53 protein-coding genes, 1 other RNA gene, 1 pseudogene and 1 riboswitch are annotated in these 57087 nt (G+C 57.1%); of the genes and pseudogenes, 16 read left to right on the forward strand and 39 right to left on the reverse strand.

The annotated features are described in order from the left end of the window. Positions 1 to 137: 137 nt before the first annotated feature. Genes fusA through rpsL form a run of 3 tightly spaced genes read right to left on the reverse strand, consistent with a single transcriptional unit; the run spans position 138 to position 3131 of the window. Complete coding sequence (gene fusA / locus AC2FFB_RS12340; RefSeq protein ID WP_142636902.1) at positions 138 to 2255, reverse strand: elongation factor G; 2118 nt, start codon at positions 2253 to 2255, stop codon at positions 138 to 140. 18 nt (positions 2256 to 2273) lie between these two features. After that, a complete protein-coding gene (gene rpsG, locus AC2FFB_RS12345) occupies positions 2274 to 2744 on the reverse strand; it encodes a 30S ribosomal protein S7 (protein WP_008756926.1) in 471 nt (156 codons plus the stop codon). 15 nt (positions 2745 to 2759) lie between these two features. Further along, entirely contained in the window at positions 2760 to 3131 is a 372-nt protein-coding gene (rpsL, locus tag AC2FFB_RS12350; protein WP_005621086.1) for a 30S ribosomal protein S12, read from the reverse strand. A gap of 386 nt (positions 3132 to 3517) precedes the next feature. Here rpsL and AC2FFB_RS12355 point away from each other — a divergent pair, with 386 nt between their 5' ends. Beyond that, positions 3518 to 4324 carry a putative rhamnosyl transferase gene (locus AC2FFB_RS12355; RefSeq protein WP_496874966.1) on the forward strand — a complete coding sequence of 269 codons (807 nt, stop codon included), beginning with the start codon at positions 3518 to 3520 and terminating at the stop codon, positions 4322 to 4324. On the opposite strand, the gene AC2FFB_RS12360 is transcribed toward AC2FFB_RS12355, so the two are convergent. From AC2FFB_RS12360 to rplJ, 5 genes are all read right to left on the reverse strand, one after another. After that, positions 4309 to 5196, reverse strand: coding sequence for a DMT family transporter (locus tag AC2FFB_RS12360; RefSeq protein WP_496874967.1), 888 nt, complete (start codon positions 5194 to 5196; stop codon positions 4309 to 4311). The genes AC2FFB_RS12355 and AC2FFB_RS12360 overlap by 16 nt on opposite strands. Positions 5197 to 5370: 174 nt before the next feature. Next, positions 5371 to 9612 carry a DNA-directed RNA polymerase subunit beta' gene (gene rpoC, locus AC2FFB_RS12365; protein ID WP_271949832.1) on the reverse strand — a complete coding sequence of 1414 codons (4242 nt, stop codon included), beginning with the start codon at positions 9610 to 9612 and terminating at the stop codon, positions 5371 to 5373. A gap of 49 nt (positions 9613 to 9661) precedes the next feature. Then, positions 9662 to 13795: a DNA-directed RNA polymerase subunit beta gene (gene rpoB / locus AC2FFB_RS12370; RefSeq protein WP_142636910.1), complete on the reverse strand. Its 4134-nt coding sequence runs from the start codon at positions 13793 to 13795 to the stop codon at positions 9662 to 9664. Between the two features lie 250 nt (positions 13796 to 14045). Then, positions 14046 to 14420, reverse strand: a complete 375-nt coding sequence (gene rplL, locus AC2FFB_RS12375; RefSeq protein WP_142636911.1) for a 50S ribosomal protein L7/L12 — start codon at positions 14418 to 14420, stop codon at positions 14046 to 14048. A gap of 79 nt (positions 14421 to 14499) precedes the next feature. Beyond that, a complete protein-coding gene (gene rplJ, locus AC2FFB_RS12380; protein WP_142636913.1) occupies positions 14500 to 15018 on the reverse strand; it encodes a 50S ribosomal protein L10 in 519 nt (172 codons plus the stop codon). 401 nt (positions 15019 to 15419) lie between these two features. On the opposite strand from rplJ, the gene AC2FFB_RS12385 reads away from it, so the two are divergent. Beyond that, positions 15420 to 16379: a phosphotransferase gene (locus AC2FFB_RS12385; RefSeq protein WP_496874968.1), complete on the forward strand. Its 960-nt coding sequence runs from the start codon at positions 15420 to 15422 to the stop codon at positions 16377 to 16379. Positions 16380 to 16449: 70 nt separating this feature from the next. Here the strand turns inward: AC2FFB_RS12385 and rplA are convergent, their stop codons facing one another. The 13 genes and pseudogenes from rplA to AC2FFB_RS12450 all read right to left on the reverse strand — a co-directional run bounded on the left by rplA (position 16450) and on the right by AC2FFB_RS12450 (position 26859). Continuing rightward, positions 16450 to 17148, reverse strand: a complete 699-nt coding sequence (rplA, locus tag AC2FFB_RS12390) for a 50S ribosomal protein L1 (protein ID WP_142636917.1) — start codon at positions 17146 to 17148, stop codon at positions 16450 to 16452. A 1-nt stretch (position 17149) separates the two neighbouring features. After that, the gene (gene rplK / locus AC2FFB_RS12395; protein WP_085823307.1) at positions 17150 to 17599 is read right to left on the reverse strand and encodes a 50S ribosomal protein L11; all 450 of its coding nucleotides are present in this window, start codon (positions 17597 to 17599) and stop codon (positions 17150 to 17152) included. Between the two features lie 294 nt (positions 17600 to 17893). Next, positions 17894 to 18139, reverse strand: a pseudogene (locus tag AC2FFB_RS12400) (hypothetical protein); the annotation flags it as partial. Between the two features lie 12 nt (positions 18140 to 18151). Continuing rightward, entirely contained in the window at positions 18152 to 18478 is a 327-nt protein-coding gene (locus tag AC2FFB_RS12405) for a hypothetical protein (protein WP_496823640.1), read from the reverse strand. Between the two features lie 308 nt (positions 18479 to 18786). Continuing rightward, positions 18787 to 19650: an EamA family transporter gene (locus AC2FFB_RS12410; protein WP_496677807.1), complete on the reverse strand. Its 864-nt coding sequence runs from the start codon at positions 19648 to 19650 to the stop codon at positions 18787 to 18789. A gap of 3 nt (positions 19651 to 19653) precedes the next feature. Beyond that, entirely contained in the window at positions 19654 to 20439 is a 786-nt protein-coding gene (locus tag AC2FFB_RS12415) for a phosphodiesterase (protein ID WP_496874969.1), read from the reverse strand. A 207-nt stretch (positions 20440 to 20646) separates the two neighbouring features. Beyond that, positions 20647 to 21180, reverse strand: a complete 534-nt coding sequence (gene nusG, locus AC2FFB_RS12420) for a transcription termination/antitermination protein NusG (RefSeq protein ID WP_142637254.1) — start codon at positions 21178 to 21180, stop codon at positions 20647 to 20649. Positions 21181 to 21381: 201 nt separating this feature from the next. Continuing rightward, on the reverse strand, positions 21382 to 21579 hold the full coding sequence (gene secE / locus AC2FFB_RS12425; RefSeq protein WP_142636925.1) for a preprotein translocase subunit SecE: 198 nt from the start codon (positions 21577 to 21579) through the stop codon (positions 21382 to 21384). A gap of 70 nt (positions 21580 to 21649) precedes the next feature. Further along, complete coding sequence (gene ccoS / locus AC2FFB_RS12430; protein ID WP_142636927.1) at positions 21650 to 21808, reverse strand: cbb3-type cytochrome oxidase assembly protein CcoS; 159 nt, start codon at positions 21806 to 21808, stop codon at positions 21650 to 21652. Positions 21809 to 21813: 5 nt separating this feature from the next. Next, entirely contained in the window at positions 21814 to 23991 is a 2178-nt protein-coding gene (locus AC2FFB_RS12435) for a heavy metal translocating P-type ATPase (protein WP_496750788.1), read from the reverse strand. A gap of 3 nt (positions 23992 to 23994) precedes the next feature. Next, positions 23995 to 24453, reverse strand: coding sequence for a FixH family protein (locus tag AC2FFB_RS12440; protein ID WP_281973106.1), 459 nt, complete (start codon positions 24451 to 24453; stop codon positions 23995 to 23997). A 2-nt stretch (positions 24454 to 24455) separates the two neighbouring features. Beyond that, a complete protein-coding gene (ccoG, locus tag AC2FFB_RS12445) occupies positions 24456 to 25883 on the reverse strand; it encodes a cytochrome c oxidase accessory protein CcoG (protein ID WP_271949814.1) in 1428 nt (475 codons plus the stop codon). A 100-nt stretch (positions 25884 to 25983) separates the two neighbouring features. After that, positions 25984 to 26859, reverse strand: coding sequence for a LysR family transcriptional regulator (locus AC2FFB_RS12450; RefSeq protein WP_271949812.1), 876 nt, complete (start codon positions 26857 to 26859; stop codon positions 25984 to 25986). 100 nt (positions 26860 to 26959) lie between these two features. Between AC2FFB_RS12450 and AC2FFB_RS12455 the strand changes: the two genes are divergently transcribed. Further along, entirely contained in the window at positions 26960 to 27142 is a 183-nt protein-coding gene (locus AC2FFB_RS12455; protein WP_496874970.1) for a hypothetical protein, read from the forward strand. 103 nt (positions 27143 to 27245) lie between these two features. Here the strand turns inward: AC2FFB_RS12455 and ccoP are convergent, their stop codons facing one another. Genes ccoP through ccoN form a run of 4 tightly spaced genes read right to left on the reverse strand, consistent with a single transcriptional unit; the run spans position 27246 to position 30680 of the window. Further along, on the reverse strand, positions 27246 to 28109 hold the full coding sequence (gene ccoP, locus AC2FFB_RS12460; protein ID WP_142636939.1) for a cytochrome-c oxidase, cbb3-type subunit III: 864 nt from the start codon (positions 28107 to 28109) through the stop codon (positions 27246 to 27248). Beyond that, positions 28106 to 28318 carry a cbb3-type cytochrome oxidase subunit 3 gene (locus tag AC2FFB_RS12465; RefSeq protein ID WP_142636941.1) on the reverse strand — a complete coding sequence of 71 codons (213 nt, stop codon included), beginning with the start codon at positions 28316 to 28318 and terminating at the stop codon, positions 28106 to 28108. Before AC2FFB_RS12465 ends, ccoP begins: the two co-directional genes overlap by 4 nt. Before the next feature lie 11 nt (positions 28319 to 28329). Next, on the reverse strand, positions 28330 to 29058 hold the full coding sequence (gene ccoO, locus AC2FFB_RS12470; RefSeq protein ID WP_142636943.1) for a cytochrome-c oxidase, cbb3-type subunit II: 729 nt from the start codon (positions 29056 to 29058) through the stop codon (positions 28330 to 28332). Positions 29059 to 29072: 14 nt separating this feature from the next. Then, on the reverse strand, positions 29073 to 30680 hold the full coding sequence (gene ccoN / locus AC2FFB_RS12475; RefSeq protein WP_142636945.1) for a cytochrome-c oxidase, cbb3-type subunit I: 1608 nt from the start codon (positions 30678 to 30680) through the stop codon (positions 29073 to 29075). Positions 30681 to 30875: 195 nt separating this feature from the next. Here ccoN and AC2FFB_RS12480 point away from each other — a divergent pair, with 195 nt between their 5' ends. Beyond that, entirely contained in the window at positions 30876 to 31715 is an 840-nt protein-coding gene (locus AC2FFB_RS12480; RefSeq protein ID WP_271949806.1) for a universal stress protein, read from the forward strand. A gap of 28 nt (positions 31716 to 31743) precedes the next feature. Here the strand turns inward: AC2FFB_RS12480 and AC2FFB_RS12485 are convergent, their stop codons facing one another. Next, on the reverse strand, positions 31744 to 31998 hold the full coding sequence (locus AC2FFB_RS12485) for a GlsB/YeaQ/YmgE family stress response membrane protein (RefSeq protein ID WP_271949803.1): 255 nt from the start codon (positions 31996 to 31998) through the stop codon (positions 31744 to 31746). Between the two features lie 72 nt (positions 31999 to 32070). Continuing rightward, positions 32071 to 32814, reverse strand: a complete 744-nt coding sequence (gene fnrL, locus AC2FFB_RS12490; RefSeq protein ID WP_281973102.1) for a transcriptional regulator FnrL — start codon at positions 32812 to 32814, stop codon at positions 32071 to 32073. A gap of 61 nt (positions 32815 to 32875) precedes the next feature. Between fnrL and hemN the strand changes: the two genes are divergently transcribed. Together hemN and AC2FFB_RS12500 are read left to right on the forward strand one after the other, a co-directional pair. After that, positions 32876 to 34231 carry an oxygen-independent coproporphyrinogen III oxidase gene (gene hemN, locus AC2FFB_RS12495; RefSeq protein WP_281995392.1) on the forward strand — a complete coding sequence of 452 codons (1356 nt, stop codon included), beginning with the start codon at positions 32876 to 32878 and terminating at the stop codon, positions 34229 to 34231. 207 nt (positions 34232 to 34438) lie between these two features. Beyond that, complete coding sequence (locus tag AC2FFB_RS12500; protein ID WP_496842991.1) at positions 34439 to 36367, forward strand: elongation factor G; 1929 nt, start codon at positions 34439 to 34441, stop codon at positions 36365 to 36367. Between the two features lie 19 nt (positions 36368 to 36386). Here the strand turns inward: AC2FFB_RS12500 and AC2FFB_RS12505 are convergent, their stop codons facing one another. From AC2FFB_RS12505 to AC2FFB_RS12525, 5 genes are all read right to left on the reverse strand, one after another. Then, positions 36387 to 37964 (reverse strand): ABC transporter ATP-binding protein, encoded by a 1578-nt coding sequence (locus AC2FFB_RS12505; protein ID WP_496874971.1) that lies wholly within the window; start codon positions 37962 to 37964, stop codon positions 36387 to 36389. Continuing rightward, positions 37961 to 39067, reverse strand: a complete 1107-nt coding sequence (locus AC2FFB_RS12510) for an ABC transporter permease (protein ID WP_142636960.1) — start codon at positions 39065 to 39067, stop codon at positions 37961 to 37963. The genes AC2FFB_RS12505 and AC2FFB_RS12510 overlap by 4 nt, the downstream gene beginning before the upstream one ends. Then, positions 39068 to 40153: a microcin C ABC transporter permease YejB gene (locus tag AC2FFB_RS12515; protein ID WP_142636962.1), complete on the reverse strand. Its 1086-nt coding sequence runs from the start codon at positions 40151 to 40153 to the stop codon at positions 39068 to 39070. A 9-nt stretch (positions 40154 to 40162) separates the two neighbouring features. Next, entirely contained in the window at positions 40163 to 42067 is a 1905-nt protein-coding gene (locus AC2FFB_RS12520; RefSeq protein WP_496713396.1) for an extracellular solute-binding protein, read from the reverse strand. A gap of 174 nt (positions 42068 to 42241) precedes the next feature. Then, positions 42242 to 42751 (reverse strand): c-type cytochrome, encoded by a 510-nt coding sequence (locus AC2FFB_RS12525; RefSeq protein WP_496875022.1) that lies wholly within the window; start codon positions 42749 to 42751, stop codon positions 42242 to 42244. A gap of 119 nt (positions 42752 to 42870) precedes the next feature. On the opposite strand from AC2FFB_RS12525, the gene AC2FFB_RS12530 reads away from it, so the two are divergent. Continuing rightward, positions 42871 to 43704: a prephenate dehydratase gene (locus AC2FFB_RS12530; protein ID WP_142636966.1), complete on the forward strand. Its 834-nt coding sequence runs from the start codon at positions 42871 to 42873 to the stop codon at positions 43702 to 43704. A gap of 1 nt (position 43705) precedes the next feature. Here the strand turns inward: AC2FFB_RS12530 and AC2FFB_RS12535 are convergent, their stop codons facing one another. Genes AC2FFB_RS12535 through nudC form a run of 3 tightly spaced genes read right to left on the reverse strand, consistent with a single transcriptional unit; the run spans position 43706 to position 45686 of the window. Further along, positions 43706 to 44173 (reverse strand): GNAT family N-acetyltransferase, encoded by a 468-nt coding sequence (locus AC2FFB_RS12535; protein WP_496677811.1) that lies wholly within the window; start codon positions 44171 to 44173, stop codon positions 43706 to 43708. Positions 44174 to 44197: 24 nt separating this feature from the next. Beyond that, complete coding sequence (locus tag AC2FFB_RS12540; protein ID WP_142636970.1) at positions 44198 to 44665, reverse strand: SRPBCC family protein; 468 nt, start codon at positions 44663 to 44665, stop codon at positions 44198 to 44200. Between the two features lie 40 nt (positions 44666 to 44705). Further along, entirely contained in the window at positions 44706 to 45686 is a 981-nt protein-coding gene (gene nudC, locus AC2FFB_RS12545) for an NAD(+) diphosphatase (RefSeq protein WP_496713393.1), read from the reverse strand. Between the two features lie 195 nt (positions 45687 to 45881). On the opposite strand from nudC, the gene AC2FFB_RS12550 reads away from it, so the two are divergent. The 3 genes from AC2FFB_RS12550 to rsgA all read left to right on the forward strand — a co-directional run bounded on the left by AC2FFB_RS12550 (position 45882) and on the right by rsgA (position 49048). Next, the gene (locus AC2FFB_RS12550; RefSeq protein ID WP_496874972.1) at positions 45882 to 47723 is read left to right on the forward strand and encodes a 5'-nucleotidase C-terminal domain-containing protein; all 1842 of its coding nucleotides are present in this window, start codon (positions 45882 to 45884) and stop codon (positions 47721 to 47723) included. A gap of 39 nt (positions 47724 to 47762) precedes the next feature. Further along, an RNA gene (ffs, locus tag AC2FFB_RS12555) (signal recognition particle sRNA small type) lies at positions 47763 to 47861 on the forward strand. Between the two features lie 158 nt (positions 47862 to 48019). Then, positions 48020 to 49048, forward strand: coding sequence for a ribosome small subunit-dependent GTPase A (rsgA, locus tag AC2FFB_RS12560; protein WP_281995395.1), 1029 nt, complete (start codon positions 48020 to 48022; stop codon positions 49046 to 49048). Positions 49049 to 49072: 24 nt separating this feature from the next. On the opposite strand, the gene AC2FFB_RS12565 is transcribed toward rsgA, so the two are convergent. Continuing rightward, on the reverse strand, positions 49073 to 49930 hold the full coding sequence (locus AC2FFB_RS12565; RefSeq protein WP_496713389.1) for an alpha/beta hydrolase family protein: 858 nt from the start codon (positions 49928 to 49930) through the stop codon (positions 49073 to 49075). Between the two features lie 139 nt (positions 49931 to 50069). Further along, a riboswitch (cobalamin riboswitch) is annotated at positions 50070 to 50289 on the forward strand. Between the two features lie 83 nt (positions 50290 to 50372). Between AC2FFB_RS12565 and AC2FFB_RS12570 the strand changes: the two genes are divergently transcribed. Beyond that, complete coding sequence (locus AC2FFB_RS12570; RefSeq protein WP_496874973.1) at positions 50373 to 50777, forward strand: hypothetical protein; 405 nt, start codon at positions 50373 to 50375, stop codon at positions 50775 to 50777. A 1-nt stretch (position 50778) separates the two neighbouring features. Here the strand turns inward: AC2FFB_RS12570 and AC2FFB_RS12575 are convergent, their stop codons facing one another. Then, the gene (locus AC2FFB_RS12575) at positions 50779 to 51279 is read right to left on the reverse strand and encodes a protein-tyrosine phosphatase family protein (protein ID WP_496874974.1); all 501 of its coding nucleotides are present in this window, start codon (positions 51277 to 51279) and stop codon (positions 50779 to 50781) included. A 156-nt stretch (positions 51280 to 51435) separates the two neighbouring features. Here AC2FFB_RS12575 and AC2FFB_RS12580 point away from each other — a divergent pair, with 156 nt between their 5' ends. The 3 genes from AC2FFB_RS12580 to recR all read left to right on the forward strand — a co-directional run bounded on the left by AC2FFB_RS12580 (position 51436) and on the right by recR (position 54345). Further along, complete coding sequence (locus AC2FFB_RS12580) at positions 51436 to 53187, forward strand: DNA polymerase III subunit gamma/tau (protein ID WP_496874975.1); 1752 nt, start codon at positions 51436 to 51438, stop codon at positions 53185 to 53187. A 155-nt stretch (positions 53188 to 53342) separates the two neighbouring features. Continuing rightward, the gene (locus AC2FFB_RS12585) at positions 53343 to 53687 is read left to right on the forward strand and encodes a YbaB/EbfC family nucleoid-associated protein (RefSeq protein ID WP_496692484.1); all 345 of its coding nucleotides are present in this window, start codon (positions 53343 to 53345) and stop codon (positions 53685 to 53687) included. Between the two features lie 64 nt (positions 53688 to 53751). Beyond that, a complete protein-coding gene (gene recR, locus AC2FFB_RS12590) occupies positions 53752 to 54345 on the forward strand; it encodes a recombination mediator RecR (protein ID WP_496874976.1) in 594 nt (197 codons plus the stop codon). A 280-nt stretch (positions 54346 to 54625) separates the two neighbouring features. On the opposite strand, the gene AC2FFB_RS12595 is transcribed toward recR, so the two are convergent. After that, a complete protein-coding gene (locus AC2FFB_RS12595) occupies positions 54626 to 54919 on the reverse strand; it encodes a hypothetical protein (protein ID WP_496874977.1) in 294 nt (97 codons plus the stop codon). A 200-nt stretch (positions 54920 to 55119) separates the two neighbouring features. After that, complete coding sequence (locus AC2FFB_RS12600; protein ID WP_496875023.1) at positions 55120 to 55749, reverse strand: ribonuclease T2 family protein; 630 nt, start codon at positions 55747 to 55749, stop codon at positions 55120 to 55122. A gap of 130 nt (positions 55750 to 55879) precedes the next feature. Between AC2FFB_RS12600 and AC2FFB_RS12605 the strand changes: the two genes are divergently transcribed. After that, the gene (locus AC2FFB_RS12605; protein WP_142636995.1) at positions 55880 to 56638 is read left to right on the forward strand and encodes a DUF1013 domain-containing protein; all 759 of its coding nucleotides are present in this window, start codon (positions 55880 to 55882) and stop codon (positions 56636 to 56638) included. A gap of 51 nt (positions 56639 to 56689) precedes the next feature. Next, on the forward strand, positions 56690 to 57079 hold the full coding sequence (locus tag AC2FFB_RS12610; protein ID WP_142636997.1) for a hypothetical protein: 390 nt from the start codon (positions 56690 to 56692) through the stop codon (positions 57077 to 57079). The last annotated feature ends 8 nt before the right edge of the window (positions 57080 to 57087 follow it).

Genomic DNA, 57087 nt, shown 5'->3' on the forward strand with positions numbered 1-57087 from the left:
GTCTTGCCGTGGTCAACGTGGCCAATCGTGCCGATGTTGACGTGCGGCTTATTACGCTCAAACTTTTCCTTTGCCATGATGGCCTCCTTTATCGGTAATGAAGGGAGCCCGCTAATCGAGCTCCCTCAAATTTTCGCTTATGCGTATTTCGCCTGGATCTCGTCCGAGATGTTCTGCGGAACCGGATCGTAGTGGTCGAACTGCATGGTGAACTGGGCACGGCCAGACGACATCGAACGCAAGGTGTTGATGTAGCCGAACATGTTAGCCAGCGGCACAAACGCGTCAATCGCGATGGCGTTGCCACGGTTTTCCTGCCCGGAAACCTGTCCCCGACGCGATGTCAGGTCACCAATGATGCCACCGGTATATTCTTCCGGTGTGATCACTTCGACCTTCATGATCGGTTCAAGCAGTTTCGCACCCGCTTTGCGCATGCCTTCGCGCATACCCATACGAGCGGCGATTTCAAAGGCCAGAACCGAAGAGTCCACATCGTGGAATTTACCTTCGATCAGGGCAACCTTGAAGTCGATCACAGGGAAGCCAGCCAGCGGGCCGCTATCCATGACGGATCTGATGCCTTTTTCAACGCCCGGGATGTATTCCTTGGGCACCGAACCACCAACAACACGAGATTCGAACGAATAACCTTCGCCCGGCTCTGTTGGGGTGATGATCATCTTCACCTCGGCGAACTGACCCGAACCACCCGACTGTTTCTTGTGGGTGTAAACGATCTCGGCTTCGTGACCGATGGTTTCGCGATAGGCCACCTGCGGCGCACCAATATTCGCTTCAACCTTGAATTCACGCTTGAGACGGTCAATCAGGATGTCCAGGTGAAGTTCGCCCATGCCCTTCATGATGGTCTGACCCGATTCCAGATCAGTTTCCACACGGAAGGACGGGTCTTCGGCGGCCAAACGGCCCAGACCCTGGCTCATTTTTTCCTGGTCAGCCTTGGTTTTCGGCTCAACCGCGATCTCGATCACCGGATCGGGGAAGGTCATGGTTTCCAGAACCACCGGATCGCCGGTCGAACACAGAGTGTCGCCCGTGGTGGTGTCTTTCAGACCTGCCAGCGCAATGATGTCGCCCGCGAACGCTTCGGTGATTTCCTCACGTTCGTTCGAGTGCATCATCATCATCCGGCCGATACGCTCTTTCTTACCCTTGGTCGAGTTCAGAAGCGTGTCGCCCTTGGACAGAGTGCCCGAGTAGATGCGGGTAAAGGTCAGCGAGCCAACAAAGGGGTCGTTCATGATTTTGAACGCCAGACCCGAGAACGCCATATCATCATCCGCACGGCGGGCGATGTTACGGGTTTCTTCTTCGTCACCGGGTTTGAAGCCCATGTAATCGACAACGTCCAGCGGGCTGGGCAGATAGTCGATCACAGCGTTCAGCAGCGGCTGAACACCTTTGTTTTTGAACGCCGAACCACCCAGAACCGGAACAAACGCGATTTCCAGAGTACCTTTGCGCAGCAGGGCGCGCAGGGTTGGAACGTCGGGCTCATTGCCTTCCAGGTATTCCATCATCGCGTCGTCGTCCATTTCGACGGCCGCTTCGACCATTTTACCGCGCCATTCGTCAGCCATGTCCTTCAGGCTGTCGCGGATCGGTGCTTTGACCCAGCTTGCGCCTAGGTCTTCGCCCTGCCACAGCCATTCTTCCATGGTGACCAGGTCGATCAGGCCTTCCAATTCGGTCTCTGCGCCGATCGGAATACCAACCGGAACAGCGCGTGCGCCGGTACGGTCTTCGATCATTGCAACGCAGTTGAAGAAGTCCGCGCCGATCTTGTCCATCTTGTTGACGAACACCATCCGCGGAACCTTATAGCGGTCAGCCTGACGCCACACCGTTTCGGTCTGAGGTTCAACACCGGCGTTTGCGTCCAGAACGCAGACGGCACCGTCGAGAACCGCCAGCGAGCGTTCAACTTCGATGGTGAAGTCAACGTGGCCGGGGGTGTCGATGATGTTCAGGCGGTGCTTGGGCGAGTCGGCAGTTACACCGTCTTCAGTGCGTTCCCAGAAAGTGGTGGTCGCAGCCGAAGTGATAGTGATTCCGCGTTCCTGCTCCTGCTCCATCCAGTCCATGGTGGCTGCACCGTCGTGCACCTCACCGATGTTGTGGGATTTGCCGGTGTAGTACAGGATGCGTTCCGAGCAGGTCGTTTTACCTGCATCGATATGCGCCATGATACCGAAGTTACGGTAATGGTTGAGTGTATATTCGCGTGCCATTTCAATAAGCCTCTGGAATTACCAACGGTAGTGGCTGAAGGCTTTGTTCGCCTCGGCCATCTTGTGGGTGTCTTCACGCTTCTTCACAGCGGTACCGCGGGACTGTACAGCGTCCAGCAGCTCACCGGCGAGGCGTTCTTCCATGGTGTTTTCGTTGCGGCCACGCGCAGCAGTGATCAGCCAACGGATGGCCAGTGCTTCGCGGCGCTCGGGGCGCACTTCGACCGGAACCTGATAAGTTGCACCACCAACCCGGCGCGAGCGAACCTCGACCGACGGCTTGATGTTGTCGAGTGCTTCGTGGAACACTTCGACAGGGGCGCGCTTGATCTTGCCTTCAACGCGGTCAAAGGCGTTGTAAACGATGCGCTCTGCAACCGACTTTTTACCGTCGATCATCAGGTTGTTCATGAATTTAGTCAGTACCTTGTCGCCAAATTTGGCGTCAGGCAGGACTTCGCGTTTTTCGGCGGCGTGACGACGTGACATATCAGCCTCTCCTTCTTATTTGGGACGCTTCGCGCCGTATTTCGAACGACGTTGCTTACGGTCTTTGACGCCTTGGGTATCCAGAACACCGCGCAGGATGTGGTAACGGACACCGGGAAGGTCTTTTACACGGCCGCCACGGATCAGAACAACCGAGTGTTCCTGCAGGTTGTGGCTTTCACCGGGGATGTACGAGATGACCTCGAACCCGTTTGTCAGGCGCACTTTGGCAACCTTACGCATCGCCGAGTTCGGCTTTTTCGGTGTGGTTGTGTAAACACGTGTGCAGACGCCGCGTTTCTGCGGGCACTGCTCCAGGTGCATGGACTTCGAGCGTTTTACTTTCGGCTGCCGCGGCTTGCGGATCAGCTGTTGGATCGTTGGCATTCCGGTTATATCCCCGTTTTGCAACACACATGACATGCACGCGTGATGCGTGCGGTTAAATTCGCTGCACTCGTGCGTCCACAAGCGCAAAACCCGCGAGCGTTCCCATTCCGAGGTGAACGTCGCGGTTTGTTATCAGAGGGCGCGAACGATAAAAGAGTTCGGGCCTTGACCAGTTCATTACTGAAATCGGTTTTGGGGCGGCCCCCGGTACCGAGATGTGGCGCGTAATAGGGGGAGTCGGACCCAGTGTCAACAGTACAGCTGATCCGTTCCACATCAGGCCGTTTCGCGCTGGAACCAAAGCTCATCCAGTCTTACCGCCCGTTGCAGGAACAGGTCCGTGCAGGCATAGTCAGCCCATTGGTCTGGACCACGGATGAATCATGCAAATACTTGGCCTGTGTCGTTTTTCCTATCCCGCCCATGGCGGCTTTCAGATCGAACACGAAACGATCGAGGACCGGCGCTCCTATCTGTATCAATCTGACCGGCTGGAAGAGCGGTTTCGCCTGTTTGAAACTACTAGCCTGCCCTGCATAAAAGAGCAAACCGACGAGGATTTTCAGTTTCTCATCGTGATCGGTACATGCCTGCCAAGCCCGGCACGCGAACGTCTTTACGACTTAACAGCGGGCATGCCTCAGGTACAGATAATCGCACGCGAACCAAAGCGTCATCGCAGGGTCATGAAAGAAATCCTGAATTCAGCACGCACCAAACCGGACGCCCCCTGCATCCAGTTCCGCCACGATGATGACGATGCGGTTTCGGTCGATTTCGTTGAGCGCTTGCGCATCGCCGCAGATGAGGGTCAGGGCTTAATGCGGAACCACAGAACCGTTGCGATAGACTACAATCAGGGGTTCCTGGCCCGTTTCGGTGCTGATGGCATCAGGGCGGCACAGGTGTATCAACCTTTGCTGGGGGTCGGCTTTGCGATGTACTCCGACGGGGGGAGCGACTTGACGATCATGAATTTCGCACATCACCGGATCGGAAATTTCATGCCCGTTATCAGCTATCCGGACGCACCTATGTGGGTCCGCACGCTTAACCAGTTCAACGATTCTCCGCATGCGCGAAACAGCAAGACCGAGCTGTCCCCCCTAACCTCTGAACAGGAAGGCGAATTCATCGCACGGTTCGCCATCGACCAGGACGCCGTTCGCCGCATTCATTCGGCAGATTGACGCGTCCTTTCACGGAACAGCATGAACATTCCTGCCCCAACCACTAAGGCCGCGCCCGCCATCGTAATCCTGTCGGGCCAGTCCCCAAATACGGCCCAGCCCAAACCCAACGCCCAGATCAGACTGGAATAACGAAACGGCGCGATAAAGCCGATCTCACCAGCGCGCATGACAATGACGCTGAACAAATATCCCGTCAGAACAAAGACTGCAGCACACGCTACCATCGAACCGGCGGCTGCCGGAACCGGAACCCAGCCCGAGACAGAGGTGACAAGAACCGCCGTCAATGTAATCGTCGCGGTTGTTGCCAGCGTTACTGCAAGTGATGGCACATGCACTGACATGCGTCGCGTAATCAAATCCCGGGCAGTTACCGAAGCAACTGCGATCAAAGCATATATCGCGTAGATGCTAAAACCGTCCGCGCCCGGGCGAACGATCAGCAACATACCGGCGAACCCGAAAACGATGGCAAGAATCCGACGCCAACCGATATGCTCTTGAAAAAACAACGCGGCTCCAAGTGTTACGGTCAATGGCAAGGCCAGCAGAATGGCAGTCACGTTTGCCAACGGCATATGAAGCAGCGCGACCAAAAAGAAAATTGTCGCCAACAATTCGGCGAGACAACGTGCCGCGACCAACCACTTGTCATGACGCGGAAAGTTCAGATGCAACGCCCCATAGTACCGTGCCAGAAGATACACCAGAATGGTCGCCAAAACCCCGCGGATGGCAACCATCTGAAACAGCGGTAACTGGGCTCCGGCGGCCTTGATCAAAGTGTCATTGATGGTGAAGGCAGCCATGCTGCCCATCATCAGCAAAGCACCCCTGAAATTCGGCGTCACTCTTTTTGAACTCCGCATTTGGCCACGAAGTGCATTTGGCGGCGTTCAAGAAAGAGATGTCAATATGGCTCCGCCCGCCAATGCTCTGCTAGCATGACATTTCCAATGGCGCTTCATGCAGAGCCACACCCGAGCCTGAAATGAAAAGGCCCCGCGAAATCGCGGGGCCTGATCTTTGGAATTTAAGATCGCTTATTCGCGACTTTCCGGTGTTTCCACCAGAACATCCAGCTCATCCCCGACCATATCGTCATCCATCATCGGCGCAGCCAGAGCAGCGGCGGCTTCGGCCTCTTCCCGGCGGGCTTCGATGACAACGTTGTCACGCGACTGCGCGACGCGCTGTACGCTTTGCGTTGCGCCACCGGTACCGGCAGGGATTAGACGACCGACGATCACGTTCTCTTTCAGGCCAACCAGCTTGTCTTTCTTGCCCTGAACCGAAGCCTCGGTCAGAACCCGTGTGGTTTCCTGGAACGACGCCGCCGAGATGAACGAACGCGTCTGCAGCGAGGCTTTGGTGATCCCCAAGAGGATCGGCTCGCCCTGAGCCGGACGTCCACCGCGGGCGAGGGTCTTCTCGTTGGCCGCGTCGAACTCCTGCTTGTCGACATGTTCGCCTTTCAGCAAGGTGGTGTCGCCTGAATCCAGGATCTCCCACTTCTGCAGCATCTGGCGCACGATCACTTCGATGTGCTTGTCGTTGATCTTCACGCCCTGCAGACGATAAACATCCTGCACTTCGTCGATCATGTAATCCGCCAGCGCTTCGACACCCATGATGGACAGGATGTCATGCGGGGCCGGGTTACCGTCCATCAGGTATTCACCCTTCTGGATGAAGTCACCTTCTGCAACCGGGATGTGCTTACCCTTGGGCACCATATACTCGATGGTCTCCATGGACTCGTCAGCCGGTTCGATGCTGATGCGACGCTTGTTCTTGTAGTCGCGGCCAAAGCGCACGTAACCATCAGCTTCTGCAATGATCGCATGATCCTTGGGGCGACGGGCTTCGAACAGTTCGGCAACGCGCGGCAGACCACCGGTGATGTCCTTGGTCTTGGCACCTTCACGCGGGATACGCGCGACAACTTCACCAGCTTCGATCTGCTGACCGTCTTCGATCGACAGGATCGCATCCACCGACATCGGATAGTGAACCGGGTTGCCCGCATCGTTACGGACCGGTTCGCCATCTTCGCCAACCAGAATGATCTCAGGCTTGAGGTCGCTGCCTTTAGGGGCCGCGCGCCAGTCGATCACGATCTTCTGGGTCATGCCGGTTGCATCATCGGTCACGTCGCGGACAGCAATGCCCGAAACCAGATCAACATATTTCGCGGTACCGGACTTTTCGGCGATGATCGGCAGGGTGTAAGGATCCCATTCGAACAGCTTGTCGCCACGGTTCACCTTGGTGCCATCCTTGACGAACAGCTTCGAGCCATAACCCAACTTGTGGTTGGCACGCTCTTCGCCATGTTCGTCTTTGATCACCATCTTCATGTTCCGGCCCATGACCAGGCTTTCGCCCGCGGAATTGACCAGGATCTGCGGGTTCTCGAACGAAACGACACCGTCGTGGCTGGCTTCCTGGAACGACTGCTGACCACCTTGCGCAACACCACCGATGTGGAAGGTCCGCATTGTCAGCTGCGTACCGGGTTCACCGATGGACTGGGCGGCGATGATGCCGACAGCCTCACCCGTGTTGACCATAGTACCGCGTGCAAGGTCACGACCGTAGCAGGTTGCACAGACGCCTTCCTCGGACTCACAGGTCAGAGGCGAACGGATGCGCATCGACGCAACAGCGGCCTCATCAATGATATCAGCCATACGTTCGTCGATCAGCTGACCCGCAGCGACCAGAACCTCATCGGTACCGGGACGCAGAACGTCATCGGCAGAGACACGGCCCAGCACACGTTCGGCTAGCGAAGCAACAACTTCACCGTCGTTTACCGCGGCTTCCGCAGTGATCGCGCGCTCGGTTCCACAATCGAGCTCACGCACGATGCAGTCCTGTGCCACGTCCACCAGACGACGGGTCAGGTAACCCGAGTTCGCCGTTTTCAGAGCGGTATCCGACAGACCCTTACGGGCGCCGTGGGTCGAGTTGAAGTATTCAAGAACGGTCAGACCTTCCTTGAAGTTCGAGATGATCGGCGTCTCGATGATGTCACCGTTTGGTTTGGCCATCAGGCCGCGCATACCGCCCAGCTGTTTCATCTGAGTGACCGAACCACGCGCGCCCGAGTGGGCCATCATGTAGACCGAGTTCGGTTCCTTTTCAGACCCGTCCTCTGCCCGATCCGAAGATGAGATCGTGCTCATCATCGCTTCGGTTACACGATCGTTACACTTCGACCAGGCATCAACAACTTTGTTGTACTTTTCACCCTGAGTGATCAGGCCGTCCATGTACTGCTGTTCAAAATCCTTCACCTGACTACGGGTTTCATCGACGATGCCCCATTTGTCATCAGGGATCACCATGTCGTCCTTACCGAACGAGATACCGGCGCGGAACGCTTCCTTAAAGCCCATCGACATGATCTGGTCACAGAAGATGACCGACTCTTTCTGACCGCAGTAACGGTAGACGGTGTCGATCACCTGCTGCACTTCTTTCTTCCGCAGCAAACGGTTGACCAGTTCGAACGGCGCCTTGTTGTTCATCGGCAGCAGAGCACCCAGGCGCACTCGGCCCGGAGTGGTTTCAAACCGCTGTTGAACTTCATTGCCTTCACTGTCGATCTGAGTAATCCGCGCAGTGATCTTGGTGTGCAGATGCACTTCACCGGCGTCCAGCGCGTGCTGAACTTCGTCGATCGAGCCAAAGACCTTGCCTTCGCCCGGCATACCTTCGCGTTCCAGTGTCACATAGTACAGACCCAGGATCATATCCTGCGAGGGAACGATGATCGGCGCGCCGTTTGCTGGCGACAGAACGTTGTTTGTCGACATCATCAGCACGCGGGCTTCCAGCTGGGCCTCAAGGCTCAGCGGGACGTGAACGGCCATCTGGTCACCGTCGAAGTCGGCGTTAAAGGCCGAACAGACCAACGGGTGCAGCTGGATGGCTTTACCTTCGATCAGAACCGGTTCAAACGCCTGAATGCCAAGACGGTGCAGGGTCGGCGCACGGTTCAGCATGACAGGGTGTTCGCGGATCACCTCGTCGAGGATATCCCACACTTCGGGACGCTCTTTCTCGACCAGTTTCTTCGCCTGTTTCACGGTCGAAGACAGACCCTTGGCTTCAAGGCGCGAGTAGATGAACGGCTTGAACAGTTCCAGCGCCATCTTTTTGGGCAGACCACACTGGTGCAGCTTGAGTTCCGGACCGGTCACGATGACCGAACGGCCCGAGAAGTCGACGCGCTTACCCAGAAGGTTTTGACGGAAGCGACCCTGCTTACCCTTCAGCATGTCCGAAAGCGATTTCAGCGGACGCTTATTGGCGCCGGTGATCACGCGGCCACGACGGCCATTGTCGAACAGAGCATCGACGGATTCCTGCAGCATCCGCTTTTCGTTGCGGACGATGATGTCAGGTGCGCGCAGTTCGATCAGACGCTTCAGACGGTTGTTCCGGTTGATGACGCGGCGATACAGATCGTTCAGATCCGAAGTCGCAAAACGACCACCATCCAGTGGAACCAGCGGACGCAGTTCCGGCGGAATCACCGGGATCACGGTCATCACCATCCACTCAGGCCGGTTGCCCGACTCAAGGAAGGATTCAACAACCTTCAGACGCTTGATGATCTTCTTGGGCTTCAGTTCACCGGTTGCTTCGGCCAGATCAGCACGCAGCTGTTCGGCTTCGGCTTCCAGATCGATCTGGGCCAGCATCTCACGGATAGCTTCGGCACCGATGTTCGCGGTGAACGCGTCCATGCCATAGGCATCCTGCGCGTCCATGAACTCTTCTTCGGTCAGCATCTGACCATAGGAGAGGTCGGTCAGACCGGGCTCGATGACGACATAGTTTTCAAAGTACAGAACGCGTTCCAGATCGCGCAGCGTCATGTCCAGCATGAGACCGATGCGGGACGGCAGCGATTTCAGGAACCAAATGTGTGCGACGGGCGCGGCCAGCTCGATATGACCCATACGCTCGCGGCGGACTTTCTGCAGGGTGACTTCCACACCGCATTTCTCGCAGACAACGCCGCGATATTTCATCCGCTTATATTTACCGCACAGACATTCGTAATCTTTGATCGGGCCAAAGATACGCGCGCAGAACAGACCGTCACGTTCGGGTTTGAACGTCCGGTAGTTGATGGTTTCGGGTTTCTTGATCTCGCCATAAGACCAAGAGAGAATCCGTTCCGGGCTGGCCAATGAGACCTTGATCTCGTCAAAGACCTTAGGCGGCGTCAGCGGGTTGAACGGGTTATTGGTAATTTCCTGGTTCATTTTGCGTCCTTACAAATTGGGATGGGATGAGTTTGGGGCGTTGCCGCCCCTACTCTTCCTCCGCATCCAGGAGTTCCATATTCAGGCCGAGGCCACGGACTTCTTTCACCAGAACGTTAAACGATTCCGGTACGCCCGCTTCAAAGTTATCCTCGCCCTTGACGATCGACTCGTACACTTTGGTCCGGCCGGCGACGTCATCCGATTTCACGGTGAGCATTTCCTGCAGGGTGTAGGCGGCGCCGTAAGCTTCCAGAGCCCAGACTTCCATCTCACCAAAGCGCTGACCACCGAACTGCGCCTTACCACCCAGCGGCTGCTGGGTAACCAGGCTGTAAGGCCCGGTTGAACGCGCGTGGATTTTGTCATCCACAAGGTGGTGCAGTTTGAGCAGGTACTTGATGCCCACGGTCACCGGACGTGCAAACTGCTCACCCGTACGACCGTCGAACAGAACCGACTGACCGCTTTGCGAGAAGCCCGCGCGCACCAGAGCGTCATTGACGTCTGCCTCTTTGGCGCCATCAAAGACCGGAGTCGCGATCGGAACACCACGGGTCACGTTGCCCGCAGCCTCGATCAGGTGACCCTCGTCCATGCCAGTGATGCCTTCTTCATAGACATCGTCGCCATAGGCCAGCTTCATTGCTTCGCGAACCGGGGTCAGGTCGCCAGAGCGGCGATATTCACCCAGCGCGTCGTCGATGTTCAGACCCAGACCGCGCGCGGCCCAACCCATGTGGGTTTCAAGGATCTGACCAACGTTCATACGCGAAGGAACACCCAGCGGGTTCAGACAGAAGTCAACCGGCGTACCATCGGCCAGGAACGGCATGTCTTCCATCGGAACAACCTTGGAAATTACACCTTTGTTCCCGTGACGACCGGCCATCTTATCGCCCGGCTGCAGCTTGCGCTTCACGGCGATGAAGACTTTGACCATCTTCATCACACCCGGCGGCAGGTCGTCGCCACGACGAACCTTCTCGACCTTGTCTTCGAAACGGGCGTCCAGAGCACGCTTTTGCACTTCGTACTGCTCGTTCAGAGCCTCAACGATCTGTGCGTCCTGCTCATCTTCCAGCGCCAGCTGCCACCACTGACCACGGGTCAGGGTTTCCAACAGGTCCTCGGTGATCACCGACCCTGGCTTGACGCCTTTCGGGCCTTTGACCGCGGTTTTACCCATGATCAGGCCTTGCAGACGCGCATAGATGTTGCGGTCCAGGATCGCCAACTCGTCGTCCCGGTCACGGGCCAGACGTTCGACTTCTTCCCGCTCGATCTGCAGCGCACGCTCGTCTTTCTCGACGCCGTGACGGTTGAAGACGCGGACCTCAACGACCGTACCGTAATCGCCCGGCTTCACGCGCAGCGAAGTGTCGCGCACGTCAGATGCTTTTTCGCCAAAGATAGCGCGCAGCAGCTTTTCTTCCGGGGTCATCGGGCTTTCGCCCTTCGGAGTGATCTTGCCGACCAGGATATCGCCCGGTTCAACATCCGCGCCGATGTAAACGATGCCCGCCTCGTCGAGGTTACGCAGCGCTTCTTCACCGACATTCGGAATATCGCGGGTGATCTCTTCCGGACCCAGCTTGGTGTCACGGGCGGCGACTTCAAATTCCTCGATATGGACCGAGGTAAAGACGTCGTCACGCGCAATACGTTCCGAGATCAGGATCGAGTCTTCGTAGTTGTAACCGTTCCACGGCATGAACGCGACGACCACGTTCTTACCCAGGGCCAGTTCACCCATATCGGTCGACGGACCATCAGCAATGACTTCGCCCTTCTGGACGGTGTCACCCACTTTGATCAGCGGACGCTGGTTGATGCAGGTGTTCTGGTTCGACCGCTGGAATTTGCGCAGACGATAGATGTCAACGCCAGCGTCGCCCAGTTCCAGATCCTCAGTCGCGCGGATAACGATACGCTGGGCATCGACCTGATCGATGATACCGGCGCGTTTCGCCTGAATCGCAGCACCTGAGTCAATCGCAACCTTTTCCTCGATTCCGGTACCAATCAGCGGTGCCTCGGCCCGCAGCAGCGGAACCGCCTGACGTTGCATGTTCGAGCCCATCAGAGCGCGGTTAGCATCGTCATTTTCAAGGAACGGGATCAGCGATGCAGCAACCGATACCAGCTGTTTTGGGCTGACGTCGATCAGGTCCACATTCTCGCGCGGGGCCAGAGTGTAGTCACCTGACTGACGGGTAGAAACCAGATCGTTGATGAACTTGCCATCCGAATCCAGTGTCGCGTTCGCCTGTGCCACCGTGTGACGCATTTCCTCGGTCGCGGACATGTAGTGAACCTCATCAGTCACCTCGGCGTCTTTGACGACACGGTACGGTGTTTCGATGAAGCCATACTTGTTCACACGGGCAAAGGTCGCCAGCGAGTTGATCAGACCGATGTTCGGGCCTTCCGGCGTTTCAATCGGGCACATCCGGCCATAGTGTGTCGGATGAACGTCGCGCACCTCAAAGCCCGCACGCTCGCGTGTCAGGCCACCGGGGCCAAGCGCCGAAAGGCGGCGTTTGTGGGTAACTTCCGACAGCGGGTTGGTCTGGTCCATGAACTGCGACAGCTGCGACGAGCCGAAGAATTCGCGGACAGCAGCAGCAGCCGGTTTCGCATTGATCAGGTCCTGAGGCATGACGGTGTCGATCTCGACCGACGACATACGCTCTTTGATCGCGCGCTCCATGCGCAGCAGGCCAACGCGGTACTGGTTTTCCATCAGTTCGCCGACCGAACGCACACGACGGTTGCCGAGGTGGTCGATATCGTCGATGTCCCCTTTGCCGTCACGCAGTTCAACCAGAGCCTTGATGCAGGCCACGATGTCTTCGCGGCGCAGGGTGCGCAGCGTATCGGGCGCATCCAGAGCCAGACGCATGTTCATCTTTACACGGCCAACGGCGGACAGGTCATAGCGCTCGCTGTCAAAGAACAGCGTTTCGAACAGCGCCGAGGCCGCTTCGACGGTGGGCGGCTCACCCGGGCGCATGACGCGATAGATATCCATCAGCGCTGTGTCGCGGCCCATGTTCTTGTCTGCCGCCATGGTGTTGCGCATGTAGGGGCCGACATTGATGTTGTCGATATCCAGAACCGGAATATCAGTGACGCCCGCGTCGATCAGCTCTTTCGCGGTGCCTCCGATCAGCTCGCCGTCTTTGTCGTATTCCAGCGTCAGCTCATCACCAGCTTCGACATAGATCGCGCCGGTTTCTTCGTTGATGATGTCCTTGGCGACAAACTTCCCGACGATGTGATCGAACGGAACCAACAGCTCGGTGACGTTGCCTTCATCGATCAGCTTCTTGACCGCGCGCGGGGTAACTTTCTTGCCCGCTTCGGCAATCACTTCACCGGATTTGGCGTCGATCAGGTCATAGGTCGGACGCGTACCGCGTGCACGCTCGGGGAAGAATGGTGCTATCCAGCCCTTCTTCTTGTCCAGCTTGTACGACACCGTGTTGTAATAGGCGTCCATGATCGCTTCTTGATCCAGACCCAGCGCATACAGCAGCGTTGTCACAGGCAGTTTGCGGCGACGGTCGATACGGGCGAACACGATGTCCTTGGCGTCGAACTCAAAGTCCAGCCAGCTGCCGCGATACGGGATGATGCGGCAGGCAAACAACAGCTTGCCCGAGGAATGGGTCTTGCCCTTGTCGTGGTCAAAGAACACACCGGGCGAACGGTGCATCTGGGACACGATCACACGCTCGGTACCGTTCACAATGAACGTCCCGTTTGGTGTCATCAGGGGCATATCCCCCATGAACACGTCCTGTTCCTTGATGTCTTTGACCGACTTGGCGCCAGTGTCCTCGTCGACATCAAACACGATCAGACGCAGAGTGACTTTCAGCGGCGCGCTGTAGGTCATGTCGCGCTGCATGCACTCTTCGACGTCGTATTTGGGTTTTTCCAAATCGTATTTCACGAACTCCAGAACGGAGGTTTCGTTGAAATCCTTGATCGGGAAAACCGACTGGAACACGCCTTTGATGCCTTCGCCGTCTGTCGGCACATCTGCATCGCCGGAGCGCAGGAATAGATCATAAGAAGATTTTTGTACCTCAATGAGGTTCGGCATCTCCAGCACTTCGCGGATTTTGCCGTAATATTTCCGAAGACGTTTCTGGCCAAGGAACGATTGAGCCATGTCAGATGTCACCTTTCGATGTTCTCAGCGGACAAAGACACCGTCGGGCCCCGGTGCCTTGCACATTAGAGACAACACGTCCGGATCAATTCGTGGCCACCGTCCCGAATGGCGGCCTCCCGATCCATGAACCGCGTCTTAGAAAACACCCCAATCCATGAGGTCCTTTCTAAGACAGGTTCGGCTGGACCCGGATTTCTCCGGGACCAGCCAAATTTCCGGTGCATCTGCGATGCACCAAAAGACTGACTTAGGCCAGTTCGACCTCGGCGCCAGCTGCTTCCAGCTTGCCTTTGATGTCTTCGGCTTCGTCTTTCGACACAGCTTCTTTGATCTTGCCGCCAGCTTCGACCAGCTCTTTGGCTTCTTTCAGGCCCAGACCGGTGATGCCGCGAACTTCTTTGATCACGTTGATTTTCGAAGCGCCGGCGTTCTTCAGAACGACGTCGAATTCGGTTTTTTCTTCCTCAGCTGCGCCACCGGCGTCGCCACCGGCTGCCATGACAACTGCGCCGCCTGCTGCGGGCTCGATGCCATATTCGTCTTTGAGGATGGTTTTCAGTTCTTGTGCTTCCAGCAGGGTCAGACCCACGATGCTTTCTGCGAGTGCTTTCAGATCAGCCATTTTATCAGCTCTTTCCGTTTACAGTGTGTGTTCCAACGTCAGGGTGACTACCCTACGCAGATCATTCAGTGCCAACCGCTTACGCAGCTTCCGCCTTCTCTTCGATGGTGGAAAGGATGCTTGCGATGTTGCTTGCAGGTGCGCCAATTGCGCCAGCGATGTTCGAAGCAGGTGCGCCCAGCATGCCCGCGATAGTAGCAATAAGCTCCTCGCGCGAAGGCATTTTGGACACGGCTTCAACGCCGGCACGATCCAGAGCGTTCTCACCCATTGCACCGCCAAGAATTTCGAACTTTTGGTTCTCTTTGGCGTAGTCCTGGGCCACTTTGGCTGCTGCCACAGGGTCCTCAGAATAGGTCAGAACGGTCATCCCCGTCAGCAGGTCGGCAATGCTTTCACATGGCTTTCCGTCGAGGGCGATTTTGGCGAGCCTGTTCTTGGCAACACGCACGGCACCACCCGCGTCACGAGCACGTGCGCGAAGGTCCTGCATCTCGGCAACTGTCAGACCGGCGTAGTGTGCAACCACTACGACGCCAGAGCTTTCGAAGATTTGGCCGAGCTCGTCGACCACTTTCTCTTTCTGGGCTCTATCCACAGTTTTCTCCAAGTTAGGGGTGATATCTCACCCCGGCTCATATTTGCCGCAGCTTACGCTCCGGCGTTCAGGTCCGTTGTTACGGGATTAGCCAAAATTCGCCCGAGGATCGAAGCCCTCAGAATTCTTTGGTCTTACCCGTCTCAGGCAGGGAATTAAGGGGTCAGATGACACCACCCACCGTCTTGGACGAAACAAAATAAAGCGCACGACGAATCGCACGCTTTACTTCGCAGCTCTCTTTATGGCAGTTACGCCGGGTTTCCAAGGGGTAAATTGGGCCGAAACCGGAAATGATCGAGCAGCGCAGCCGGCATCGGAACAGTGTCCTAGATTGACATGTTCCATACGCTGAGGTCCAGTCTGGCTAAGCCCCTTTCTTCTTAGGTATCCATCCCTGAATGCTGACTCTCACCACAGACGAATACGAACGCGCGCGCGGCTTTGTTCAGGAGTTCCTGGATCAAACGCCAGAGGATGGACCGGCGGGTTTCGAGTGCGTCTATCGTTCTCATGATTTTGCGGGCTCGCGTATAGTGCTCAGGGTCCGAGGTGCGCGCCAGGACTATGCCCTAAAGGTCGATACGGAATCGCCCGGGACGGGACGTTTGCGCGATGAGTTTGATATGCTCAGAAAGCTGACCGACCACTTTGCGCAGTACGAAACCGCGGGGGTTGTCGATCCAGTCTATATTTCACCGGGTGAGGCGTTTTTTGTGACGCAGTTTATTGACCGCCCCACCGCTGCGGATCTTATCCATAACAGCCTGGATGACGACCAGATCGGCCGCATCTATCGCCGCGCCGGATCGTGGCTGAACGAGCTGCACAACTTTCAACCCATCAAGACCTATGATTTCCGCCCTAGCTGGATGATCGACAGGCTTCAGGCTTTGCTACGTCTTGCCCCGGACACAGCACAGCCCTGGGGGCGGAATATGGTCCAGCATCTGACTGACGAGGCATTACAGCTAAAAGGCACCCCTGAACTGCTGGTCCTTGCACACGGAGATTGTCACAGTCAAAATCTGATCGTCGGGCAAGGCGAAATGATCGGCCTGGATTTTACCGAAACGCGGGAAAAGCTGGCTGTATATGATATTGTCGACTTTCTAAAGTCCGATATCTTTCGCGATGGCACTGATGATCAGGTTGATCAAAGCGGCATCCTGAAAACGAACAAAGACATGTTCTTTCGAAAATATCGCCATCCAATTCAGATGGACGTTCTGGATATGTGCATGCGCGCACGTCTGGTGATGGATTGGCTGGACTTATGGCGATTGGACAGATCCTGCAGCGAATACGAGAGCTTTCGCAGAGACCGCCTGAACCTGCGCCTGCAAGCCGTGTATGAGTGAGGACTGAAAAAGAAAGACCCGAACAGCCTTTACCGTTCGGGTCTAGTCATTTTAGCTATAGGCTAGGGGCTTATTCGCCCGCAGCAGCAGCCACATCCAGAGTCACGCCTGGGCCCATGGTCGAGCTCAGCGCGATTTTCTTCATGTAGGTGCCTTTGGCGCCTGTTGGCTTGGCTTTGGCAACAGCGGTTACAAATGCACGAACGTTTTCTGCCAATTTGGCTTCGTCGAAGGACGCTTTGCCAACGCCAGCGTGCACAACGCCGCCTTTTTCAGCTTTGAACTGAACTTCGCCGCCTTTAGCTGCTTCTACGGCCGCTTTCACGTCCATGGTCACAGTGCCAACCTTGGGGTTCGGCATCAGGTTGCGGGGGCCCAGAACTTTACCAAGACGACCAACGATGGGCATCATGTCCGGGGTTGCTATGCAACGATCGAATTCAATGGTGCCGCCCTGAATGGTTTCCATCAGGTCTTCTGCGCCGATGATGTCCGCGCCTGCTTCTTTCGCTTCGTCAGCCTTGGGGCCACGAGCGAATACAGCAACGCGCATTGTTTTACCGGTGCCATTCGGCAGGCCAACAACGCCACGAACCATCTGGTCCGCGTGACGGGTGTCAACGCCCAGGTTCAGAGCGATTTCGATGGTCTCATCGAATTTCGAAGTTGCGTTGGCTTTGACCAGGGCAACTGCTTCTTCGACCGACAGGTTTTCCTTGCCAGCGACAGCTTCGCGCGCAGCGCGGGTACGTTTACCGAGTTTTGCCATCTTACTTCACCTCGATGCCCATAGAGCGGGCCGAGCCCAGGATGATCTGCATTGCGCCTTCGACGTCGTTGGCGTTCAGATCTTTCATTTTGGCTTCGGCGATTTCGCGAACCTGCTTCGAGGTCACGGATGCCACGGTCTCACGACCTGGGTTTTCCGCACCACGGGGGCGATTACGCTTGCCAACCGGCTTCAGGCCAGCTGCTTTCTTCAGGTAATAAGACGCTGGTGGCGTCTTGATGTCCATGGTGAAGGACTTGTCCTGATAATAGGTGATCACGGTCGGGCAAGGCGCGCCTTGCTCCATGTCTGCGGTCTTGGCGTTGAACGCCTTGCAGAATTCCATGATGTTGATGCCGCGCTGACCCAGCGCCGGACCAACTGGCGGCGACGGGTTCGCCTGACCTGCAGGAACCTGCAGTTTCATTGTACCAGCAAGCTTCTTGGCCATTTGGTTTTCCTTTCAACTAAAGTGAAACGCGTTTCACCCAGATTATGTTGCGTGGTCCGATCCGGGATCGCGATCCCGGTAATCTCCCACGAGAGAATCTCGCCCAAAGACGATAGAGGCGGCATTTACAGGGGAACGGAAGTGTTGGCAAGGGTTTGAATCACGGCCTGAAGCAGCCACATCGAACCCAAACCGACCCTCGCACAAAAGCTAAGCAACAGCAAACCAGCATCTGTCATCGCCCAATGAGATTGCACCCGCTACATGCACAACCTTGCGCGCTATCAGAGCAACTTAGCAGCCGCCATAGTTCTTGTTTCCACTCGCCGTGATTGTGTAGGTTCCGCCTCTTGGACCCGTGTAGCATCGTGAGGTCACGCGCCTAACGCTGGCAACCGGTCGGCGGTACGAAGATACTCTCCTGATCTGAGCACCCCACTCACACGCGAGACCATCGCCATCAAGATCCATATTATGTGGATCAGATACAGGTCCACCAGAGGCTAAGAAGAACCTTTGCGCTGCTGCGCCATTCGGAAAGTCATCACAATACTAGTCACCCCCTGCTGCCTCGGATGAAAACGGTCGCTCGTAGGATTTGGTCCCAGCTGTAGACAGGCTGTACTGACCATAATTGCTATAACCACATTGGTTCACTTTTCGAGCAGCCAGCTCTGCTTCGATCATCAGTTTCCCCCGCAATGTCGTACTTGGGAGCCGATATGCGGAACACAGCTCTGCGGACGATGCGCGCGCTACTTTCGAGGACAACACTTCGGGTGACAAAACATCAGCGGTACACGCAGCCAAAATCAAGAAAACAAAATAGATGAACGCACGCATGAAAAACGCCTTGTGGTCACTTTTCGAAAAAAACATTCGGTCAAATCAATAGGGCAGTTTTGTACCAACCCAGATCATCAATGTAAACGTTCAGCCAGCCAAGATGCTGCACTGGCTAGGGCAATACGACGCCTCAAAATCCACCGAATAAATTTTGCCTCCTGCCTCTGGTCATCCACGCCCTCGACCATCCCGTCGAAATCCACGAATGGACCAGAGTAGGCCGTGATCTACTCGCCGATTTCAAACGAGATCATCAGCTTGGGCGCTTCGCCACCTCGCCGAGTGATGTAGAAAACCTGGTGCACCTCTGCCTTGCTTGCCAGTTGTCGCGTAAAGGCTAATCAGGACTGTGTGATTGCCAATATCCCAAGCGCGATCAGGCAGGCCCAGCCGATGCGGTGAAGAAAGCGCGGCTCTTTCAGGACGAGCGCGGCAAGGACTACGGATACCGGAATCGAGGCCTGCCGGACCGCGCTGACAGGTGCGGCCTCGGCGCCTAACTGGAAAGCTTTCAGGATAAAAAGGTAGGATAGATAGGACGCAATCCCTGCGAATACGATCCGCCACGGGGCGAGTGTCCAGCCTCGTACCACGCCTAGAAATGGGGTCGACATATGGCGATCTTCCCAGGCCCGGATGCCGGCAAGGGTCAATGTCACCAGGATATAACAGTAGAACAGGAAAGGCGCGGGGGTTGTTTTTTGCATAGCGCCTGCATCGCTCAGCGAATAGGCGGCCGAGCCAAGCATCGCCATGACAGCCAGCGCAAAAGCCTTGTGATCATGCAGCAATCCGCCCGGAGATTTCTGGATCATCAGGCTGCCCATCAGGACCAGCGAAATCCCTACAAGGATGAGCCACGAATACTGTTGATCCAGCGCAAGCCAGCTAAAGGCAACGATGGCAATCGGCGAGGAACGGATGATCGGATAATACACCGAAAGGTTGCCCCGGCGCAGGGCTGAAAGCGTGCCATAGTAATAAAAGCTCAACCCCAGGGAAGAAACCAGCACCAGAGGCCAGACCTCGCGGCTGAGGGTCAGGGGCTGGCCAACCAGTCGGGCGTGAAGTGCCGCAAGAATGACCCAGGTCAGCGCCACACCGACATAACAGGACACCGGATGCGCCGTGTCTTTCAACAACAGATCCCGCAGCGGATGTGTCGCCGCCGAAATCAGAACCAGAACAATCAGGCCAAGTTCCATATCTCAGGTCTGATGAAGCGGATTGCGCTGCAGAAAGGTGTTATAGTGCACAGTCATCTGGTCGTCCGCGATCTGCACAACACCATAGGCTGGCGGTTCATCACAGAATTCCCCGTCAACACTGTCGGCAGTCAGAGGGATTTGGTGATTGAGGCTGGGCAGGCTGGTGAACGGGATGCCACGCCAGTTCACATAGGTCATGCGATGGACATGCCCATAGAAGACGTGGCGAATGTTACGCCCGTGACCGAGTGTTTCAAAAAACACTTCGGCTTCGACCAGGCGGATGTCGTCCACATAGGGAATGCCGATGTCAAAAGGCGGGTGGTGCATGAACAAATAGCAGGGCTTATCCCCCGCCGAGATCAGCTGTTCTTTCAGCCAATTCAAGCGCAAGCTGCACAGCTGACCTTCATGCATATCCGCACCGTCTTTTGTCGTATCCAGAAAGATAAACTTTCCCGCGTCGGTCTCGATGCTGTGCTGAACAAAGCCATTTGAATCGACAGGGTCATCCGTAAAGACCGTTCTGAAAACCTGACGATCATCATGGTTGCCGATCATCAGGTGACAAGGAAGCTGGAAACCGTCCAGATGTGACTTGAGCACCTGATAGGCTTCAGCCCTTCCAAACTCGGCCAGGTCGCCGGAAATCACGCAAAACGCTGCATCCGAATGCCATTTGGCGATGTCCTCAAGGCAACGGGAAAATTGGGTCGAAGGAACGCCGCCATTCAGGTGACCGTCTTGGTCAACAAGGTGGATATCTGTGATATGTATGAATTTCATCTACCTGCCCACTTGCCTTGTATGGTTGTCCAAATATGCCAGGCGGCCGGGTTCCATCCCGATTGGTTACGACAAAGATTATCCCGATTTCGACAGATCAGTTCCGCCCTGATTTGCCCGGGTCAGATAACGGGCTGAAGGCTCCAAAACAAGAAACGCCGCAGTGCCCAGGGCAACGCGGCGTTGTCAAATTTCGCTAATTGGAAATTAGCTTTGTTTGGTGACCTGAGTGAAGTCCAGCTCGACCGGGGTTTCCCGACCAAAGATCGAGACCGAGACCTTCAGCTTCTGGTTATCGTCATCCACACCTTCGACCATGCCGTCGAAATCCTCGAACGGACCGTCATTCACCTTGACCTTCTCGCCAATTTCGAACGAGATCATCAACTTGGGCGCTTCTTCGCCCTCCTGGACACGGTTGAGGATCTGGTTCACCTCGGCATCGCGCATCGGCATCGGGCGGCCTTGCGGACCCAGAAAACCAGTGACCCGGTTGATCGAGTTGACCAGGTGATACCCTTGATCCGACATTTCCATATGTACCAGCACGTAACCCGGCATAAAGCGACGTTCGGTTGTGACTTTCTTGCCCCGGCGCACTTCGATCACCTCTTCGGTGGGCACCAGAACTTCGTCAATGTCATCCTCAAGGCCCTGCTCGGCCACCGACGTGCGGATCTGCTCTGCGATCTTCTTTTCGAAATTCGAAAGAACGCTGACCGAGTACCACCGTTTCGCCATGAACCTGTCGTCCTTGTTTGCCTTCGGCTGCATTCCATGTACCGGAAAAGCCGTTATTGAAAATCTGTCGCGTCATCCGGAATAAAAAGCGGCGCACAGCCCGAATCGCCGCACGCCCATTCCGAATAGTACCGCGTCACCTACTCTGACATCGCAAGCTGTGCAAGGGGGCAGCGACGTTTCCGACCTGCCCGGCCCGGTTTAACCGAACATGCCCAGAATCAGCTGCAGGCCACCACGAATACCAAGATCGACCAGCGCAAAGAACACAGCCGTCAGTGCTGCCATGATGAACACCATGACCGTGGTCAGCAACACCTCGCGGCGGGTTGGCCAGACGACCTTTGAAACCTCGGCACGGACCTGCTGAATAAACTGGATCGGATTCATAGTTGCCATTTGGCTTTGTTCTCTCTGCTAGCGGATGGGCCGGACATAACCGGGCATTGAGGCAATTTCAAGGGGGCCGTCAGGGCTTGGGCTTATCGTCCCATTCGTCGCTTAGAATGCGGCGCGCATCGCCTTCGGGGTCGTCATATTGGTTCGACCGAACGGTATAGATGAACGCAAACAGGCCAACCCCTCCCAAAAGCAGGGAAATCGGTATGAGATAGGCCAGAACTTCCATTCAGATCACCTTAGCCGCAGCGCGTTCAGAGAAACGGTAATGGACGAGGTCGACATTGCCAATGCCGCGATCAGCGGCGTGGCTAGGCCCGCAACCGCCAGTGGCACTGCAATGATATTATAGATGGTTGCAATACGGAAGTTCTCGCGAATCCGTTTCGTTGCCTTAACCGCAGTATCGCAGGCACCCGCAATCGGCGACAGGTCGTTACCCAACAGCACGATATCGGATGCCACGCGCGCAGCATCTAGCGCCGAGGCCGGTGAAATCGACACATGCGCCGCGGCCAGCGCCGCCGTGTCGTTCAGCCCGTCACCAACCATCAGGACGTGGCAGCCTTGATCCCGCAGGCTTTGCACATGGGTTGCCTTGTCCTGCGGCAGGGCCTGCGCAATCCATGTCTCAATCCCCAGCTTACCGGCCAGCGTCTCAACCGCGCCTTGCGTATCGCCCGAGATCAAAATGACCTTTTTCCCCTCATCGCGAAACGCCTGAACCGCCTCAGCCGCACCGGCGCGCAATGTGTCCGAGAATAAGAACACTGAAGGCGCCCGCCCTGCTAACGACAGCCAGGCCGCAGTTTGTTCAGCCTCTTGCCCACCGGTCCATTCGGCGCGTCCCAGACGCACGGGATGGTCCTGAAAGATGCCTTCGGTGCCGTACCCCGGAACTTCAGAGATCCCCTCGACATTTGCGGGCGTGACCCCCGCTTGACGGGCAGCCTGCGCCAGCGCAACAGAGAGCGGGTGCGACGAGGCCTCGGCCAGTGCCAGTGCGATTTCCAGATCGCCGGGCGCATGATCCGCAAGATTGGTCAGCTCCGGCGTTCCCGAGGTCAGCGTTCCCGTCTTGTCGAACACAACCGTATCCACCTCGGCGAGGCGTTCCAGCGCTGTGGCGTGTTTGATCAGCATCCCTTTGCGGAACAACCGGCCCGAGGCCGCCGTCGTCACCGCCGGTACGGCCAGACCCAGCGCACAGGGGCAGGTGATGATCAGCACCGCCGCTGCGATATTCAGCGCGGTGCGGATATCGCCGGAATAGATATACCAGCCCAGAAAGCTCAGCGCCGACAGGATATGCACGCCCGGTGCATAAAGCTTGGCTGCCTTATCCGCCAGCGAAGTATAACGCGACCGCCCAGATTCCGCGATGGCCACAAGATCGGCCATGCGGTGCAGCGAGGTATCCTCACCCACGGCTGTCGCCCGTACGGTCAATGGACCCGTTAGATTTACCTCACCAGCACTGACCGTCAGACCGGTTTCCGCAAATACCGGCAAGGTTTCACCCGTCAGCAGCGATCGGTCGAGCTCGGATTGCCCGGAAACGATTTCGCCATCCACCGGCATTCGGCCTCCGGGACGTACCAGGATCAGATCACCCACGCTCAGCGTTGCGACAGGCACCTCAACTTCTTGACCATCGGCCAGCCTGATCGCGCGCGGAACTTCCAACGCGGTCAACTCCTCGGCTGCGGATCGGGCGGCGGCGCGAGTACGGTAATCCAGATAGCGACCGGCCAGCAGAAAGAACGTCAGGGTCAGGGCGGCGTCAAAATAGGCGTGCTCACCACTCAGCGCGGTTTCCCACAGCGATGTGGCCAATGCCAACAGGATTGCCAACACGATCGGCACATCCATATTCAGGCGACCGACGCGCAAGGCGCTCCAGGCATTGGCAAAGAAGGGCTGCGCCGAAAACGCGATCGCAGGCAAAGCAATCGCTGCCGAAATCCAGTGGAACATGTCGCGCGTTGCATCGGTTGCCCCTGACCAGACAGAGACAGACAGCAACATTACATTCATCGAGGCAAAACCAGCCACCGCCAACCGCATCAACAGGTCGCGACCAGCTTTGTCGGACTGCGTGGCAGACAGGGATCCAGGGTCCAGCTCGTGCGCCTCAAAGCCTGCGCGTTCAAGCACCGGGATCAGATCGGCGGCCCGCAGATCGGGCGCGGCTTTGACCATCGCGCGTTTCAAGGTCAGGTTCACGCGCGCGTCCTCGACTCCGGGCTGGGCATTCAATTCACGCTCGACCGTGGCAATACAGGCCGAGCAGTGAATTCCCGGCAATGACAGCGCGATCTGCACATCCTGCGGGATCGGCCTTGCGGGCTCTGCCGGGGCGGCGATACAGCCGGGGCAAGCTGCGGTGCCGGAGGACATCTGCGCAGACATCCCCTAGCCCTTCACATAAAGCGGCACGCGCTGTGCAAACTCGGCCCCGCTGTGATCTTTGGCAACCAGCCGAATGTTCCAGTTGCCCGGACCCAGCGATGCCGGAGTCGCATATGCAGTCCCGTCGAATGTGAAATCAGGAGCAAAATCATCTTTGACATGGGTCGCGCGGCCCACAACGGCCTGCAGGTCAGCCACCTTGACCGGTGCGCCCGTCTGATCGGTTATATGCAGGATCAGCAAGCCGCCCGACATCTCGGCGCGGATAAACCAGCCCAGCGCCTGATGTTCCTTCAGGCGTTCGTTGAATTCCTGGCTGGCCACATAAGAATTCTTGACCTCGAGCCCCGGAAAGGTCTTCACCGCGCTATAGGCCAGAACCAGGTTCACCGTGATGATCACGCCAAAGGATGCAACGAACACAGCCAGCGCATGTTTGCCGGTGAATTTACGTTCAGCCATGTTCAGTTCCCTCGTCCGTTAAACGTGGTGTCCTTATAGGCGCGCTCACCGCTCTGCAGGTCTTCGACCCAGATGCGGACCGGCGTCGTATCCAAAGTTGCTGGCCCGGTGTCGCCCGATGCGACGATGTAAACACGGGTCAACTGTGCCGTATCCGCCGTCACATTGACAGTCTCACCTTCAACCCCCTCGATCTGTATCTTCAGGGCCGGATCACCGGACAGGGTCAGTTGGAATGGGCGGTCCTCGCCATGTTTGTTCCGCAGTCGTACATCATAAGTGTTACGAATAGTGCCGTCAGAAAGGGTTACAAATGTCGGGTTTCGCACCGGCGCTACGGTCAGATCAATGTCAGACCGGATGAACAGGGCGAACAAAAGCGCGAAGCCAACCGCAGACCACATACCCGTATACATGATGGTCCGAGGCCGCAGGATGTGTTTCCAGACATTCTTGGGCGGATGACCGGCGCGTTCACTCGATTCGTCGCTCAACGCCATGTAGTCGATCAAGCCACGCGGCTTGCCAATTTTGGCCATCATGTCATCGCAAGCGTCGATGCACAGCGCACAGGTGATACATTCAAGCTGCTGACCGTCGCGGATGTCGATACCGACAGGGCAGACATTCACACAGGCCATGCAATCAATGCAGTCCCCAAGATCGGAATCCGCGGTCCGCTTGCCTTTGCCGCGCGGTTCACCGCGCCATTCGCGATACCCAACCACCAGAGTATCCTCGTCCATCATCGCGGCCTGAATGCGCGGCCAGGGACAGGCGTAAATACAGATCTGCTCGCGTGCGAACCCACCAAACAAAAAGGTCGTCCCCGTCAGGATCAATATGGTTGTATAGGCGACCGGATGTGCATCTCCGGTCACTAGGTCACGGACCAGCGTTGGCGCATCCGCGAAATAGAACACCCAGGCACCACCCGTTGCCAGACCAATAAACAGCCAAGCGACCCATTTGGTGACACGCAGCCTTGCTTTGTGGAAATCCATCTTTTTCTGACGATGCAGGCGCAGACGGGCGTTTCGATCACCTTCGATCCAGCGCTCGACCAAGATATACAAATCAGTCCAGACGGTCTGCGGGCAGGCATAGCCGCACCACACGCGCCCCAGCGCCGATGTAAACAGAAACAGGCCCAGACCGGCCATGATCAGCAACCCGGCCACGAAATAGAACTCGTGCGGCCAGATCTCGATCCAGAAAAAGTAAAAGCGCCGGTTGGCCAGATCCAGCAGCACCGCCTGGTCCGGGAGGCTGGGACCGCGATCCCATCTGATCCAGGGTGTGACGTAATAGATCCCCAGCGTGACCGCCATGATGAACCATTTCAGGTTGCGAAACGGGCCGGACACGCGGCGGGGAAAGATCGGTTCGCGCGCTGCGTATAGGCTGGGGGCGGGGTCGGAATCGCTCACGGGCTGGCTCCAGATGTAGCTGTTCTACGGCGTCTTCTTCCAGATCATACGGGCAGCCACTTTGACATGGGTCAAAAGCGCATCGTAAAGACACCTTTTGTCACATCTTACCAGCTTGCCGCCTGAGCCACCTGATAAATATCTTCACCCCAGGACGAAGCGGCATATTTCCGGTGACAATATGGTATCCGCGCCCGTCGGGTTCGCGGAACAGTTCGACCAATCGACCCGCAATGATATCCGCTTCGACAAAATGCCGCACGGTGGCCGTCACACCCTGCCCGGCGCGCACTCCCTCAAGCAGCAGGTTTCCCGGCAAGGCGATGCGGCCAGCGCCGGGGCTATGGCCCACGCCGTGACGGGCCAGCCATTGCGTTGCCTCCGTTGTGCCGAACTCCTCAAGCCAGGGCAGACGGCTGAGTGCTTTAGGTGTCACAGGTGCCCGCCCAGTCAACAGGGATGGCGCGGCGACAATCACGATCGGACTTTGCAACAGCAGTTCGGCCGTCACATCGGGCCAGTCCCCTGCCCCATATCTGATCGCCAGATCCACGCCGCCCGGGCGCAGATCGACCAACCGGGGCGAGGGATCCAGCGCAAGGTGAATGCCTGGATGCTCGGCCTGAAATGCGGGCAAGCGCGGCATAAGCCATGAAGCTGCGAAAGAGGCCGTCAGCGATACGTGGACCGGGCGATCCTCGGTTGCACGCTTCAGGTCAGTGACCGCCGCACCTATGGCCCCAAATCCCAAATGCAGGGCACGCGCCAGAACCTTGCCCTCGGCCGTCAGGGTCATGGATTTACCGGATCGGTCCAGAAGGGCCAGATCCAGGTGTTTTTCAAGCGCACGCAGTTGTTGGCTGATCGCTGCGTGACTGACATTCAGCGACGCCCCTGCCTGAACAACATTTCCAGTCTCAGCAAAGGCAGAAAAGGCGCGCAAAGCCGCAAGCGGCGGCATATCCATCCAGTTCATCTGTAAGTCCTACTTACATATTGGAATGGTAATTGAGTCGCATTTATCAGGCTAAAGATCAATCCTGATAACAGCGGCAACACAATCCAGGAGGGATCAGATGCTTGCGATACTGGCACGAAGTTTCATGGTAGCCACCAAAACAGAGGCTGACGGCAAAGGCACTGGCACAGATAGCCGCGACCTTGCGCGCGGCAGTTGGCTGCCGGACCATCACTGGTGGATTGAAAAGTCTGGCCCGCGCGAAAAGGCGCATCTGGACTGCACCAATGGGGGCCTGTAGTCTGAAAATAGTAGCACCGGCTGTTCAGGAAACGCGCGAACAGAGAGAACAGCCGGTGCCTTAACCTTCGGGCGGCGAACCGTCCGAAGGTATTCTTTTGGCCTTACTGACCGCCACCCAACTGGTGGACATAGGCCGTCACAGCGCGGATCTGCGCGTCGGTAAGGCGGTTTTCCCAAGCAGGCATTACACCGAAACGGCTATTGGTCACGGTCTCAGTCAATGCCTCTGCGTCGCCACCATAGAGCCAGATCGCATCGGTCAGGTTGGGTGCGCCCTGAAAGACGTCACCAGTGCCATCCTCGCCATGACAGGACGAACAGTTATCTTCGAAGACGACCTTGCCTGCCTGCGCAGCTACGTCATCAGTCTGCGCATTGGTCAGGGACATCACGTATTGAACCACTTGGGTGATCTCGTCATGTTCCAGGATTTCGCCAAATGCAGGCATTTCGGAATAGCGCGCATCGTCGCTTTCCTCGTTGCGAATGCCATAGGCGATTGTGGTCTCGATATCCTCAAGCGAACCGCCCCACAGCCAGGCGTCATCCAGCAGGTTCGGGAATCCTGGTGCACCCTGCGCGCCTGAGCCGTGGCATTGCGCACACCAGGTACGGAACACCGCGCCCCCGGCATTCGCCGCGTATTGCTGCAGTTCGGGATCTGCCGAGATATCTTCAAGCGATGTTTCCACAAGCTTGGCGTTCCAAGGGGCATTCGCCTCTTCAAACGCAATCATCTCTTCTTGTACCAGAGCGCGAGAGGACCAGCCCAAAACGCCAGCAGTGGCGGATTGAACCAAGGGCCATGCGGGATACATGATCGTATAGATCACCGCCCAGAAGATGGTGGCGTAGAATGTCCACAACCACCAGCGCGGCATCGGGTTTTCGAATTCTTCGATACCATCCCAGCTGTGGCCGGTTGTACTCGGATCACCCGGCTGTTTTTCAGGTGTCTTGCTCATTGCCGCGCCTCCTTGGATGTGGCGGGATTGTCGTCGCCCCGCAGGGGCGCTGGTGCATCATCATGCCGAAACGGGATATTCGCGGTGTCCTTGTATTCCTTGCTGGAACCCGGGCGAAAAACCCAGATTATGATCCCAACAAAGAAAACAAAGAGCAGCAGCAACATCCAGCTATCCGCGAATTGCCGTAAGAGTGTATATTCTTCCATCACACCCTCCTTTACCGGTTCGCGTCTGGGGTGAAGGTCGAGAAATCGACCAGCGTTCCCAGCATCTGCAGATAAGCGACCATCGCATCCGCTTCGGTCAGCTCGGGCTGACCATCGAAGTTCCGCACGCTGACCTTGTCACCATAGCGTTCCAGCAGGCCGTCATAGTCACTGTCGGGATCGGCCTGCGCCCGGAAATCCGCCACGGCGTTCTCCAGCATCTCTTCGGTATAGGGCGTGCCTACCAGCGCATTCGCCTTCATGACATCACCGATATACTTACCGTCAATCTTGCGATGCTCGAGGAAGCCGTATTTCGGCATTACAGATTCAGGCACCACCGACTGCGGGTTGCGCAGGTGATCCACATGCCACTGGTCAGAATAACGACCACCGACACGGGCCAGATCAGGGCCGGTGCGTTTGGACCCCCACTGGAACGGATGATCATACATTGATTCAGCCGCCAGCGAGTAGTGGCCATAGCGCTCGACCTCATCCCGCATCGGGCGGATCATCTGACTGTGGCAGACATAGCAGCCTTCGCGGATATAGATGTCACGGCCCGCCATTTCCAAGGGGGTGTAAGGGCGCATGCCCTCCACCTTTTCGATGGTGTTCTCAAGATAGAACAGCGGGGTGATCTGCACGATGCCACCGATGGTCACGACCAGGAAGCTGAAGATCAGCAGGAGGGTCGCGTTGGTCTCGAGGATCTTATGTTTGTCGAGAATTGCCATTGCTCCGGCCCTCCTTATTCAGCCGGGACCGCGACGGTCAGGCTGGCCTCTTTGGCCGGCGCTTTCCGCACAGTCATCCACAGGTTGTAGCACATGATCAGCGCCCCAGCGAGGAACATGACCCCACCCAGAGCTCGCACCACATACATCGGGAACTTGGCAGCCACGGTGTCGGCGAACGAGTTCACAAGGAAACCGTTGGCATCCACTTCGCGCCACATCAGGCCTTCCATGATACCTGTCACCCACATCGACGCGGCGTAGAGCACGATGCCGATAGTGGCGAGCCAGAAGTGCCAGCTGACCATCTGCAACGAATACAGACGCTCACGCTTCCACAAGACGGGCACCAGGAAGTACAGCGCACCAAAGGTGATCATGCCGTTCCAGCCCAGCGCACCCGAATGCACGTGACCAATGGTCCAGTCGGTATAGTGGCTCAAAGAGTTAACCGCTCGGATCGACATCATCGGGCCCTCAAAAGTGGACATGCCATAGAAGCCGACCGAAATCACCATCATCCGGATCACCGGGTCCGTACGCAGCTTGTCCCACGCACCCGATAGGGTCATCAGGCCGTTGATCATGCCACCCCAGGACGGCATCCACAGCACGATCGAGAACACCATGCCCAGTGTCGAGGCCCAGTCGGGCAGCGCTGTATAGTGCAAATGGTGCGGACCAGCCCAGATATACAGGAAGATCAGCGCCCAGAAGTGGATGATCGACAGCTTGTAACTGAACACCGGACGTTCGGCCTGTTTCGGGATGAAATAGTACATCATGCCCAGGAAACCGGCTGTCAGGAAAAAGCCCACAGCATTGTGGCCGTACCACCACTGGATCATTGCGTCCTGAACGCCTGACCAGACGATGACAGATTTCGAACCCCAGATGCTGACAGGGATAGTCATGTTGTTGACCAGATGCAGCATGGCGACGGTAACGATAAAGGCCAGGTAGAACCAGTTCGCCACATAGATATGAGGCTCTTTCCGCCTGACGATTGTTCCCAGGAACACGGCAAGATAGGCCACCCAGACGATGGTCAGCCACAGATCGACATACCACTCCGGCTCGGCGTATTCCTTGGACTGGGTTCCGCCCAGCACATACCCGGTCGCAGCCAGCACAATGAACAGCTGATAGCCCCAGAAAACGAACCATGCCAGATTGCCGCCCCACAGGCGCGCGGCGCTGGTCCGCTGGACGACGTAGAAGGACGTAGCGATTAGTGCGTTGCCGCCAAAGGCAAAGATAACCGCCGATGTATGCAGCGGACGCAATCGGCCAAAATTCAGATATCCTTGTGCCCATTCAAAGTTCAGCACCGGATAGGCCAGCTGAAAGGCGATGAATGTCCCGGCAAGAAAACCAACCACGCCCCAAAAGGCCGTCGCGATTACGCCGTAACGGACCACATCGTCCATGTATTCGCCTGAACGATCTATGAGGATATCTGGCTCATCCGTGTTTCTAAGCGTCCAGATGAACAATCCCGCGGCGATCAACATCACCAGAATTGCATGCACCTGATACGCCAAATCGCGTGCATAATTGGTCCCGATCGCTGCAAACAGCACGATCAGACCAAGCACGATCAGCTTGATGTAATTTGACATATTGCGTCCCTTTGCCATGCTCCGCGCGATTCTTTTTTGTCGCGGAACCCATTTGACTGGTCGTTGTTTTGTCCGAGGACAGCCCAAACTGCTTTGATCTGTATCAAGACAGAATAGCGAATATTGTGACAAGGCTACAGAAATGATTTGGCCGGAATGTCGCGGACGGAACGGCCCTGGAGGCAAGAGGTCAAGATGGCGTATAAATCCCTTCTCACAGTTCTAACGGAAACGGAACAATCGGCCCCGGCGCTGGCACAAATGGCAGCCCTGGCCACAGCCCAGGATGCGCATGCCGAAGCCCTGTGCCTGGGGGTCGATCGCAGTCAGACCGGTTATTACTATGCTGGCGCCAACGCGCTGATTCTGCAGGAGACCCTGTCCCGCGCCAAAGCAGAGGCGGAGGACACCCTGCACTATGCAGAGACCTATCTGAACAGTTCCGGCGTACGCTGGTCTGCAGAAAGCGGCGTGGCCCAGATTGCCGATATTGGTCGCCACGTTGCCCATCGGGCGCGGTTCTCGGACCTTGTTATTCTGCCGCAACCTTACGGAAAAGACCGCAGCGTCGAAGCAGAGCCTATCGTCGAGGCAGCCATGTTCGAAGGTCACGCTCCGGTTCTGGTCATACCCGAAAACACGACGCCTTTTGACAAGCCCGGTACTGTCTTGGTCGGCTGGAACGAAAGCGTCGAGGCCATGCGCGCCATTCGCTGCGCCCTACCCTTCCTGATCGAGGCCGATCAGGTGCGGATCGTGGTGATCGACCCACCAACGCATGGGCCGGATCGCTCGGACCCCGGTGGGTTGTTGTCCCAGATGCTGTCACGCCACGGAGTTAAGTGCGAAATCGACGTGCTCAGCAAAACAATGTCGCGTGTATCGGACATCCTGAACCGCCATGCGACGGATACCGAAACAGATATGATCGTCATGGGCGCCTATGGGCATTCCCGATTCCGAGAAGCCATCCTGGGCGGCGCGACACGCAATATGCTGGAACAATCGACTGTTCCGGTGTTCATGGCACATTGAAACGGCAGAGCCGCCCAGCGGGCGGCTTTTACCCGCGTTTCACAAGGCCGATCAGGAAAAGCAGAATGATCGCCCCGATGGTGGCGAAAATAATGGACGAGACCAGACCGCCGCCAACGGCAAAGCCAAGGGCCGGGAAAATCACCCCCGCCAGAAATGCGCCAACTACGCCGACGATGATGTTGCCAATCAGGCCGAATCCCCGACCTTCCATGATCTTTCCGGACAACCATCCCGCGATGGCACCAATAAGCAGCATGGCCAAAAGGCTGCTGAATCCCATGACTTACTCCTGACGCAGTTTCACTGGTCCCACTAAACCACGGTTAAGACAACGGGTCACGCCGTATGTGAATCACACCAGATATCCGCCATCGGAATCGTCGCCTGCCTCTTCCATCAACCGGCCCATATCCGGAACAGATACACGGCGCTTTCCTTCTAGCAAGATGATCTCGTCTTTCTTCAAGGCGGATATCTGACGGCTGACAGTTTCCAGTGTAAGGCCAAGGTAGTCTGCCATCGCCTCGCGCGTCAGCGGAAGATCAAAAACGATTGGGCTGGAACTCCCGTTCTGCCCAATCGACGCATCCCGGCGCGCGATGATGGACAACAGGCTTGCGATTTTTTCGCGCGCAGTCTTGCGTCCCAGCACCAGCATCCATTCACGGGCAGCGTCCAGCTCATCCAATGTCATCTGAAGCAAACGATGCGCGATATGCGGAGTCGCACCCATCAGTTCTTCGAACGGCTTCTTACGGAAACAGCACATGACAATGTCAGTCGTTGCCACGACGTCGTAAGGCGCTGAATCTCGACCTGGACGACCGACGAAATCGCTGGGCAGCAAAAGGCCAACCATCTGCGTGCGCCCATCTTCCATGGTCTGAGTCAAAGAAGCGATCCCCGACACGACCGAGCCCACGAAATTCATCTGATCACCGGACCAGATGATTGTCTGCCCAGCCTCGAAGCTGCGATAATATTTAATACCTTCAAGAAGCTCCAGCTCATGAACATCGCAATGCGCACAGACTGCTCTGTGGCGGATTGGACAATCTTCACAGTTTGTATGATCGATTTTGAAAATCTGTGTCATGCGCGTTCCCACTTGATCTCTATCAAGGTTGCTAGGCGTGCCGTCCTCTAACGGTATCGCCATGATAGTTAAACCACAACTTGCAAAGCTTGGACTATTTGACGCGAAAGTACCGCGCTACACAAGCTATCCAACAGCCCCTCACTTCAACAATGATGTGGGGGTAAACCTTTACGAAGACTGGATTACCGGCATTAAACCCGGCAGCTCCGTCTCGTTGTACATACACGTGCCCTTCTGCCGCAGGCTGTGTTGGTTTTGTGCCTGCCGAACACAGGGGACGCAAACTGACAACCCGGTCATCGCCTATGTCGACGTCCTCAAGGCCGAGCTTGATCTGCTGGCCGCGCGCCTGCCTCAAGGCGTCACCCTCTCGCGTCTGCACTGGGGCGGCGGCACACCAACGCTGTTGAATCCCGATCTGATGCGAGATCTGGCCACACGCATTCTGGATGTTATCCCGCTGGGCCCGGGTGCTGAATTCTCGGTCGAAATCGACCCGAACGAGATTGACCAAGCCCGACTGGACGCGCTGGCCGAAGCGGGCATGAACCGTGCCTCGATCGGCGTGCAGGATTTCGACGATGAGATTCAGAAAACTATCGGTCGCGTCCAAAGCTATGACACCACGCGCGCAGCTGTGGACATGATCCGTGCCCGCGGCATTACCAGTCTGAACGCAGATATCCTGTACGGTCTGCCGCATCAGACCAAATCAAGGATGACTGAAAGCGTACAGAAACTGCTGTCACTGAACCCCGACCGCGTTGCGCTGTACGGATACGCCCACGTGCCGTGGATGGCCAAGCGGCAACAGTTGATTCCTTCGGACGCATTGCCCACGCCCGAGCAACGTCTGGAGCTGTTCGAGACGGCGCGTCGACTGTTCCTCTGGGATGATTACGCCGAGATCGGAATTGACCACTTTGCCACGCAGGATGATGGTCTGACACATGCGCTCAGGACCGGGCGACTGAAACGGAACTTTCAGGGTTATACGGATGATCAAGCCGAGGTGCTGATCGGTGTGGGCGCAAGCTCGATCTCGCGGTTTCCTCAGGGCTACGCCCAGAACGCACCGGCAACATCGGCCTATACGAAAGCCATCCGCGAGGGGCGCTTTTCGACCTCGCGCGGGCATTTGTTCAAAGGGCAGGACATTTTGCGCGCACGTCTGATCGAAGCGCTGATGTGTGATTTTCAGATCAATTCGGCTGAGATTCTGCGTGACCACAACATATCCGCCCAAGAGCTGAACGAGATGTTCCAGAAGGCCAATGCCGACTTCAACAATCTGCTACACGTCACCAAGGATGGCCTGTTCATTCCACCCGAGGCCCGGCCGCTGACCCGAATGATTGCCCGCAGCTTTGACGCCTATGACCTGAGCAAGGCAGGCCACAGCTCGGCGATCTGATCGCTTACAGGTGGGCCCGGTTGTGCGGCCCGCCGCTTAGATACCAGTACAGGGGCTTGACGCGAGCCTCTGGTTGTCTTCACACTTGGGCGGAACGATCCGAACCCTGAGGCAGGTGAATTCGCAGTCAGTCCTCGCCCACGCAGCCGTGTGGGTCGGCCCTTTTCGTGCAGGTATTACTGCAACCTGAAAAGAGGGACATCACTCATGCGCGTATTCACCGTCCTCGGCCCCAGCCAATCTGGCAAGACAACCCTGGTCGAGGCCATAAGCCGTCTCGACAACCGACCCACCACATTCGATGTCTCCGGAACCGTGCACTTGCACGGTTTTTCTTACTTGGACGAGCCCTGGTGCGCGATCGACGTGGACGGGGGCAGCGACAATCTGGGTTATGTCGGACCAGCCATGGCGATTTCGGATGCGGCGGTTGTGGTTGTCCCGCCGGACCCAGACGCGGCTGTCTTGTGCGCGCCCTATCTGCGGCTGGTTGAAGAGGCGGGCATTCCCTGTTTCCTGTTCATCAATCGGATGGATGCCCCAAATGGCCGTATCCGGGATATCATCGCCGCGCTACAGACCTACTGCACCCACCACATCGCCCTACGTCAGGTCCCTATTCGCGACGGCGAGACAATAGTCGGCGCGGTCGATCTGATCTCGGAGCGGGCTTGGAAATATCAGGAAGGCCAGCCCTCGGCCCTGATCGAACTGCCGCACTCGGTCGAGGACCGCGAACAAGAAGCCCGCACCGAGCTGCTAGAGACGCTGTCGGACTTTGACGATCACCTGTTAGAGCAGCTGATCGAAGACAAACAGCCCGCAAGTGCCGAGATCTACGATCTGGCCGCGCAGGTTTTGCAGAACCACCAGTTGATCCCCGCCTGTCTGGGCGCGGCCAGCCATGGCAATGGCCTGACCCGCCTGATGAAAGCCCTGCGGCACGAAGCCCCTGAGTTCAACCTTGCCGCCAACCGCGATGAGGCCACCGAGACTGCCCGCGCCATTGCGGGATTCGCGGACGTGAAGAAACATATCGGCAAGATCATCGTCCTTCGTGGCTTGGGAGATGGCGTGCGTGCGCATGAAGCTTTGGGAGGTGAGACGGTCGGCAATCTGACGACACTTGACGCCAAGACCCAGATTTCCGGGCTGGAGGCAGGTCAGATCGGGCTGGCCGTGAAATCCGATCACCTGATCCCCGGCAATATTTACGACAGCAAATCCGAATCTCCGTTGCCGGAATGGGCATCATCACATCCAGTCGCCCAACGTCAGATCGTATCACCCGCGCATGAGCGAGATGACGTGCGCCTGTCGAACGCTCTGACCCGTCTGGTCGAGATCGACCCCGGTCTCCATCTGGAGCAGGATGAGCTGAGCGGCCATGCGGTGCTGGGCTCTCAAGGCCCGCAGCACATGCGCCGGATCACCGCCAAACTGGCCGAAGATTTCGGGATCGAAATCGTGGCCGACCCGATCGAGACCGCCTATCGCGAAACCATCCGTGCGCCCATCGAACACCGCCACCGTCACCGCAAGCAATCCGGTGGTGCGGGTCAGTTTGCAGATGTCGTGATCTCGGTCACGCCCATGCCGCGCGGATCAGGGTTTCAGTTCGAAGAGATCGTGAAAGGCGGTTCGGTGCCGCGCAACTATATTCCTTCAGTTGAACACGGGGCCAAGGACGCGCTGGAGCAGGGGCCTGAGGGCTTCCCTGTTGTTGATGTCAAAATCACGCTGAGTGACGGCAAACACCACAATGTGGACAGTTCCGATTATGCTTTCCGCACCGCAGGCAAGAACGCCGTACGCGAGGCGCTGCCTCAGGCCAAACCGGTGGTCCTGCAACCCATTCTGAACGCAGAGATTCACCTGCCATCCGATTTCGTCGGTGATCTTGTTCCCACGATCAGTTCCTTACAGGGTCAAGTGCTGGGATTCGAAGGCAACCCCAACGCTTCGGGCTGGGAGATTTTCAATGCCCAACTTCCTGCCGTGGCCGAGGATGAGTTGCATCGCACCCTGGCCAGCGCCACGCGCGGCACCGGTTGGGTAAAGTTAAGCTTTGATCACTATGAAGAACTGCGCGGCCCGATACCGAAAGCGGCAACACGGGAAACCGCAAACGCATGAAAAACACGGCGAGCGGGCTTCAGCCCGCTGCCGCAATCAATTCGCGGGTGTAATCTGTCTGCGCGTTTTCGAACAGGTCTTCGGCAGCGCCCATTTCAATCACGTCACCGTTCCGCATTACGATGACATTATGTGACATCGCCCGGACCACTTTTAGGTCATGGCTGATGAACAGATATGCCAACCCGTATTTCCGCTGCAGTTCCCGCAGCAAGTCTACGATCTGCACCTGAACCGTCATGTCAAGCGCGCTTGTCGGCTCATCCAGCACCAGAAGTTTGGGACGGAGCACCATCGCCCGTGCGATGGCGATACGCTGCCGCTGCCCGCCCGAGAACTCGTGCGGATACCGGTCCATCGACGCCGGGTCCAACCCCACTTCGGTCATCACATCCGCCACCAGATCGCGCGGGGCGCGGTGTGGATCAACCTTGTGGATTGCCAGACCCTCGGCGATGATTTGCATACAGGTCATGCGCGGGCTCAGGCTTCCAAACGGGTCCTGAAACACAATCTGCATATCCTTGCGCAACCGGCGCAATTCGCGTGTGGACCAACGGCGCACATCCTGGTCGCGAAATGTGATACCACCCTCGGACGCGATCAGCCGCATGATGGCCAGCGCCAACGTGGTCTTGCCCGACCCGCTTTCGCCCACGATCCCCACGGTTTCGCCGGCGCGCACGCTGAGGCTGGCGTCATTCACCGCCTTAACATGGCCGACAGTTCGCTTGAGAAAGCCGCGCTGGATCGGGAACCAGACTTTCAGGTGATCGGTGCGGGCGACCTCTTCTGCATCCGCGGCGACCGGATCGGGTTGGCCCGACGGTTCGGCCGCCAGCAATTTCCGGGTATAGGGATGCTGAGGGTTCTCGAAGATGTCCGCGGTTGCACCGGCTTCGACAATCTCTCCGTCCTTCATGACGCAAACTCGGTCGGCGATCCGGCGCACGATGCCAAGGTCATGGGTGATGAACAGCATTCCCATGTTTTCGGCTTTCTGCAGGTCTGCCAGCAACTCGAGTATCTGTGCCTGTATGGTCACGTCCAGTGCCGTGGTCGGTTCATCTGCGATCAGAATGTCCGGCTTATTGGCCAGCGCCATGGCGATCATGACGCGCTGCCGCTGTCCGCCCGAAAGTTGGTGCGGATAGCTGTCCAACCGATCCTTCGGGTCCCGGATGCCAACCTTCGTCAGCAACTCGACAATCCGATCACGGGCCGCGTCGCCCACCACCCCCTGATGCAGTGCCAGCGATTCTGCCATCTGCTTCCGGATCGTGTGCAACGGGTTCAACGATGTCATCGGTTCTTGAAAGATGAAGCTGATGTCGTTGCCGCGCACATCCATCAGATGTTGCTCGGACGTCCCGATCATCTCTTGCCCGTCATATTTCACCGAACCTTCGACAATCGCGCTGTCTCCCAACAGCGAGACGGTCGACAAGGCGGTCACAGATTTTCCGGACCCGGATTCCCCTACCAAAGCCACGGTTTCCCCACGATCCACCGTGAAGGACACGCCCTTGACCGCCGCACTGACCTGCCCGTCCTGCCGGAACGAAACCTTGAGGTTGTCTACATCCAGCAGGCTCATGAGAAGGTCTTTCTGGGATCAAACGCATCGCGGACGCCTTCGAAAATGAAGACCAGAAGCGACAGCATGATGGCAAAGGTGAAAAAGGCGGTAAAGGCCAGCCAAGGGGCCTGCAAGTTCTGTTTTGCCTGCAAGGTCAGCTCGCCAAGTGACGGAGCCGAGGACGGCAGGCCGAAGCCCAGAAAATCCAGCGATGCAAGCCCGCCAATCGTTCCGGTGACGATGAAGGGCATGAAGGTCAGCGTGGCGACCATTGCATTGGGCAGCATGTGGCGGAACATGATCGTCCTGTTGCTGACGCCCAACGCCCGCGCCGCCCGGACATATTCAAGGTTTCGCGCCCGTAGGAACTCTGCTCGGACAACGCCAACCAATCCGGTCCAGCTGAACAGGATCATGAGCAACACCAGCAACCAGAAACTGCGCCCTAGAATAGCGAACATGATGATGATCACATAAAGCGATGGGGTGGCCGACCAAATCTCGATGATCCGTTGAAAGATCAAATCCAGCCAGCCGCCAAAAAAGCCCTGAATGGCGCCTGCGAAGATACCGATCAGGCTGGCAACACCTGTGACCATCAGCGTGAACAGAATGGACAGACGGAACCCATAGATCACCCGTGCAAGCACATCGCGCTTGGTGTCATCGGTGCCAAGCAGGTTCTGACCATTGGGCGGCAGTGGGGCTGCGCCCGGCCGATCAACGCTGGTTTTGAAAGAGTATGGGATCAGCGGCCAGATGGCCCAGCCGCGCTCGAACCCGTCGGCGGCAAAGGATCCGGCCTCGATCTGTTCGATAATGCCGTCAGGATCGTCAAAGCACTGATCCAAACCGCCACTGTCTATCAGACAACGCACTTCGGGGTCGCGATAGATTGCTTCGGTTTGGAAATCACCGCCAAACTCGGTCTCTGGGTAGAAATTGAAGATCGGCGTATAAAGCTCACCGCGGTATTTCACGAGGATCGGTTTGTCATTTGCGATAAATTCAGCAAATAGCGACAGGCCGAACAGGATCGAGAAGATGATCAGCGACCAGAACGCCCGGCCATTCCGGCGGAAGTTGCGCCACCGGCGCTGATTCAGGGGGGAAAGCGCCATTTACCCCTCCCGCTTTTCAAAGTCGATGCGCGGATCAACCAACACATACATCAGATCACTGATGATGCCGACCACCAAACCCATCAGGCCAAAGATGAACAGGGTCCCGAAAATAACCGGGTAATCCCGCGCCACGGCGGCCTCGAAGCCCAACCGGCCCAATCCATCCAGCGAAAAGATGGTTTCGATGATGATTGACCCTCCGAAAAACACACCGATGAAGACGGCCGGAAAACCCGCGATTACGATCAGCATCGCATTGCGGAATACGTGGCCATACAGCACCCGGCTTTCGCTCAGGCCCTTGGCGCGTGCGGTCATGACATATTGCTTTTTGATCTCGTCCAGAAACGAGTTTTTGGTCAGCAAGGTGAGCGTTGCGAAGGCCGATATGGTCAGCGCCAGGATCGGCAACGCGATATGCCAGAAGTAATCGGCAATCTTGCCAAATACACTCAGGCTGTCCCAGTTGTCCGAGGTAAGCCCCCGCAACGGAAAGATCTGCCAATAGGACCCACCGGCAAATAGCACCAGCAGCAAAATGGCGAACAGAAATCCCGGGATGGCATAGGCCACGATGATGGCGCCACTGGTCCAGGTGTCAAAGCTTGATCCGTCCCTGATCGCCTTGCGAATACCCAGAGGGATCGACACCAGATAGGCAATCAGCGTCGACCAAAGCCCCAGCGAAATAGACACCGGCATCTTTTCCAGTACCAGATCGGTCACACTGATCGACCGGAAATAGCTCTCGCCAAAATCCAAAGTCAGGTAATTACCCATCATATTCAGAAACCGTTCCAAGGGCGGTTTGTCGAACCCGAATTCTTTTTCCAGTTCTTCGATGAATTCAGGCGGCAGGCCACGCCCGCCGATATAACGATCATTTGTGCCGCCGGTCTGCTGTTCGATATCGCCGCCACCGCCAGCGATACCTTCAAATACATCTCCACCACCCTCCATCTGGGCGATGATCTGTTCAATCGGGCCGCCTGGCACAAACTGCACAAGGGTGAAGTTGACGATCATGATTCCCAGCAGTGTGGGAATGACCAGCAGCAGGCGTCTTAGAATATATGCTCCCATTTGGGCGGATTACCTCAAGGCGCCGGAGGATTTCAACTGGGCTTCCTGCTCGGCGTTGATCCACCACAGGTCTTCGACACCCAATGAATAAGGCGGCAGGTTTTCCGGGTATTCATACATGTCCCAATAGGCAACCCAGTATTTGCCCAAATACCAAGTGGGCACCATGATCCGCTTAGCCCGCAGAACACGGTCCAGGGCGCGGACATTGGCAAACAACTCTTCGCTGTTGGTTGCTGCCACGATGTTGTCGATCAGTGGCTCAATATCCGGGCCGTGCGCACCGGACGGGTTGAATACGGAATACGATGCCGCCTCGGTTCCGAATTGCTGGTACAGTCCCGTCGAAGGTTGCAGCGAACTTGGGTACCCGCCGAAAATCATGTCGAAATCCCGGTCACGGCGGCGCAGGGTGAATTGCGCATTGTCCACACGATTGTAGGTCGCATCGATACCCATCGTCCTCAGGTTAGCGACAAATGGCTGGATTATACGATCAAGAGTCGGCTGGTCTGACAGAAATTCTATGGCTAGTACTTCACCGTTTTGATTGCGGCGGATACCGTCTTCGCCCACCTGCCAACCGGCCTCATCCAGCAGCTTCATCGCGGCGCGCAGATTGCGACGATCATTCTGACGCTCGGCGCGGGATTCATGGGCAACGACCGGTTGGTCGGTCAGTACCGCAGGGTCCAGCGCATCGCCCAGGCTTTGCAGAACCTCCAGTTCACGCCCCTCGGGCAGCCCCGTCGCCTCTAGGTGAGTTCCCTGCCAGAATGAGTCGCGCTGCTGAAACAGGCCATATTGCAAGCTTTCATTCGTCCATTCGAAGTTGAACCCTAACTGGACGGCTTCGCGCACCTTGGGATCCTGAAATTGCGGCCGGTCCAGGTTCATGACAAAGCCCGAAGCGTTGGGGACATCCCCGTCTTCCAGCTCTACCCGAACCACTGTTCCGTTTGCTATGGCAGGAAAATCATAGGCCGTTGCCCAGCTTTTCGAGTTGTTTTCCTGGCGCAGTGTGAACGTGCCCGCTTTGAACCCCTCCATCGCAGCAATCGAGTCCGCGAAATATTCGATCCGGATGGAGTCATAGTTGTTGCGGCCAATATTCACATTAACGTGGTCGCCCCAATAGTCCGGGTTGCGCTTGTAGACGATGCGCCGGTTGATGTCATAGCTGTCCAAAACATAAGGTCCGGATCCGATACCGGGCTCAAGCCGGGATTTGTCGAGCCGCCGGTTTTCAGGGTCTGCCTCAAACCAGGCCTTGGAAAACACAGATGTCCCGGCAACCTGACTTATTAGGCCACGGCGCGGGATATCCGGTGCGAAGTAGAATTTAACCCGATGATCATCCAGCGCTTCGGCACGCGGAATCATCTCGCGGACGGCGTCGGCATAGGATTTTAACCCCTGTTCCAGCAGCAGATTATGCGAAAACACAACATCTTCGGCAGTCACCGGGCTTCCATCGGAAAACCGCGCCTCAGGTCGCATGTTGAAGATGACCCAATCCTGGCTTTCCGGGTATTCAAGGCTTTCTGCCAGCAGACCGTAGTAAGTGGCCGTTTCATCATAGGACGCGACCATCAGGGATTCATACTGATCCGCAGAACGCGCACCCGCGCGTCCCTGCCGCGTATAGGGGTTGAAACTGTCAAATGTCCCTTGCGCTGCATAAGATAACTCTCCGCCGCGCGGCGCATCAGGATTTACATAGTCGAAATGGGCAAACCCTTCAGGGTATTTCAAATCGCCAAATTCCGAGAATCCGTGTCTTTTGATGATGGTCTCTTCGGCAAACAGTTGAGAGGTCATGAGCGCAAGCAGCAAAAAGCCGGTTATCGGTATGGTCAACCAACCTCTGAAATCCAATGCACGTGCCTGAACAATCTGTCGGTTGGATTCCATTTGGCTCATCCCCTGTTGCGTCACTTCTTATAGTCTTGCGCCTGAACGAAGCTAAAGGTCCAGCGTTGACTGATTCAAGTTTAGAATGCGTGAGCGCATTGTGAAGGTTTCTTCATACAAAAAAAGCCGCTGCACGGGGCAGCGGCTTTGAATTTCAGATGTGCCGGTGTGGCATCAGTTGCCGATTGTCTGCAGATAGGCAATCAGATCGGCACGGTCCTGCGGTTTTTTCAGGCCAGCAAAACTCATGGATGTGCCCGAGATATAGCTGCTTGGCTTGGTCAGGAAGGCATCCAGTGCTTCGGGTGTCCAGTTGCCGCCATGGGCCTGCATCGGTGCCGAATAGCCGGTAAAACCGCTGGCCGTTGCGACAGGGCGGTCAACGACACCATACAGATAGGGGCCTGTGCCGTTTGCACCGTCTTCCAGCTTGTGACACGCGGTACACTTGCGGAAAACTTTGGCGCCTTTTTCAACGTCGGCGGCGGCCAGCAGCTCTTCAAATACTACCTCTTCACCGTTGGCGCTTTCGCCTGCGCTTTCGGTTTCGATGATGTACGAAGCCGTCTCGCCATGGGCATCGGCGTGGTAAAGCTCTTCTGCGGCCCATTTGGCCAGAAGCAGCACCAGGAAGGTGCCAAACAGGCCTGCTGCGGCCTTGGTAACTGTCATCGTTTCGAACATTGATCGCGAGTCCATTTCAGCTGTCTGCGGGGTGTCTAAGGCTTCCCCTTACAAGAGGCAAGGTATAGACACCGCGACTAAACGCCCAATTCTGGAACTTGTTGCACGGAATCGACCAAATGACAAAACGTATCGCATTTCAGGGAGAACCCGGTGCCTATAGCCACGAGGCATGCCGAAACGCTCGTCCCGATATGGAGGCCCTGCCCTGCCGCACATTTGAGGATGTGATCGAATCAGTTCGGTCCGGCAAAGCAGACCTGGCGATGCTTCCGGTCGAAAATACGACCTATGGGCGGGTGGCCGATATTCACCGCCTGCTGCCCCATAGCGGGTTGCATATCATCGATGAAGCTTTTGTTCGCGTACACATCAATTTGTTGGCCGTCCCCGGTGCCAAGCTGAGCGACATCACCGAAGCGCATTCGCATCTGGTGCTGCTGCCACAATGCGCTGGGTTCCTGAAGCAGCACGGCATTCAGGGACGCGTCAGCCCGGACAATGCCCGCGCCGCGCGCGAGGTTTCCGAGGCCGCCGAACTGCATTCTGCTGCGCTGGCCAGCGAGTTGGCCGGAGAGATCTATAACCTGAACGTCCTGGCCCGCCATATCGAGGACAGCGACGACAACACCACGCGCTTTTTGATCATGTCACGCGACGCGGATCTGTCGCGGCGCGGGGCGCATGGGATGATCACCAGTTTTGTGTTTCAGGTCCGCAACATCCCGGCCGCGCTGTATAAGGCGATGGGCGGCTTCGCCACCAATGGTGTCAACATGACCAAGCTGGAAAGCTATATGGTCGACGGGTCGTTCACGGCCACGCAGTTCTATGCGGATATTGTCGGGCACCCAGATGACCGCAATGTACAACTGGCCCTGGAAGAGCTGGAACATTTCACCACCAATGTTGAGATTCTGGGCGTGTATCCAGCCGTCCAGCCGCGCGGCTAGCTCAGGCTAACTGGTATTTCTTGCACACCGCACCTTCATGTGACCGGTAACCGACAAATCCCATGGCCGCGTAATAGGCCAGGCCTTCGGCATTTTGCGCTCCAATGGTCGCGTCTATTGCAGGCAGACCTGCGGCTCGGGCCGCCAGCAGCGTTTTCTGAAACAGGGCCCGCCCGACCCCCATGCGCGCGGCTGACGGGCGTATATGTGTTCCGATGATGCCCCAACCGGCTGTTACGCCATAAGTGTTTCCGTCGACGGCCAGTATCAGCGCCTGAAAGCCCAATACCTGTGAACCCTGCACCGCCACGGTGCATTGGATGCTGCCGCAGTGGCTGATGTAATGCTCTTTGGCAAAACTCTCATCGCTGGGTTTGGTGCGCTTACCGGCGGTCACGATCTCTTGCAGGACCTCGGAAATACCTTTGGCGTCATCCACAACAGCGCTGCGCAATATCACATCAGACATTCAGGGCCTCTTGTCTCGGAATTCTCAAGAACCGTGCAGATGACGTTCTTCCATTTCCCGCGCGAATTCGCTGAGGCGGGCCTGAAACTGTCGCCGGAACCGCGACTGACCCAATCTGAGCGATTGCAGCAACAGCCGTGCAGGCAGGGATTTGGCCGATAGCGACATATCCACGGTCAGCCGGGTTCTACGTTGCGACAGGGCCAGAAACTCGACCCTGGTTGAGCCATTCATTCCCTTGCTTGCCGCCTCGAACCGCATATGGGTCGGTGGATCACATTCGGCCATATTGATTTCCACGCGCCGGGGCTTTCCGCGCATACGGAACTCGGTCTCCCAGGATGTACCGGGCACAACGCCCATATGCCCTGACAAACGCCGGACCTCGATCCCGCGGCGCATTGCCATCCGCTCGAACCGTTCGAAATCCGCAAACATTTCGAACACCGCGTTGACAGGGGCCTGAATATCTTCACGTGCGGAGAATTGCATGGTGGGTTATCGTTCTCTTGCCTATTCGCCCAGTATTTTGTCAGTCGAGCGTATCTGCAAGCCAGTTTTGCAGCAGAAAATGCGCAATCGCGCCTTTGCGCGCGGGCAGAAGGCTGGGATGTTCCCCAGCAAAGACCTGCATCATTTCAGCCTTATCCACCCATATAGCGTCTTCGATTTCAACCGGATCTATAGTGATTTCTTGCGACAATGCCTCGCCTGCACAGCCAAACATCAGTGACGCCGGAAAGGGCCAGGGCTGGCTGGAAAGATAGGTTACTTGCCCGACGGGGACACCGGCCTCTTCCATCACCTCTCTGCGCACCGCCGCTTCCAGCGTTTCTCCGGGTTCGACAAATCCGGCCAGTAGCGAATACATCCCTTCAGGCCATCCCGGGGATCGCCCCATCAGCACCGAATTCCCATATGTGATCAACATGATGACGACCGGGTCGGTGCGTGGGAAATGCTGCCCCCCACACGACGGGCAACTGCGTTGCCATCCTGCTTGCGACATCTCGCTGGCGGCGCCGCAACGGGCGCAAAACCTATGGGTTTCATGCCAGGCGATGACCGCCTTGGCGGAAGCCGAAAGTTCGGCATCACGTGAGGAAAGGCGCGCCATGATGCGGCGCAATTCGACAAAAACCTGACCTTCAGGCAAATCCGGGTGCTGTTGCTCTGATCGGTCGAAGAATGCCCCAAGTTCGGACAGGTCAGCGCCCTCGGGCATCCAATCGGATATATCAAAGGCAAAAACCGGAACTTCATCCGAGAGACCAAGCAATACTGGCGCTGGGACGATCCCACCGGGACCATTTGCGATCAGCTCATGCAAGACAGGTAACAAGCAGAGTTGATCAAGGGCCTCTCCTTGAACCAGCAGCTTTCCGCGCCACAGCAACAGGCATTTCGCTTTCGGATGTGCTCGCGCTGCTGCCATCGTGTCGACGTCTCCGCGAAGATGTGCGGCACGATCCAGCCCTGATCCACCAAACGTTACCTGTTCCGCGTTCTTCATTTAAATTCCTCTGGTTCGCCTGCACAGGGCTGCCATGACAGCTTCGGTGTTGCAACGACAATTCCACGACCGAAAACCGAGGCGATCCCGTCAAATTACCGCAAGTGCATAAAAAAATTTGCACTTACTATGCTTTTTGTTGAAGTTGTTATTCATAAAACTGCCAAAAGTAGAGTATTAAAAACAATTTCGCATTTGTCTGATCAGTCTGTAGGTATCCGGATTTTGGCGACCACCGATCTGCACATGAACCTGTGCAGTTTTGATTATTACGCGGATCAAGACGAACCTACGATCGGATTGACCCGAACGGCCAGCCTGATCCGGCAGGCGCGAAACGAGGCTGAGGCAGACGGAGATATCGTCTTGCTCTTCGACAACGGAGACGCTCTGCAGGGTACACCGTTGGGGGATTGGGCTGCCGATCCCGCCAATGCGCCGCACATCCTGATGCAGGCCTTCGGCAGCCTGGGATATGACGCGATTGGCCTGGGAAACCACGACTTCGGATTCGGGCTTCAATTCTTACAGCAGGTTATCTCTGACGCCCCCTGCCCTGTGCTCAGCAGCAATGCCTTGCGCACGAATGGGCCTCAGATCTGGCAAGATCATGTCATTTTGCACAAACAGATCCCTGGCTCGCCGACACCTATGGCCTTGAAAATTGGGGTTTTTTCGGTCCTCCCGCCTCAGACAGCGCAATGGGAGGCGCACAAGCTGCACGACACCCTTACCACTCAGGACATCCTGACTTGTGCGGCAAACAAAGTCAGAAAGCTCAAAGACGAAAATTGCGACCTGATCATCGCGTTGGCCCATACCGGTTTCGGACCGGACAGGTCACAACAGAATATGGAAAACGCGATTATTCCGCTAGCCGAAATCGAAGGTATCGACGCAATAATTGCTGGTCATTCCCATTTGACCTATCCCGCCAAGGCCGGCTCTGAAAACACTCTGGTGCATGGCAAACCAGTTGTCTTACCCGGAACGGCCGGATCACATCTGGGGGTGATCGACCTGAAGCTTCACTCGGCAGAGCGCGGCGGCTGGACCGCTGGCGAAGCCCAGGCGACGCTGCGACCGATATCTGCGGGGCATCCCGACGAAATCGTATCACTGGCGCCTGAAGATCCGGAATTGTTGCATCTGTTTTCCTCGGGTCATGCCGAAACCCGCAGGCGAGCGGGCCAGCCGGTCGGGCGCACCCCGCACCATCTGCACAGCTATTTCAGCTTTTGCACCGAGGACCGTGGGCTGAGGCTGGTCGCCGCCGCCCAGGCTGCCGCGTTACGTCTGTGTATGTCCGAAACCGACCTGGCAGACATTCCGATTTTATCGGCGGTTTCACCTTCGAAATTCGGCGGTCGGGCCGGGCCGCGATTCTATACGGATGTTAAGCCTGGCGAGATATTCCTGCGTAACGTGGTTGACCTGCATGTTTTTCCAAACGAATTGCAGGGTGTCATTGTATCCGGTGATCAAATCGTGGACTGGCTTGAGATGTCCGCAGCTGTTTTCAACCAGATTTCGACCGGATCTGCATCCGAACTTATTTGCGAAAATCGGGTGGGTCACAACTTTGATGTGCTATACGGGCTGTCCTGCAGAATTGATCTGACACAACCTCCGCGTTTCGACGATATGGGCACCTTGATCAACGCCGAAAACCGGCGCGTTTCAGAGGTTCTGGTCGGTGCCACCCCCATTGCACCGGATCAGCAATTTGCCGTCGCGCTTAACAATTATCGCGCCAGCGGGGGCGGGCATTTCCCATTTGCGGGTAATGCGCAACGTATCGACATGCCCATCCTGCCGGTCCAGCAAGCCCTGCTGGATTATCTGTCAGGCACCTTGGTCAGCGATCCGCTGGAAGAGGCCCAGAAACCCTTCAGAATCACCAGTAACACTGGTACGCAGGCGATCTTACGCACCGGTCCAAATGCCCACCGACATCTGCAGGACATTCAGGAATTTGATCCACAAGTCCTTGGAACCGACGAAAATGGCTTTTTACGGATTCTTCTGACCTTCTGACGGGTTGTGTTTTTCCGGCCAACTGCCTATATCCACCCTCGAGAGGTTGGCGCGGGCGAGCGCCTCGCCAACCTGGTCAGATCCGGAAGGAAGCAGCCACAACGAGCCCCGCTTGGGTCGATGTCCAACCTCTCACTTACGCGCAACGACTGCCGCAGGAGGGACTTTATGATTGTAGCAATGACCCTTCGGGCAGAGCGTTTCCGGGACTAACCCCCGCTCTTGCCTGAACATGTTACCGATGGGTGCGCGCCTGCCACCCTGATGGTTTCCTGTATCTGAACACAGGCAGAACAATGTCCAAAACACTTTCGGACCTGGGATGGTCCTCTCATTTTGCAGCCCAACATGCTGTGAACCCTACCTGCACACCGCATCGCATCAACGCCGTCCATCGTGATCGCCTGATCGGCCTGAATGCGCTGGGCGACACATCTGATCTGACCCCTGACCGATCAACCGGCGAATTTGCGGTTGGCGATTGGATCCTTGCGGATGATCAAAACCGCATTCGGCATCTTTTGGAGCGCAAAAGCCTCTTGCAACGCCGGGCCGCAGGCACCGGTGCGCAGGTTCAGCTGATCGCGGCGAATGTGGACGTGCTGTATATCGTCAGTTCCTGCAATGCCGATTTCAATCTGGCACGGCTTGAGCGTTATCTGGCGCTGGCGCATCAGGCCGGGTGCTATCCGGTTGTTGTCCTGACCAAGGCCGACAGCTGCCCTGACCCAGAGAGCTATGCCAGTCAGGCCAGTTCGCTGGCTCGGTTTCTGACCGTTCTAACCGTCAACGCGCTGGAGGCGTCAGAGATTGATCCGATCCTGTCCTGGTGCCCTTCCGGGCAAACTGCTGCTTTGGTCGGCTCATCCGGTGTCGGCAAAACCACATTGGCGAACGCCATGACTGGTCAGGCCGGGACAACGGCGGGGATCCGCGAGGATGACGCACGGGGTCGCCACACCACGACCCATCGTGCGCTTCACCCGATGCGAAACGGGGGGTGGCTGATTGATACGCCAGGAATGCGCGCCCTGCGTTTGATGGATGCCCAAGACGGCGTGGATGAGGTTTTCTCAGACCTTCTAGAATTGGCTGCAAGGTGCCGGTTCTCAGATTGCCAGCACCAGGCCGAACCCGGTTGTGCTGTACAGGAGGCGATTGCCAATGGCGTGATTGAGCCCGACCGGCTGGCGCGCTGGCACAAGCTTCGGCGCGAAGATCAGAGGAATTCCGAAACCCTCGCGCAGTCACGGGCACGTGACAAAGCCTTTGGCAAAATGGTGCGATCCGTCATGAATGACAAAAAGTCCCGCAGCAGACACTGAGCGTGACAGAAAGGCGCCTCGTTTTCAGGCAATCAACCGGGGCCAAACCGCCCGGTTTCTGCGGGCAAAAGCGCCAATATGACCGATCTCAGGCGCTCCGAATTCATTCGGAGACAACAGATGTCGCCGCGCCTTTGGTCCATACAGATCGGCAAGCCGCCAGACAGCGTCTGGCGGCACCATCTGGTCGTCCTCGAAGGTGAACAGGTCCACCGGCGTATTCGATTGCGCCCATCTCGCTTCGGGCAGAGCGTCACCGATCTGCGGCACATAATTCTGCGGCGCCGTGCACCAGCTACGCCATTGCCAATAGACCGGACCAGGCAAATCGGCACCGATCCCCACCGCTTTGCCCGGCAGATAGCCCAGCGCATTCACTGCCAGACGCCCATGCACATGCCAGAACATCCACGCCAGCCCGCGATAGGGCCAGGGATGGTCGGACAGAGTAACCAGCCCCGAACATACACAGATCATCCGGTCGATCTGATCAATGTCTGGCTGCACCGGCCCCAGCAAGCCGCCAAGGGAATGACCGATGCTCCACTGCAAAGCGTCCGGGAACCGCCTGCGCATCTCAGCCCGTGCGGCGGGCATGTCGACCAAGGCCCAATCCGCCATGGTCACCTCGGAGGTTTTGAGTTTGTCGCGCAGCGAATGCCCGAAATCGCTGTAGTCATAGGTCAGACAGGCCATACCCTGTTCGGCGGCCAGCCAACGGGCAAAATGCTGGTAATATTCGCGCGGCACTGCAGTTGCGCTGTGAATCGCCACGGCGACCTTCGGCTGGGTTTCAGGCAGATACAGCCGCGCCGACAGGCTGGCAGAGCCTGAGGCAAAATCAAAGTCCTTAGTCTGGACGCAGGGCGTGGTATCAAGCATGGCGCTTCCGACAAATTCTGAACTACTCGGTTCACTCAACAATCGGCCCGATTTCGGCCACCAGAGTCAAGATTTCATCAAGATGACCAAACGTCCGGTTTGCACCCCAACAGGTGGCTTGACTCGGGGTCTGCATAGCCGCTAGCGATGTGGTGATGGTTCTTGCCCCGGAATTGGGGCGGGATGAAAAGGGAACACGGTGCGGTCTGCCCCGGCGATGCCGGAAAGGGCCAACTCCGCGACTGCCCCCGCAACTGTAAGCGGTGAGCAATGCCGAAATACCACTGGCCCCAGGGCTGGGAAGGTCGGCAAAGCGACGACCCGCAAGTCAGGAGACCTGCCATCGTATCGAAACCGAAACTCGGGCGGGGTGTCCGGGCAGGTCGTCAGCGCGCTGTCACACCTGATCCTCACCCTCCGTCCTGCGCGCGGAGGGCGCATTATGATCTGGAAGACAAAAACACACGAATTCACCGCAACCGTCTGTCAGAGGACCGGGAAACCCTGCCCCGCCCTTGCCCGAATGGCACGCGCCATGGCCGAGGCGATGGCGACGGCAACGCCTGCGACATCCAAAACATTCGAGGTCGAAGGTACCAGCGATCTGACCCATTGCACCGAAGGCTGCACGGCCCGTTTTCGGGCCCAATCAGAACAGATCAGGGTCTATTGCGGCACCAGCACAGACACGCCGACAGAAAAGCTGGACGCCTATGGCGACATGATGTTCGGGCCGGAGTTCATCCAGAAATCCGCTGGTTTTCTGTCAGAACCACCCTGTGCGATGCTCGACGTTTCGACCCTGCCGCCGCGCAGCGACAGTATTCCGTATCAAGTGTCTGCCTGATTCAGGGAAGGGTTCGGGCCGGCAACCCGGCCCAGTCCTTTTGCGCTTTGGTTTCCACCGCGCAGGGCCGCACTGCACGCAACCGCCGAAGCGCTTGGTCAGGCGCTTCGCCGCATTCCACCGTTAGCCGCATCACAACCATCCCCGAGCGTCCGCACCCACCGCGGCAATGCACCAGCACCTTGCCGCCACTGGCAAGGACATGTTGGGCGGCGGCGCTGGCTTGCGGCCAAAGCGCCTCAACCTCAGGCGTGGGGGCGCCGAAATCGGAGACCGGAAGGTGGACCCAGGCAATCCGTTCGCACTGCAGGTCCGCCTCGAATGACAACCCGGCGGAATGCTGGAACTCATCCAGAGTAGTCATCGAGATGACCAGGTCCGGCGCCCAATCTCGGATTACTGCGAAATCTCCAGCATAATCGCCCGTGACACCCGGCAGTGGGCACAGAGCGATCTGCCCTTTGCCCAATCCAAGAGGGTGAATTGCAAATCTCTCCAACACTGCTCCTTTTCCTGCATCACCACATGGGGCTGAGGCCCCTCATGATTTACCGGCTCTGATGCAACTTGCCAAAACGAAATTCCTTTTCGCGCGCGGTGGACGCGGGCGGCGGGGGTCTCTACTCTGCAAACCTGACACGAATCCAACAGAGCAGACATGACCGACACGCCCAGCCCCGCCTATCAGGTTCTCGCGCGAAAATACCGCCCGGAAACTTTTGCTGACCTCGTCGGTCAGGACGCAATGGTGCGCACGCTGAAAAACGCGTTCGAGGCCGACCGGATTGCACAAGCCTTCATCATGACCGGCATCCGCGGTACCGGTAAGACAACCACGGCCCGGATCATCGCCAAGGGCATGAATTGCATTGGCCCCGATGGCGAAGGCAAGCCCACGACCGAACCCTGCGGCCAGTGCGAACATTGCGTCGCCATCATGGAAGGCCGCCACGTCGATGTGATGGAAATGGACGCCGCCAGCCGAACCGGCGTGAATGATATCCGCGAAATCATCGACTCGGTCCGATACCGCGCCGCCAGTGCGCGCTATAAGATCTACATCATCGACGAGGTTCACATGCTTTCGACCAGCGCATTCAACGCGCTGCTCAAGACGTTGGAAGAACCTCCTGCGCATGTGAAGTTCATCTTTGCCACGACCGAAATCCGCAAAGTCCCGGTGACTGTTCTGTCGCGGTGCCAACGATTTGACCTGCGCCGGATCGAACCCGAGGACATGATTGGCCTGCTCAATAAGATCGCAGCGGCTGAGAAGGCACAGATCGCGGATGATGCCCTGGCGCTGATCACCCGCGCGGCCGAAGGGTCGGCGCGCGACGCAACTTCGCTGCTGGATCAGGCAATCAGCCATGGGGCCGGTGAAACCAGCGCCGATCAGGTGCGCGCGATGCTGGGTCTGGCCGACCGGGGCCGGGTATTGGACTTGATGGAAATGATCCTGCGAGGGGATGCAGCAAGCGCGCTGACTGAATTGGGCGGGCAATATGCCGAAGGGGCCGATCCGCTATCCGTGCTGCGCGATCTGGCCGAAATCACGCACTGGGTTTCGGTTGTGAAGATCACGCCAGACGCAGCCGAGGACCCGACGGTTTCCCCTGATGAACGTGCTCGTGGTCAGCAAATGGCCGAGGCCCTGCCAATGCGCGTTTTGACCCGGATGTGGCAGATGTTGCTGAAAGCGCTGGAAGAGGTATCGGCCGCGCCAAATGCCATGATGGCTGCTGAAATGGCCGTTATCCGCCTGACCCATGTTGCCGACTTGCCCAGCCCCGAAGAGCTGATCAAGCGCCTGCAGGACAACCCGCCTCCGCCTCCGAATGGCGGTCCTGGCGGTGGTATGGCCGTGCCCTCTCAGGCTCCGGTACAAGCGACATCATCTTCTTACGTGTCCGCAACTAGCAGCCCCGCCGGCGCGCCGTCGGCCGCTCTGGCCCATGATATCCAATCGGCGCTGGCACGGTATCCGAGTTTTGACCACGTGGTTGAATTGATCCGCACCAATCGGGATGTGAAACTTCTGGTCGAGGTCGAAAACGGGGTGCGGCTGGTTTCTTACCAACCGGGGCGGATCGAATTCACCCCGACACAGAACGCACCCACAGATCTGGCAGCGAGACTGGGTTCGTCGCTGCAACGATGGACTGGCAACCGCTGGGCTGTGTCGATTGTGGCCGATGGTGAGGTTGCGACCATCGCCGAGATTCGAGACGCCGCCGAGCTGGCGTTGAAAGCAGAGGCTGAGAAACACCCGTTGGTTCAGGCGGTGCTCATGCAATTTCCGAAGGCACGCATCAAGCGGATTGAAACACCGGAAGAACGTGCCGCCAAAGTGGAAACCGAGGCGCTGCCCGAGGTCGAAGACGAATGGGACCCGTTCGAGGAAGACTGAAACCGTCCCATCTTACCCAACTGGAAACCTCCCGCGCCCAACGGGAGGAAAGGTCTGGCCAAAGGCCTTGACGACGGGCAGGAGCCAGCTCGGCCCTTGTGCCGCGCCGACCGCGCCCGTATTTAGGCGTCAAACCGGATATTAGGAGAATACCGATGCTCAAAGGACTCGGCGGCCTGGGTGACATGGCCAAGATGATGAAATCCGCACAGGATCTACAGACCAAGATGACGGATATGCAGGAAGAGCTGAATACCATCATGGTTGTCGGCGAATCCGGTGCAGGGCTGGTCAAGGCAACAGCCACGGCCAAGGGAGAGCTGAAAGGTCTCGATATCGACCCGTCAATCTTTAACGGCGACGACAAGGAAGTGGTCGAAGACCTGATCCTGGCCGCCATCAAAGATGCTCAGGCCAAGGCCGCTGAACGGTCGCAGGCTGAGATGGCTAAGCTGACCGAAGGCATGGGCCTGCCCGCAGACATCAAGCTGCCGTTCTGATAGGCACTCCTGACGAAATACCGGCCGGGCCCAACTGCCCGGCCCTTATGCAGGAGCAAGCGCGGTGAGTTCGAACAGCGATATCGACAATCTGATCGACCTGATGGCCAAACTGCCGGGCCTCGGCCCACGTTCGGCCCGTCGCGCAGTGCTGCATCTGATCCGCAAACGCGCCCTTCTGCTGACACCGCTTGCGGACGCGATGCAACAGGTTGCCATCACTGCCCGTGAGTGCCTGAATTGCGGCAATGTAGGCACCTCGGATATCTGCGACATCTGCGATAGCGAAGTCCGCGCGACCGGAGAGCTGTGCGTCGTCGAAGACGTCGCCGACCTTTGGGCGATGGAACGCGCCGCAGTTTTCAAAGGCCGCTATCATGTTCTGGGTGGCACCTTGTCGGCTCTGGACGGGATAGGCCCGGACGAGCTGCGCATCCCCCGCCTCAAGGATCGGGTCACAGCCGAGGGGATCACCGAAGTCATTCTGGCGCTGAACGCCACTGTCGATGGCCAGACCACCGCGCACTATATAGCCGATCAACTGGACGGGCAGGTGCGCCTGACCTCGCTGGCGCAGGGTGTGCCGATTGGCGGCGAGCTGGACTATTTGGATGACGGGACGATCACAGCGGCGCTTAGGGCGCGGAAGGAGTTGTAGTGTAGCCCATGACGCGCTTCAAAAGGAGTTCGAAACTCAATCTCCGATGATATTGCAGCTTACCAACCATTCCGATGGAAGGACATTCACTGCAACGTTGTTAGGCAATTGAAAATACGACACTCGCCTATAGCTCCACGCAAATGGAACGCAATCTTTAAGAGCCGCGCCGTGCAAAAAGAACTGCCCCTCTTAGAGCGCATGTTTAAGTGATTGGTAGAATGAGTTCTGAATTTCCACATCTGCATTAAAGCTTCTGGTGGCTATTGCGCGCAACAACTCAGCATATGTTGCAACAAACACCGTAGAAAAACTCATCGACAAGGCCAAAAAAATCGGAACCGAGAGAAGTTCCTTCAAGCCCTTCTTTGCTAAGAAGGCGGCAACCAAATAGCTCGTCGCGGTACCGAACTACAGCAATATCGGCCAAAACGGTGCGCCAAGCCTGTCGTTCCAGAGCGTTATCAGGGCAATTGGCTGGAGTGAGCTTCCAAACAACAGCTTTGCCGTAGTCGCGTAGGCAACTAAGCTCAGAAAAATAGTCAGCAACATTTTCATGAATTTGGACCTTCAACCGCCGCAATTTGCAGGAACGTAACGACTAGGGTGATCTCAACGTCAGGAACCTCAAAATGGTCCCCACGCTCGACAACATGTACCTGACCCGGACTGTGCATCTGGGCCCTTCGGCGGTGCTCAGCGGTTATGACACGCTGGACGTGACCCTGTTTTCAAGACGTGCAGCTTTGGTACCGCGACTGCCATCCGGACCCTCTAACGAATCGGATCAAAAAGCGCGTCTTTGGCCGCGCAGTCCTTGATCACATCCCGGCCACAAGGCACCGGTTCAAGATCGCGGGACAGGCACAGGCGCACCTCTTCGATATAGCCTTGTTTGCAGGTGACGGTGATCATGTCGCGCTCCAGCCCCGGATTGACCTTTAGAAACGCTTCTTCCACGACAGATGCGGGCAGTTTCACAGATGCGTCCAACTGGCGGAACACCTTTGGACGCTCGACCGACCCATAGGCCTGCCGCGACAAGGTGTAATAGTCCGAAGCGCTTAGGCCCGAGCAGGTGCCGTGCTTCTTCCACTGATGCCAGGCAAGGCCGGAACTGCCCTGAATATCTTCCATTTCACGGGTCATGGTCCGCGTCGGCGGGGCCTCAGCCGTTCGGCAATAAGATGGCCAGCCCTGATGGAATTGCGGCCAAAGCCCGTGTAGAATCCAGCCGTGATCATGCCGCACATCGCATTGATCGGACCCACGCGCGTCGCCTTCGCGCGCGCACCAGTTCGGCGACCAGCTAAGTGCCAGGACATAGTAGTCGAACGCCCCCGGTTTTTCACCCTCGGCAAGCACCGTCATTGCACTGAAAACCCATAGAACCAGCCAGCGCATTCGCCTCTTCCCTTCTTGCCCTGCCGCGACTATATACAGCCCAAGTTCCCCGACAACGGAAACCTGCCCCAAGATCACGGGGCCGCCGAATTCCGGCGACGGGAAAGATGTATGCATAGGAGACGGGCTGATGGCAAAACCGCTTATGGCCAAGGCAACAGCCGTATGGCTAGTAGACAACACAACGATCAGCTTCAAGCAGATCGCGGATTTCGTAGGAATGCACGAGTTGGAAGTGCAGGGCATCGCCGATGGCGACGTGGCCGCTGGCGTCAAAGGGTTCGACCCGATCGCCAACAACCAGCTTACGCAGGAAGAGATTGACGTGGCGCAGGGCAACCCGCTGCACAAGCTGAAGCTCAAGTTCAACCCCGCCGCCAGTGGCGAGGAAAAACGTCGTGGCCCGCGCTATACCCCGCTGTCCAAGCGTCAGGACCGTCCGAACTCGATCCTGTGGCTGGTCAAGTTCCACCCCGAACTCAGCGACGGTCAGATTGCCAAGCTGGTCGGCACCACCAAGCCGACCATCCAATCGATCCGCGAGCGGACGCACTGGAACATCTCGAACATGCAACCGATTGACCCCGTCGCTCTGGGCTTGTGTAAACAGTCCGAGCTGGACGCAATCGTGCAGAAAGCCGCCGCCAAGAAAGCCGCTGAAGGTGGCGTCATGAGCGATGATGAGCGCCGCAAGCTGGTTTCGACCGAACAGTCACTGGAAATGGACGCAGCGCCCAAAATTCCAACGGCGATCGAGGGTCTCGAGACCTTCTCGTTGTCTGATGACTCCCCCGAGGAGAAAGAAGAGCCGATCATCGACGCCGACAGTTTCTTCAACTTGCCCAAAGGCGAGGCCGAGGATGAAGACGAAAGCGATCCGCGTTTCTGATACGCAGACAGCCCCGGTCAAACTGGCCGGGGCTTTTTTGACGAGACTCTGATGCTGAACATACTGTCTGCCATTTTTGGCCCACACCGCGCCGTGACAATCTATGCCTTCCTAAGAACCTGGGGCCTGCTCGTGTTCGGTGTCGTAGGCGTTATCGCGGTTGCCGCAGCCCTGCTGTTGCTGAACGACGACGGCACGCATGAACACGAAGCCTTCATGACCGTCCCGGTTCTGTCCGCCACCGCTATCAACGGCGACCTCAAGAACGGGGTGATTGCCTCGGTACGTTTACCCGACGGGTCCGCGACGTCGATCACTTCGACCGAGGCCCCGATTTCCCAGACCGTCGGCCAAAGCGCCTGTGTCGAAAAGCGGGTCTATGTGGAAAGCGGTGAACCAAGGTATCGCTTCAAACTTCCGCGCTATTGCGAAGCAAGCTGACAAAGCAA

This window comes from Ruegeria sp. YTSA219, from assembly GCF_059609985.1.

What these genes read in the sequence shown, in the direction of transcription:
- fusA (WP_142636902.1), bottom strand. Translation starts at nt 2,255, where the DNA reads ATGGCACGCGAATATACACTCAACCATTACCGTAACTTCGGTATCATG.
- rpsG (WP_008756926.1), bottom strand. Translation starts at nt 2,744, where the DNA reads ATGTCACGTCGTCACGCCGCCGAAAAACGCGAAGTCCTGCCTGACGCC.
- rpsL (WP_005621086.1), bottom strand. Translation starts at nt 3,131, where the DNA reads ATGCCAACGATCCAACAGCTGATCCGCAAGCCGCGGCAGCCGAAAGTA.
- AC2FFB_RS12355 (WP_496874966.1), top strand. Translation starts at nt 3,518, where the DNA reads ATGCAAATACTTGGCCTGTGTCGTTTTTCCTATCCCGCCCATGGCGGC.
- AC2FFB_RS12360 (WP_496874967.1), bottom strand. Translation starts at nt 5,196, where the DNA reads ATGCGGAGTTCAAAAAGAGTGACGCCGAATTTCAGGGGTGCTTTGCTG.
- rpoC (WP_271949832.1), bottom strand. Translation starts at nt 9,612, where the DNA reads ATGAACCAGGAAATTACCAATAACCCGTTCAACCCGCTGACGCCGCCT.
- rpoB (WP_142636910.1), bottom strand. Translation starts at nt 13,795, where the DNA reads ATGGCTCAATCGTTCCTTGGCCAGAAACGTCTTCGGAAATATTACGGC.
- rplL (WP_142636911.1), bottom strand. Translation starts at nt 14,420, where the DNA reads ATGGCTGATCTGAAAGCACTCGCAGAAAGCATCGTGGGTCTGACCCTG.
- AC2FFB_RS12385 (WP_496874968.1), top strand. Translation starts at nt 15,420, where the DNA reads ATGCTGACTCTCACCACAGACGAATACGAACGCGCGCGCGGCTTTGTT.
- rplA (WP_142636917.1), bottom strand. Translation starts at nt 17,148, where the DNA reads ATGGCAAAACTCGGTAAACGTACCCGCGCTGCGCGCGAAGCTGTCGCT.
- rplK (WP_085823307.1), bottom strand. Translation starts at nt 17,599, where the DNA reads ATGGCCAAGAAGCTTGCTGGTACAATGAAACTGCAGGTTCCTGCAGGT.
- AC2FFB_RS12405 (WP_496823640.1), bottom strand. Translation starts at nt 18,478, where the DNA reads ATGTTTTTTTCGAAAAGTGACCACAAGGCGTTTTTCATGCGTGCGTTC.
- AC2FFB_RS12410 (WP_496677807.1), bottom strand. Translation starts at nt 19,650, where the DNA reads ATGGAACTTGGCCTGATTGTTCTGGTTCTGATTTCGGCGGCGACACAT.
- AC2FFB_RS12415 (WP_496874969.1), bottom strand. Translation starts at nt 20,439, where the DNA reads ATGAAATTCATACATATCACAGATATCCACCTTGTTGACCAAGACGGT.
- nusG (WP_142637254.1), bottom strand. Translation starts at nt 21,180, where the DNA reads ATGGCGAAACGGTGGTACTCGGTCAGCGTTCTTTCGAATTTCGAAAAG.
- secE (WP_142636925.1), bottom strand. Translation starts at nt 21,579, where the DNA reads ATGGCAACTATGAATCCGATCCAGTTTATTCAGCAGGTCCGTGCCGAG.
- ccoS (WP_142636927.1), bottom strand. Translation starts at nt 21,808, where the DNA reads ATGGAAGTTCTGGCCTATCTCATACCGATTTCCCTGCTTTTGGGAGGG.
- AC2FFB_RS12435 (WP_496750788.1), bottom strand. Translation starts at nt 23,991, where the DNA reads ATGTCTGCGCAGATGTCCTCCGGCACCGCAGCTTGCCCCGGCTGTATC.
- AC2FFB_RS12440 (WP_281973106.1), bottom strand. Translation starts at nt 24,453, where the DNA reads ATGGCTGAACGTAAATTCACCGGCAAACATGCGCTGGCTGTGTTCGTT.
- AC2FFB_RS12450 (WP_271949812.1), bottom strand. Translation starts at nt 26,859, where the DNA reads ATGAACTGGATGGATATGCCGCCGCTTGCGGCTTTGCGCGCCTTTTCT.
- AC2FFB_RS12455 (WP_496874970.1), top strand. Translation starts at nt 26,960, where the DNA reads ATGCTTGCGATACTGGCACGAAGTTTCATGGTAGCCACCAAAACAGAG.
- ccoP (WP_142636939.1), bottom strand. Translation starts at nt 28,109, where the DNA reads ATGAGCAAGACACCTGAAAAACAGCCGGGTGATCCGAGTACAACCGGC.
- AC2FFB_RS12465 (WP_142636941.1), bottom strand. Translation starts at nt 28,318, where the DNA reads ATGGAAGAATATACACTCTTACGGCAATTCGCGGATAGCTGGATGTTG.
- ccoO (WP_142636943.1), bottom strand. Translation starts at nt 29,058, where the DNA reads ATGGCAATTCTCGACAAACATAAGATCCTCGAGACCAACGCGACCCTC.
- ccoN (WP_142636945.1), bottom strand. Translation starts at nt 30,680, where the DNA reads ATGTCAAATTACATCAAGCTGATCGTGCTTGGTCTGATCGTGCTGTTT.
- AC2FFB_RS12480 (WP_271949806.1), top strand. Translation starts at nt 30,876, where the DNA reads ATGGCGTATAAATCCCTTCTCACAGTTCTAACGGAAACGGAACAATCG.
- AC2FFB_RS12485 (WP_271949803.1), bottom strand. Translation starts at nt 31,998, where the DNA reads ATGGGATTCAGCAGCCTTTTGGCCATGCTGCTTATTGGTGCCATCGCG.
- fnrL (WP_281973102.1), bottom strand. Translation starts at nt 32,814, where the DNA reads ATGACACAGATTTTCAAAATCGATCATACAAACTGTGAAGATTGTCCA.
- hemN (WP_281995392.1), top strand. Translation starts at nt 32,876, where the DNA reads ATGATAGTTAAACCACAACTTGCAAAGCTTGGACTATTTGACGCGAAA.
- AC2FFB_RS12500 (WP_496842991.1), top strand. Translation starts at nt 34,439, where the DNA reads ATGCGCGTATTCACCGTCCTCGGCCCCAGCCAATCTGGCAAGACAACC.
- AC2FFB_RS12505 (WP_496874971.1), bottom strand. Translation starts at nt 37,964, where the DNA reads ATGAGCCTGCTGGATGTAGACAACCTCAAGGTTTCGTTCCGGCAGGAC.
- AC2FFB_RS12510 (WP_142636960.1), bottom strand. Translation starts at nt 39,067, where the DNA reads ATGGCGCTTTCCCCCCTGAATCAGCGCCGGTGGCGCAACTTCCGCCGG.
- AC2FFB_RS12515 (WP_142636962.1), bottom strand. Translation starts at nt 40,153, where the DNA reads ATGGGAGCATATATTCTAAGACGCCTGCTGCTGGTCATTCCCACACTG.
- AC2FFB_RS12520 (WP_496713396.1), bottom strand. Translation starts at nt 42,067, where the DNA reads ATGGAATCCAACCGACAGATTGTTCAGGCACGTGCATTGGATTTCAGA.
- AC2FFB_RS12525 (WP_496875022.1), bottom strand. Translation starts at nt 42,751, where the DNA reads ATGTTCGAAACGATGACAGTTACCAAGGCCGCAGCAGGCCTGTTTGGC.
- AC2FFB_RS12530 (WP_142636966.1), top strand. Translation starts at nt 42,871, where the DNA reads ATGACAAAACGTATCGCATTTCAGGGAGAACCCGGTGCCTATAGCCAC.
- AC2FFB_RS12535 (WP_496677811.1), bottom strand. Translation starts at nt 44,173, where the DNA reads ATGTCTGATGTGATATTGCGCAGCGCTGTTGTGGATGACGCCAAAGGT.
- AC2FFB_RS12540 (WP_142636970.1), bottom strand. Translation starts at nt 44,665, where the DNA reads ATGCAATTCTCCGCACGTGAAGATATTCAGGCCCCTGTCAACGCGGTG.
- nudC (WP_496713393.1), bottom strand. Translation starts at nt 45,686, where the DNA reads ATGAAGAACGCGGAACAGGTAACGTTTGGTGGATCAGGGCTGGATCGT.
- rsgA (WP_281995395.1), top strand. Translation starts at nt 48,020, where the DNA reads ATGTCCAAAACACTTTCGGACCTGGGATGGTCCTCTCATTTTGCAGCC.
- AC2FFB_RS12565 (WP_496713389.1), bottom strand. Translation starts at nt 49,930, where the DNA reads ATGCTTGATACCACGCCCTGCGTCCAGACTAAGGACTTTGATTTTGCC.
- AC2FFB_RS12570 (WP_496874973.1), top strand. Translation starts at nt 50,373, where the DNA reads ATGATCTGGAAGACAAAAACACACGAATTCACCGCAACCGTCTGTCAG.
- AC2FFB_RS12580 (WP_496874975.1), top strand. Translation starts at nt 51,436, where the DNA reads ATGACCGACACGCCCAGCCCCGCCTATCAGGTTCTCGCGCGAAAATAC.
- AC2FFB_RS12585 (WP_496692484.1), top strand. Translation starts at nt 53,343, where the DNA reads ATGCTCAAAGGACTCGGCGGCCTGGGTGACATGGCCAAGATGATGAAA.
- AC2FFB_RS12600 (WP_496875023.1), bottom strand. Translation starts at nt 55,749, where the DNA reads ATGCGCTGGCTGGTTCTATGGGTTTTCAGTGCAATGACGGTGCTTGCC.
- AC2FFB_RS12605 (WP_142636995.1), top strand. Translation starts at nt 55,880, where the DNA reads ATGGCAAAACCGCTTATGGCCAAGGCAACAGCCGTATGGCTAGTAGAC.
- AC2FFB_RS12610 (WP_142636997.1), top strand. Translation starts at nt 56,690, where the DNA reads ATGCTGAACATACTGTCTGCCATTTTTGGCCCACACCGCGCCGTGACA.